40 protein-coding genes (1 of these 40 only partly in view) are annotated in these 50045 nt (G+C 36.4%); 26 read left to right on the plus strand and 14 right to left on the minus strand.

Annotation, left to right across the window (positions count from 1 at the left end):
• From nosZ to IEW94_RS02315, 6 genes are all read left to right on the plus strand, one after another.
• On the plus strand, positions 1 to 1308 hold the 3' portion of the coding sequence (gene nosZ, locus IEW94_RS02290) for a Sec-dependent nitrous-oxide reductase (protein ID WP_188649642.1). It extends 654 nt beyond the left edge of the window; only the last 1308 of its 1962 coding nucleotides appear in the window; its start codon lies off the left edge, out of view; it ends in the stop codon at positions 1306 to 1308.
• 103 nt (positions 1309 to 1411) lie between these two features.
• The gene (locus IEW94_RS02295) at positions 1412 to 2005 is read left to right on the plus strand and encodes a hypothetical protein (RefSeq protein ID WP_188649643.1); all 594 of its coding nucleotides are present in this window, start codon (positions 1412 to 1414) and stop codon (positions 2003 to 2005) included.
• Complete coding sequence (locus IEW94_RS02300; protein ID WP_188649644.1) at positions 2002 to 2439, plus strand: nitrous oxide reductase accessory protein NosL; 438 nt, start codon at positions 2002 to 2004, stop codon at positions 2437 to 2439. The genes IEW94_RS02295 and IEW94_RS02300 overlap by 4 nt, the downstream gene beginning before the upstream one ends.
• Positions 2440 to 2443: 4 nt before the next feature.
• Positions 2444 to 3682 (plus strand): nitrous oxide reductase family maturation protein NosD, encoded by a 1239-nt coding sequence (locus tag IEW94_RS02305; protein WP_188649645.1) that lies wholly within the window; start codon positions 2444 to 2446, stop codon positions 3680 to 3682.
• A complete protein-coding gene (locus tag IEW94_RS02310) occupies positions 3676 to 4383 on the plus strand; it encodes an ABC transporter ATP-binding protein (protein WP_188649646.1) in 708 nt (235 codons plus the stop codon). The genes IEW94_RS02305 and IEW94_RS02310 overlap by 7 nt, the downstream gene beginning before the upstream one ends.
• Entirely contained in the window at positions 4376 to 5158 is a 783-nt protein-coding gene (locus IEW94_RS02315; protein ID WP_188649647.1) for an ABC transporter permease, read from the plus strand. Before IEW94_RS02310 ends, IEW94_RS02315 begins: the two co-directional genes overlap by 8 nt.
• Before the next feature lie 29 nt (positions 5159 to 5187).
• On the opposite strand, the gene IEW94_RS02320 is transcribed toward IEW94_RS02315, so the two are convergent.
• The 6 genes from IEW94_RS02320 to IEW94_RS02345 all read right to left on the minus strand — a co-directional run bounded on the left by IEW94_RS02320 (position 5188) and on the right by IEW94_RS02345 (position 9543).
• Positions 5188 to 5649, minus strand: coding sequence for a hemerythrin domain-containing protein (locus IEW94_RS02320; protein WP_188649648.1), 462 nt, complete (start codon positions 5647 to 5649; stop codon positions 5188 to 5190).
• Positions 5639 to 6835, minus strand: a complete 1197-nt coding sequence (locus IEW94_RS02325) for a hypothetical protein (RefSeq protein WP_188649649.1) — start codon at positions 6833 to 6835, stop codon at positions 5639 to 5641. The genes IEW94_RS02320 and IEW94_RS02325 overlap by 11 nt, the downstream gene beginning before the upstream one ends.
• Before the next feature lie 103 nt (positions 6836 to 6938).
• Positions 6939 to 7670: an iron-sulfur cluster repair di-iron protein gene (ric, locus tag IEW94_RS02330; RefSeq protein ID WP_188649650.1), complete on the minus strand. Its 732-nt coding sequence runs from the start codon at positions 7668 to 7670 to the stop codon at positions 6939 to 6941.
• Positions 7671 to 7718: 48 nt separating this feature from the next.
• Entirely contained in the window at positions 7719 to 8153 is a 435-nt protein-coding gene (locus IEW94_RS02335) for an RrF2 family transcriptional regulator (protein ID WP_188649651.1), read from the minus strand.
• A 68-nt stretch (positions 8154 to 8221) separates the two neighbouring features.
• Positions 8222 to 8569 carry a hypothetical protein gene (locus IEW94_RS02340; RefSeq protein ID WP_188649652.1) on the minus strand — a complete coding sequence of 116 codons (348 nt, stop codon included), beginning with the start codon at positions 8567 to 8569 and terminating at the stop codon, positions 8222 to 8224.
• Entirely contained in the window at positions 8569 to 9543 is a 975-nt protein-coding gene (locus IEW94_RS02345; protein WP_188649653.1) for a polyprenyl synthetase family protein, read from the minus strand. Before IEW94_RS02345 ends, IEW94_RS02340 begins: the two co-directional genes overlap by 1 nt.
• Positions 9544 to 9666: 123 nt before the next feature.
• Between IEW94_RS02345 and IEW94_RS02350 the strand changes: the two genes are divergently transcribed.
• From IEW94_RS02350 to IEW94_RS02365, 4 genes are read left to right on the plus strand one after another with little or no spacing between them, the layout of a single operon-like run.
• The gene (locus tag IEW94_RS02350) at positions 9667 to 10269 is read left to right on the plus strand and encodes a TetR/AcrR family transcriptional regulator (protein WP_188649654.1); all 603 of its coding nucleotides are present in this window, start codon (positions 9667 to 9669) and stop codon (positions 10267 to 10269) included.
• 3 nt (positions 10270 to 10272) lie between these two features.
• On the plus strand, positions 10273 to 11616 hold the full coding sequence (locus IEW94_RS02355; protein ID WP_188649655.1) for a TolC family protein: 1344 nt from the start codon (positions 10273 to 10275) through the stop codon (positions 11614 to 11616).
• A gap of 16 nt (positions 11617 to 11632) precedes the next feature.
• Positions 11633 to 12811: an efflux RND transporter periplasmic adaptor subunit gene (locus tag IEW94_RS02360; RefSeq protein ID WP_188649656.1), complete on the plus strand. Its 1179-nt coding sequence runs from the start codon at positions 11633 to 11635 to the stop codon at positions 12809 to 12811.
• 23 nt (positions 12812 to 12834) lie between these two features.
• Complete coding sequence (locus tag IEW94_RS02365) at positions 12835 to 16329, plus strand: efflux RND transporter permease subunit (protein ID WP_188649657.1); 3495 nt, start codon at positions 12835 to 12837, stop codon at positions 16327 to 16329.
• A 57-nt stretch (positions 16330 to 16386) separates the two neighbouring features.
• On the opposite strand, the gene IEW94_RS02370 is transcribed toward IEW94_RS02365, so the two are convergent.
• Positions 16387 to 19266, minus strand: coding sequence for a TonB-dependent receptor (locus tag IEW94_RS02370; protein ID WP_188649658.1), 2880 nt, complete (start codon positions 19264 to 19266; stop codon positions 16387 to 16389).
• A 273-nt stretch (positions 19267 to 19539) separates the two neighbouring features.
• On the opposite strand from IEW94_RS02370, the gene aspS reads away from it, so the two are divergent.
• The 5 genes from aspS (at position 19540) to IEW94_RS02395 (ending at position 25825) form a co-directional block, all read left to right on the plus strand.
• Positions 19540 to 21294: an aspartate--tRNA ligase gene (aspS, locus tag IEW94_RS02375; RefSeq protein WP_188649659.1), complete on the plus strand. Its 1755-nt coding sequence runs from the start codon at positions 19540 to 19542 to the stop codon at positions 21292 to 21294.
• A gap of 46 nt (positions 21295 to 21340) precedes the next feature.
• Entirely contained in the window at positions 21341 to 23128 is a 1788-nt protein-coding gene (locus IEW94_RS02380) for a chloride channel protein (RefSeq protein WP_188649660.1), read from the plus strand.
• 140 nt (positions 23129 to 23268) lie between these two features.
• Positions 23269 to 25059, plus strand: coding sequence for a chloride channel protein (locus tag IEW94_RS02385; RefSeq protein WP_188649661.1), 1791 nt, complete (start codon positions 23269 to 23271; stop codon positions 25057 to 25059).
• Positions 25056 to 25289, plus strand: a complete 234-nt coding sequence (locus tag IEW94_RS02390; RefSeq protein ID WP_188649662.1) for a hypothetical protein — start codon at positions 25056 to 25058, stop codon at positions 25287 to 25289. Before IEW94_RS02385 ends, IEW94_RS02390 begins: the two co-directional genes overlap by 4 nt.
• A 296-nt stretch (positions 25290 to 25585) precedes the next feature.
• The gene (locus IEW94_RS02395) at positions 25586 to 25825 is read left to right on the plus strand and encodes a GIY-YIG nuclease family protein (protein ID WP_308423679.1); all 240 of its coding nucleotides are present in this window, start codon (positions 25586 to 25588) and stop codon (positions 25823 to 25825) included.
• Positions 25826 to 26086: 261 nt separating this feature from the next.
• On the opposite strand, the gene IEW94_RS02400 is transcribed toward IEW94_RS02395, so the two are convergent.
• Positions 26087 to 26536 (minus strand): nucleoside deaminase, encoded by a 450-nt coding sequence (locus tag IEW94_RS02400; RefSeq protein WP_188649968.1) that lies wholly within the window; start codon positions 26534 to 26536, stop codon positions 26087 to 26089.
• 39 nt (positions 26537 to 26575) lie between these two features.
• Here IEW94_RS02400 and dxs point away from each other — a divergent pair, with 39 nt between their 5' ends.
• From dxs to IEW94_RS02415, 3 genes are all read left to right on the plus strand, one after another.
• Positions 26576 to 28357, plus strand: coding sequence for a 1-deoxy-D-xylulose-5-phosphate synthase (gene dxs, locus IEW94_RS02405; protein WP_188649663.1), 1782 nt, complete (start codon positions 26576 to 26578; stop codon positions 28355 to 28357).
• Between the two features lie 289 nt (positions 28358 to 28646).
• On the plus strand, positions 28647 to 29033 hold the full coding sequence (locus IEW94_RS02410; RefSeq protein ID WP_229669419.1) for a (deoxy)nucleoside triphosphate pyrophosphohydrolase: 387 nt from the start codon (positions 28647 to 28649) through the stop codon (positions 29031 to 29033).
• On the plus strand, positions 29030 to 32170 hold the full coding sequence (locus tag IEW94_RS02415) for a DUF3427 domain-containing protein (RefSeq protein ID WP_188649664.1): 3141 nt from the start codon (positions 29030 to 29032) through the stop codon (positions 32168 to 32170). Before IEW94_RS02410 ends, IEW94_RS02415 begins: the two co-directional genes overlap by 4 nt.
• 774 nt (positions 32171 to 32944) lie before the next feature.
• Here IEW94_RS02415 and IEW94_RS02420 read toward each other — a convergent pair.
• Positions 32945 to 34285, minus strand: a complete 1341-nt coding sequence (locus IEW94_RS02420; protein ID WP_188649665.1) for a deoxyguanosinetriphosphate triphosphohydrolase — start codon at positions 34283 to 34285, stop codon at positions 32945 to 32947.
• A 160-nt stretch (positions 34286 to 34445) separates the two neighbouring features.
• Between IEW94_RS02420 and IEW94_RS02425 the strand changes: the two genes are divergently transcribed.
• From IEW94_RS02425 to IEW94_RS02435, 3 genes are all read left to right on the plus strand, one after another.
• A complete protein-coding gene (locus IEW94_RS02425; protein ID WP_188649666.1) occupies positions 34446 to 34844 on the plus strand; it encodes a carboxypeptidase-like regulatory domain-containing protein in 399 nt (132 codons plus the stop codon).
• A 226-nt stretch (positions 34845 to 35070) separates the two neighbouring features.
• Positions 35071 to 37920 carry a TonB-dependent receptor gene (locus IEW94_RS02430; protein WP_188649667.1) on the plus strand — a complete coding sequence of 950 codons (2850 nt, stop codon included), beginning with the start codon at positions 35071 to 35073 and terminating at the stop codon, positions 37918 to 37920.
• Between the two features lie 39 nt (positions 37921 to 37959).
• Positions 37960 to 39147 carry a beta-helix domain-containing protein gene (locus tag IEW94_RS02435; RefSeq protein WP_188649668.1) on the plus strand — a complete coding sequence of 396 codons (1188 nt, stop codon included), beginning with the start codon at positions 37960 to 37962 and terminating at the stop codon, positions 39145 to 39147.
• Between the two features lie 70 nt (positions 39148 to 39217).
• Here the strand turns inward: IEW94_RS02435 and IEW94_RS02440 are convergent, their stop codons facing one another.
• Positions 39218 to 39568, minus strand: coding sequence for a toxin-antitoxin system YwqK family antitoxin (locus tag IEW94_RS02440; RefSeq protein WP_188649669.1), 351 nt, complete (start codon positions 39566 to 39568; stop codon positions 39218 to 39220).
• Between the two features lie 288 nt (positions 39569 to 39856).
• Here IEW94_RS02440 and IEW94_RS02445 point away from each other — a divergent pair, with 288 nt between their 5' ends.
• Both IEW94_RS02445 and IEW94_RS02450 read left to right on the plus strand, forming a co-directional pair.
• Complete coding sequence (locus tag IEW94_RS02445) at positions 39857 to 42142, plus strand: inorganic phosphate transporter (protein WP_188649670.1); 2286 nt, start codon at positions 39857 to 39859, stop codon at positions 42140 to 42142.
• Between the two features lie 131 nt (positions 42143 to 42273).
• Positions 42274 to 43122 carry an OmpA/MotB family protein gene (locus IEW94_RS02450; RefSeq protein ID WP_188649671.1) on the plus strand — a complete coding sequence of 283 codons (849 nt, stop codon included), beginning with the start codon at positions 42274 to 42276 and terminating at the stop codon, positions 43120 to 43122.
• Between the two features lie 99 nt (positions 43123 to 43221).
• Here the strand turns inward: IEW94_RS02450 and IEW94_RS02455 are convergent, their stop codons facing one another.
• From IEW94_RS02455 to IEW94_RS02465, 3 genes are all read right to left on the minus strand, one after another.
• Positions 43222 to 45696, minus strand: a complete 2475-nt coding sequence (locus IEW94_RS02455) for a ribonucleoside-diphosphate reductase subunit alpha (RefSeq protein ID WP_188649672.1) — start codon at positions 45694 to 45696, stop codon at positions 43222 to 43224.
• A gap of 194 nt (positions 45697 to 45890) precedes the next feature.
• Entirely contained in the window at positions 45891 to 46871 is a 981-nt protein-coding gene (locus tag IEW94_RS02460; RefSeq protein ID WP_188649673.1) for a ribonucleotide-diphosphate reductase subunit beta, read from the minus strand.
• A gap of 316 nt (positions 46872 to 47187) precedes the next feature.
• On the minus strand, positions 47188 to 47754 hold the full coding sequence (locus tag IEW94_RS02465) for a DUF3109 family protein (protein ID WP_188649674.1): 567 nt from the start codon (positions 47752 to 47754) through the stop codon (positions 47188 to 47190).
• 104 nt (positions 47755 to 47858) lie between these two features.
• Here IEW94_RS02465 and IEW94_RS02470 point away from each other — a divergent pair, with 104 nt between their 5' ends.
• Genes IEW94_RS02470 through IEW94_RS02480 form a run of 3 tightly spaced genes read left to right on the plus strand, consistent with a single transcriptional unit; the run spans position 47859 to position 49248 of the window.
• Positions 47859 to 48440 (plus strand): MarC family protein, encoded by a 582-nt coding sequence (locus tag IEW94_RS02470; RefSeq protein ID WP_188649675.1) that lies wholly within the window; start codon positions 47859 to 47861, stop codon positions 48438 to 48440.
• Positions 48441 to 48442: 2 nt separating this feature from the next.
• Positions 48443 to 48646, plus strand: a complete 204-nt coding sequence (locus IEW94_RS02475) for a hypothetical protein (protein ID WP_188649676.1) — start codon at positions 48443 to 48445, stop codon at positions 48644 to 48646.
• Positions 48646 to 49248, plus strand: coding sequence for an FAD-dependent oxidoreductase (locus IEW94_RS02480; protein ID WP_188649677.1), 603 nt, complete (start codon positions 48646 to 48648; stop codon positions 49246 to 49248). The genes IEW94_RS02475 and IEW94_RS02480 overlap by 1 nt, the downstream gene beginning before the upstream one ends.
• Before the next feature lie 3 nt (positions 49249 to 49251).
• Here IEW94_RS02480 and IEW94_RS02485 read toward each other — a convergent pair.
• Positions 49252 to 50045 (minus strand): T9SS type B sorting domain-containing protein (locus tag IEW94_RS02485; protein ID WP_188649678.1); only part of this gene is annotated, 794 nt, incomplete at its 5' end.

A 50045-nucleotide genomic window follows, 5' to 3' on the forward strand; every position in this document is an offset into this window, starting at 1 on the left:
TTGATGCCCGGTTTTGATTATGATAAAGCGCATCCTGGTCGTGGAAAATCTGATGGTTGGTTTTTCTATACCACCTACAATACAGAAGAGGCCAATTCATTATTGGAAGTAAATGCATCTCAAAATGACAAAGACTTTATTGCAGCTGTAAACTGGAAAAAAGCCGAAGAGTATATTAAAGTTGGCAAATTCAAAACCATGCCAACCAAATATGCCCATAACATCTATAATGATGAAACACACTCTGCAACCACAACCTGGGGAACCTCGGTAAAAGTATTGGACCCTGCAGAATGTCCTGGACTCGTGTATTTTTTACCAACACCAAAATCCCCTCATGGTTGTGATGTGGATCCAACAGGTGAGTACATAGTAGGTAGCGGTAAACTGGCTGCTAGTTTAACCGTGCATTCATTTACCAAAATGTTGGACGCCATTAAAAACAAGAAATTTGCTGGTGAAGCGTATGGTATTCCTATCTTAAATTTTGAAGATGTTTTGGCCGGAACGGTAGAACAACCAGGTTTGGGGCCTCTACACACTGAATTTGACGGTAAAGGCAATGCGTATACCACTTTCTTCATTTCATCAGAAGTGGTTAAATGGAAACTGGGCACTTGGGAAATATTGGATAGACAACCTGCTTTCTACTCTCCTGGGCACTTAATGATACCTGGTGGAAATTCACAAAAACCTTTTGGAAAATATTTGGTTTCTATGAACAAGATAACCAAAGACCGTTATTTACCAACAGGACCAGAAGTGTGTCAATCTGCTCAACTGTTTGATATCAGTGGTGATAAAATGAAACTATTACTGGATTTCCCAACTATTGGCGAACCGCATTATGCGGCTGGAATTCCTGCTGATTTGGTAGCACCAAAATCCAGAAAAATATTTAAGCTAGAAGAAAACAAACACCCGTATGCCACAACAAATGATGCGGATACCAAAGTGGTAAGAGATGGCAAAAATGTGCACGTGTACATTACGACCATAAGAAGTCATTTTAATCCAGACAATATTGAAGGCATTAAAGTAGGCGACAAAGTATTCTTCCATGTTACCAATATGGAACAAGATTATGATGTTCCGCACGGTATGAGCATGATTGGAGCTAACACCTCAGAAGTGCTTGTTATGCCCGGTCAAACAGAAACCTTTGTTTGGGAACCTAAACAAGTTGGTGTATGGCCATTTTACTGTACCGATTTCTGTTCGGCATTACATCAGGAAATGCAAGGTTATGTAAGGGTGTCTCCAGAAAACTCCAACATTCCATTGTCTTGGTCATTAGGAGAAGAATAATCATGAACTGAGTTTCGTTTTTAGTATGTTTTTCTAAGTAAGGCGAATCTGATATTTTCACACTCGCCTTACTTTAAAAATCTAAAAAATTAAAACCATAACGATGAAAAAGTCAAATATCATCATGTTGCTTGCAGCACTATTACCCTTGGGATTGTTTATATTTCCTTTGTGGAACATAACCCTTGAAGCACCTCAATATCCCACTCCGTTGGGAATGAACATACATATCAATGATTTTGCCGATGCCAATCCTTTTGATATCAAAAATATAAACCTGATGAACCACTATGTGGGTATGAAGTACATTCCTGAAGCAATTCCTGAGTTTAAGATTTTCCCTATTGGAATCATTATCACAACTATTATTGGGCTTATAATTGCTTTTAAGGGTAATTACAAATGGTTCTTGGGATGGTTTATCTTAATGATTGTACTAAGTAGTGCAGGTATGTATGATTTTTACATGTGGGAACATGATTATGGGCATAATTTAAACCCAAAAGCCATTATGAAATTTACCAATCCTGATGGTTCCATTATGGGCTTTCAACCGCCATTGTTTGGCACTAAGCACATTTTGAATTTTACGGCGCATTCGTATCCAAGATTAGGCTCATTGTTTTTAGCATTGGGCATTGCAACCTCGCTATTGGCCTATTTTGTTGGCAAAAAAACTAAAAACAATACGTTATGAATTTATTGAAAAAACTTCTCATCATAGTATTTACGGTTAGTTTATTTAATTGTAACACCTCTCCTGAAGCAATTGAATATGGTGTTGACGGATGCCACTTTTGCAAAATGACCATCGTTGACAAAATACACGCCGCAGAGATTGTGACAAAAAAAGGCAAGGTTTATAAATTTGACTCTTCAGAGTGTATGATTAATTTTTTAAAGGAGTTTGATGCCTCACAGGTGAAACTGTATTTATCCAATAGTTTTTCTGAACCTGAAAAACTTATTGATGCCACCAAGGCAACATATTTAATCAGTAAAAATATCCCTAGTCCAATGGGTGCATTTTTAACAGCATTTAAAACCGAAGACGAGGCAACAAAAATCCAATTAGAAAAAGAAGGAACTATTTTCGGTTGGGATACATTAAATGCCTATTTAAACAAATAATGTGATGAATAAGGTTGTTACCGTTTTTCTTATCCTTTTTTTTGTGTCCTTTTTTTCATCGGCACAAACAATCACGGTATGCAAAGATTGCAACATCACAACCTTAAAGGAAGCCATTAAAAATGCTACGGATTTTGATACCATTATTGTAAAGCAAGGCACCTATAAAGAACATAATATTACCATTGACAAACCACTAACTATCTTGGGCAAAAATTATCCGGTGATTGATGGCGAAGAGCAAGGTGAAATCATCACCATTGTGTCTGATCATGTTACTGTTGACGGGTTATTTCTAAAAAATGTTGGCAACAGTTATACCGAAGACTTTGCGGCAATAAGAGTGATAAAAAGCAAGTTTTTTGAAATACGAAATCTTGTCATAGAAAAACTCTTTTTTGGCATTTACATTGAAAAATCCAAATTTGGAAAAATCATTAACAATAAAATCATTGGGGAGGCTGTAGAAGAATATAATTCCGGTAACGGAATCCATTTATGGTACAGCCATGACTTGGATATTGAAAACAACCATGTACAAAACATGAGAGACGGCATTTACTTTGAGTTTGCCGATAATTCCACCATTAAAAACAATGTAAGTACCAACAATTTAAGGTACGGCCTACATTTTATGTTTTCTAACAATGATGTTTATGAAGGCAATACGTTTGAAAATAACGGAGCTGGAGTAGCCGTGATGTTTTCAAAACAAATAAAAATGATAAACAATGTCTTTAAAAAAAATTGGGGAACAGCTTCTTACGGCTTGCTGTTAAAAGAAATTAACGATGCCGAAATAAAAGGGAACACCTTTGAAAAAAATACCATAGGCATCAACATTGAAGGTTCCAATAGAATCACTTACGTGAACAATAACTTTTCAAATAACGGTTGGGCCGTAAAAGTAAGAGGTGCTTGTTATTCAAATTCGTTTATAAGCAATAATTTTCTGTACAATTCTTTTGATGTTTCCTATAACAGCAAAATCAATGATAATTTGTTTGACAACAACTATTGGAGCAATTACACCGGATATGACCTGGACAAAAACGGGATTGGGGATGTACCCTACAGACCCGTAAAATTATTTTCTTACATTGTTAACAGAACGCCAGAAACCATTATCCTGTTAAGAAGTTTGTTTATAGATATCATTGACTTTTCCGAAAAAGTTTCTCCGGTTTTCACGCCAGACAAGCTACTGGACAATAACCCTTCAATTAAAAAAATAGCATGGTAACCATTGAAAATTTACATAAAAAATTTGGAAAAAACATCGTGCTTAACGGTGTTGACTTAAGTATTAAAGAGGGTGGTATTTTTGCAGTTCTTGGCCCCAACGGTTCGGGAAAAACAACCCTCATTAAATCTGTTTTGGGCATGGTAATTCCAGATAAAGGAACCATTTCCGTTCTCCAAAAAAACATAAAAAACAGTTCAGCATACCGGCATAAAATTGATTATTTACCTCAAATAGCAAATTTTCCAGGCAACTTAAAAGTCAAGGAACTTATTACCATGATTAAGGATTTAAGGGGCAAGACCACCAATGATGACGCATTGATCAGTCTGTTTAAACTGGACAAGTTTCTTGATAAAAAATTGGGAAATCTCTCAGGAGGCACCAAACAAAAAGTAAATTTGGTTTTAACGTTTATGTTTGACAGCCCGCTTATTATTTTGGACGAGCCCACATCTGGCCTAGACCCTATTTCTTTGATACATTTAAAAGATTTAATTCAAGCCGAAAAAGCCAAAGGAAAAACCATTTTGATCACCTCACATATCATGAGCTTTGTTGAAGAAATTTCTGATGAGATTGTGTTTCTTTTGGAAGGTAAAATTTATTTCAAAGGCACTATTGAACAACTAAAGACCATGACCAATCAATCTGATTTTGAACGTGCCATTGCAACCATTTTAACAGATAACCATGCTTAAAATATTAAAATACAGTTTTTTTGATTTGATGCGAAGCCGTTGGAGCTACGTGTACTTTGCGTTTTATTTGTTGCTTGGCATTGTGCTGTTGTTTTTAAACAACGATTTATCAAAAGCAGTCATTACCTTAATGAACATTATTATTGTTCTGGTTCCGCTGATTGGGACCATTTTTGGGGTGATGTACTACTATAATTCCAAAGAATTCACGGAACTGTTGTTGGCACAACCCTTAAAACGTTCGTCTATCTTTTTAGGACAATATTTAGGTGTATCCATATCGCTATCCATGAGTTTGGTTTTAGGATTGGGTATTCCATTTGCACTCTATGGTTTATTCAATTCAAGTGCTATTTGGGACTTCTCTTTACTCATTATAACGGGCGGATTTTTAACGTTTATCTTTACGGCCTTAGCGTTTAATATTGCTTTATCCAATGAAAATAAAATCAAGGGGTTTGGCTATGCTATTTTGGTATGGCTGCTTTTGGCAATTATTTATGATGGCGTGTTTTTAATGTCACTGATCTTGTTTGAAGATTATCCGTTGGACAAATTATCATTGGTAGGAACCATGTTAAACCCAATAGATTTATCCAGGACACTCATTCTATTAAAATTGGATATATCTGCCTTATTGGGTTATACCGGTGCCGTTTTCAAACAGTTTTTCGGAACCAGCTTTGGATTGATTGTGTCGTTCAGTATGTTAATAATATGGGTATCCTTGCCTGTTATGCGAATTGTGTATAAATCAAAAAGAAAGGATTTTTAAACTGAAAAAAAACTTGGTATTAAGAATTGTTATTTCCAAAACACATCATTCAAGTTATCTTCAAAATCGTCTGGTTGATGGATGCTTTCAATTAAAGATAATTGTTCTGCAGTAGCCACTTTTTGAATTTCCGGAAACAAAATCCGTTCCTCAAACCGAATATGTTGCTCCAGTTCTTCTTCAATTTTATTCAACGTTTTAGTATCATCCCCTGTGCTTGTAAACAAGCGTTTTAATCTCCTGTGATCTGACAATGCCTTTTTAACAAGTTCGTTATCACTTTTTAAAATAGTAAAAATGTGTGTTTCCTCTAATTCAAAATGAGGGATTAAATGGGTTTTAAAAAACCAATCGGCATATACTTTTATACGATTTGCTTCAATATTCTTATTAAATCCTGTTCTTATTTTCCAAGATAGCAACAATCCATGGTGATGTTCCCTACTCAGATTTTGCAACGCTTTATGTCGCTTTTGAATTTTATTTTGCATAATTGAAATGTTTGATTGTATTAAATAATATAAGGCCAATGCCCAATGGTAGCAAAATGCTCAACAAAAACAAGATTAGGTAATAGCTTGGCAACAAACCCATTCTTAGATAAAACATGCCGCCTTGAATAAACAATATTAATTCTGTTAAAACAAATCCAACCATAAAGGTATAAACCCCCACATGAAACCATAAGTTTAATTTTATGAACTGTTTGTTTATAATAAAAGAAAATAAAAAACCCGTAACAACTCCCAACATAGTTAAATGAATGAACCCAATAACAAAGTTGTGGTACTGATATGCTACTTTTGAAACCTCAGGAATAATTGATAAGGACTGAAACAGAATTTTTAACACAAAACAAAAAATTGCAAAGCTGTACAAATAAACCGTGAGTTTTGGGTTATCTAATAAAACATGTGAAAGTTTGGGCTTGATTAGTCTTAAAAAAACCATTAGCGCAGCCAACTGCAATAAAACGCCCAGCCCGTTTATCCACAATAAAAAACTCTGTGGAACAAACCAATTTATAGGTAAAGCAAATGTAAGCACCGTAGATGCAATTAAAAGTTTGAAAAACAATCTGAATTGCTTGGTATTTTGTATTTGCAATTGCTGAAAAAACAAAGCAATAACTGCAATAACAAACCAGCCATTAAACTGGAAATGCAAAAAGAACTGTATGGCAATTTCATAAAAAACAGACCCTTGACCTTGAGTCATAACAGCTGGACCCAAACACCATACTCCAATGGTTGATAGCAACATAAACACCAATGAGGTTTTGAGTAAATATTGTATAGCCGTGGATTTAATTTGATGATGTTTCCAAATGAGATAAACAAAATAGTAACTGCATAAAATATGTAAGGTTGAAAATGAAATGGACACAGCTGCATATCCTTGAAATGGAAAACTAACCATCATTCCTATTACGGCTATTTCAGTTACCCAAAACAAGTTGTTGAAAACAGCTCTCTTATTGTTTGGCACAAAATAATGAACTATCAATGTAAACAGCATTAAATACACCCAACCTAACATAGCCACATGTGAATGCGCATGTGTTAAAAAACGATAATTGATAGGAATGGTATCAATAAAAAAGTAACGCAATGTTAGCCCCATCAAGGCGGCAATAAAAAAATTAAGCAGACATATTACAACGAGTTTTTTTGACACTGTGTTTTTTATAATGTGAAATATATAAACATAAAAGTAAAAAATCCAGAATGCCTTACAGACTACTTCTGGATTTTTTCATGGTAAGAAATTTAAATTGCTATTAATCAAACTGTTTTTCCAGTTTTATGGCTTGAGGAAATAAGATGTTATTTTCCAAATGAATATGCAAGTGCAAATCTTGTTCAAATTCCTCCAACATAGCAAACGCTACCTTATACGTATTGCATGCATCTGCAGGTGGATTATAGTTATTGCTCAACTCGGCTATTTTTCTAAAACGCTCCCCTTCGGTATCATGTTCTTCCATCATCATAGCAATAGGGTTTTCAACAGTACCAAATTGTGGCGAATGAATGGTTTCATTGTCTGATTTTGCTTTGACCATTCTTTTTATAAAGGGAAAGAGAACAAGCTCTTCTTTTTTCATATGTGCTGTTAACGCATTGGCACAGGCTGTAAACTCTTCATTTATTTTAAATAATTCTGGATGTCTTTCTCCATGAACACTACATAATTTGTTTAAAAACTGAATCAACACAGGTATTTTTTCTTCTACATACCGGTGATGCTTTTTCTCAATATAATCTGCCAATAAATCCAATGGCCAAGATTTATAATCTATTGATTGATTTGCTTTCGAGTTTAAAACCGTATTAAGATCTTCCAAAATTGAATCGATTTCTATCCCTTTCTTATCGCAAACTTCCTCAAGTGTTCTATCTCCTTTACAGCAAAAGTCAATGCCATACTTGTTGAATACGGCCGCTGTTCTAAAATCTTCGGCAACAAATTGCCCGATTTGTTTTTCTGATTCTCTAAATAATATATCCATAACTTTGTTTATTTCGGATAATTTTATCCTATTTATAATTAAATTTTTTTATGTTTTAAAAAATGATTCTCCTGCCTGTATGCTCATTGCCAATTCATCCAAACTGGTGTGTTCCAGCATATATTTCAAATTGTCCCTAATGTCTTTAAACTTATCATGAACGGGACATGGATGGGTTTCATCACATTTTTCCAATCCCAATCCGCAGCCATTATAAATTTTGTCACCATCAATTGCCTTTACAATTTGTGACAGTTTAATGTTTTTGATATTGGTTTGCTCAATTTCAAAACCGCCATAAGCACCTTTAACGGAGTTTACAATATTATTCCTTACCAATTCTTGCAATATTTTGGCTGTAAATGCTTGTGGAGAATTGATTTCTTGTGCAATAGCTTTAGGGCTTACCCGCCTATTCTCATAGGAGTTTATTGCTATAAAAATTGCTGCCTTAATGCCGTATTCACAAGCTTTTGAAAACATATTAGTGTTTATTTACATGCAAATATAAAAATAATTTTTAATTAGGATAAGTTTATCCTAATTAAAAATTAATATTTGTGTCTATACCAAACTTTTTGCCATTCGCGCTTGAGAATCAAGAACGATACTTCTTCAGATAGTTGTAAGGTGTCATAACCATCCATCTGTTTTATCTGATGCTCGGGAACATCAATGATATACAATAAATTGAGGTAATCTGTAAATTTATGTTGTATCAGCTCATAAACCGTTTCGTGAAGCAAGAGTTTTAAACTAGAGGGTAAAATATCCTGATGGAAGTCAAGGTCAATATTGGCCAACAAAAAGTCCTTGTTAAGCTGGTCAACTAGTTTTTTATATAAATCCAGTTGGCTAGCCTCTTCAACCAATGCCTCGTAGGTGTTGGGAACCTGCATTATACGTTTCTGTTCATTAATTGCTCTCCAAATTGTTTCAAAAGTAATTTTTTATCTTCTGAAATATCCAACGAATCCAAAACCATAAACGCTTTTTGAGTATAAGATAGTATCTCTTGTTTTGTGGCTTCTTGTGAACCACTGGATTCAAAAATATGTTTAACCGTTTTTATTTTTTCCGTAGCATCCTTTGGGTTTAGGCTATATAAATGCGTTAAGGCCTCACGTTCTTTTTCATTTGATAATTGTAAGGCGTGGATGTATAAAATGGTCTTTTTGTTTTCAATAATATCGCCTCCAATTTGCTTTCCAAAGGTTTTAGGGTCTCCAAAAGCATCTAAATAATCATCTTGTAATTGAAATGCAATGCCTAAATTTTTACCAAATTGATAGATGTTTTGTTGGTCTTTTTCAGAAGCTCCAGCAACTATGGCACCCATTTTCATGGCGGCCCCAATTAAAACAGCTGTTTTATATTCAATCATTTTTAAATAGTCTGCAATGGTAACATCATCACGGGTTTCAAAATCCACATCATATTGTTGGCCTTCACAAACTTCCAGCGCTGTTTTACTAAACAATTCTGCCAAAGCTCTAAAAGTTGAATTATCATAGGTCTCAAATAGCTGATATGCCATAATCAGCATGGCATCGCCTGATAAGATCCCGGTATTGACATCCCATTTCTCATGAACCGTTTCCTGTCCTCTTCGCAATGGGGCATCATCCATAATATCATCGTGTATCAACGAAAAATTATGGAACACCTCAATACTTAAGGCGGCCTGTAATGCCTTTTTGTAGTCACAATTAAAAATTTCGGAAGTCATTAATGTTAAAACAGGGCGCAATCGTTTACCGCCCAATGTTAATATATATTGAATGGGTTCGTAAAGATTAACAGGATCTTTAATTACAGAATAGTCCTTAAGAAAATCAATAAACTTGTTTTGGTATGTTTCTATTGATAGCATACAGCAAAAATAAATTAAAACATCACATGAAAAAGGGTGTATGTAAATTATATGTTAAAAAATCATTAAAACTTTGGAAACTTTTTTTGTTTTTAAAGTTTCCTGTTGTACATTTGCGCCATTATGAAAAACAAAATATTGACAAACGCAGCTGAATTGTTTTTAAATTATGGGTTTAAAAGTATTACCATGGATGATATTTCTAATCATTTGGGAATATCAAAAAAAACCATTTACCAGCATTTTGAAAATAAAACCAAATTGGTTGAGGCTGTGACCATGCATGTTTTTGAAAATATTTCATGTGGTATCAGTGATATTTGTTCGTCTAAAAAGAACCCCATTGAAGAGATATTTGACATCAAGCAATTTGTGATGGAGCATTTAAAAGATGAAAAGTCTTCGCCACAGTACCAACTCCAAAAATATTATCCCAAGATTTTCAGTACCCTCAAAAAAAAGCAGTTTGAAATTATGCAGAAATGTGTTGTTGAAAATTTGAACAGAGGTATAGAACTGGGATTATACAGAAAAACCCTAGATATAAATTTTATTTCAAGAATTTATTTTCATTGCATGACCATTTTAAAAGACAACGAGTTATTCCCCTTAAACCATTTTTCAATGAACACCTTAATGAATAATTATTTAGAGTATCACCTACGTGGTATTTGCACAGAAAAAGGGCTGTTAACCTTAAATAAATTCATCAACAATCAATCATAAAACATGACAAAACAAATCTTTTACTTAGTAGTTATTTTACTAGGCCTAAAATCATTTTCGCAAGAAGAACCCAAGCAATTTAGCCTACAGGAAGCTATAGATTATGCATTGGAAAACAACAGAACAGCAAAAAACGCCCAACGCGATATTGAAGCTGCCAAACAACAAAAATGGGAAACCACATCAACAGGATTGCCACAAATAAATGCGTCTGTAGATTATCAAAACTTTTTAAAGCAACAAGTATCGTTAATCCCTGCTGAATTTTTTGGTGGAAATCCCGGCGAGTTTGCCGAAGTCACTTTTGGCACCAAGCAAAGCGTTTCAGCAACAGCAACGTTAAGCCAAAAAATATTTGATGGCTCTTACCTGGTAGGACTTCAATCTGCTAAAGTCTATTTGGAAATTTCAAAAAACGCCAAAATAAAAACCGATCTAGAAGTAAGAAAAGCAGTTATTAATGCTTATGGCAATGTGTTATTGGCCGAACAAAGTGTTCAAATTCTTGAACGTAACAAAGCTGCTTTAGAAAAAAACCTGGATGAATTGACCAAAATCTATGAAAACGGGTTTGAAGAAGAAGAAAGCGTTGAGCAATTACAAATCACATTATCAAGTGTAGAAAGTTCCTTGAAAAACACCCAAAGGTTAAAAACCTTGGCCTATCAAATGCTTAACATCACATTGGGGCTTGATGTTTACAACAACTCAGTACTAACGGATTCGCTTGAAGATTTGAGCCTACAAAATATGTCATTGGATTTACTTAAAACAGATACCAATGTAGAAAACAATATAGATTACCTAATAGCCGAGAACGACAAAAAAGCAAAAGCGCTTTTGTTAAAATTTGAAAAAAGCAAAGCTCTACCAACATTAAATGCTTTTGTTAATGGTGGTTACCAAGCCTATAGTGATAATTTTAATTTTACCAGCAAAAACCAAAAATGGTTTGGCTCATCACTGTTTGGGGTTAATCTGTCTATTCCTATTTTCAGTTCATTAGGAAGAACAGCTGCCACACAACGGGCCAAAATCAATCTTGAAAAAGCAAAAGACGATTTGATAGAAACCGAACAAAAACTCCAGTTGCAAATTGCATCAGCTAAAAGTGATTATCAATTTGCTATTGAAGATTACGATAATAAAAAACAAAATTTAAACCTTGCCGAACGAATTGAACAAAAAAACCAAACCAAGTTTTTTGAGGGCATTTCATCAAGCTTTGATTTAAGGCAAGCACAGATTCAACTTTATGCTGCCCAACAAGAATATTTACAGGCCATGCTTGATGTGATCAACAAAAAAGCAGTGCTGGAAACCTTATTAAATACAGTCAACAACTAATTAAATCAATCAAATTATGAAACATATTTTATCAATTATAACCCTAGCATTGGTTCTTTCCTCTTGTGGTGGAGAGAAAAGACAATCTGTAGAAGATGTTATCGCAACCAATAACATTGAAAAAATCAGACAAAAGAAATCGCAATTAGACGAGCAACAACAGGTTCTTAGTGCAGAATTGAAGCAGTTGGAAGCAAAAATAAAGGAATTGGATCCGTTGGAAAAAATACCTTTAGTGACCACGGTTCATATTAAAGAATCTATGTTTACCCATTATATCGAATTGCAAGGTAGCGTGAGCACCAAGCAAAACCTGGTTATCTATCCAGAATTTTCCGGTGTTTTAACTAAAGTCTATGTAACCGAAGGACAAAAAGTTAACAAAGGGCAGCTATTGGCTAAAATTGATGATGGCGGTTTAAGCCAACAATTGGTACAATTACAAATTCAAGCTGATTTGGCCAAAACAACCTTTGAACGCCAAGAACGTTTGTGGAACCAAAAAATAGGTAGCGAAATTCAATACCTTCAAGCCAAATCGTCTTATGAAGCACAGTCTAGAGCTGTTGACCAATTACAACAGCAAATAGAAAAAACCAATGTTAGAGCGCCCTTTTCAGGCACTATAGATGATGTTATTACGGATCAAGGTAGTGTAGTAGCTCCAGGGCAATCGCCGTTATTTAGAATTGTGAACCTTAACAATATGTATATTGAAACCGATGTGCCAGAACGTTATATTTCAACTGTAACCAAAGGAAAAGACGTCTTGGTTGAATTCCCCATTCTTGGAACCTCATTGGATTCAAAAGTGCGCCAAGCAGGTAACTTTATCAATCCAGCTAACAGGACTTTTAAAGTTGAGGTTGAAGTTCCCAATTCGGACAATCAAATAAAACCCAACCTAACAGCCAAACTTAAAATCAATGATTACACAAATAACAAGGCTATTTTGATTCCGCAAAGTATCATTTCAGAAAATGCTGAAGGCGATCAATATGTTTATACCGTAACCAATAAATCCGACCAAACAGCCAATGCTAAACAAGTCATTGTGAAAACCGGAAAAACACAAGGCGATTACATTGAAATACTGTCTGGTTTGGAAGACGGAAGCGAAATTATTGAGGAAGGTGCAAGAAGTGTTGAAGATGGACAGGAAATAAAAATCCTTTCTGTTGAGGACAAACAATAGTTCAACCAACTAAACTTTAAAACATGACAAAAAAGAAAAAAGATATACATAAAGAGTTTGCGTTTTCTTCTTGGGCTATCAACAACAAAACAACCATGTATGTGTTAATGGCCTTGATACTCCTCTTGGGAGCTGGTGCCTATTATAGCATGCCCAGGGAAAGTTTCCCAGAAGTCAAGGAAACAAAAATCTACATCAGTTCCATTTACCCCGGTAATACCGCAGAAGACATTGAAAAACTGATTACAGACCCTATTGAAGATAAGCTAAAAACGGTGAGCAACGTTGTTGAAATCACCTCAACATCACAAGAGGATTATTCTATTGTTGTTGTTGAATTTGATGAAAACATCTCTGTTGAAGCAGCCAAACAAAAGGTAAAAGACGAGGTAGATTCTGAAACTTCTGGAGAAGATTGGCCTACTTTTAATGGTGCCAAAGTAGAGCCCAATGTGTTTGATTTAAGCCTTTCGGAAGAAATGCCTATTCTAAACATTAATATTTCCGGGAATTACCCAGTTGATAAACTCAAAGAATTTGGCGAATATCTTGAAGATGAAATAGAAAGTCTGCCACAAATCAAACAAGTAGATATCCGTGGCGCCCAAGAAAAAGAAGTTGAAGTAGCTGTTGATATTTACAAAATGATGGCTGCCCAAGTTAGTTTTAATGATATCATCAATACCATAAATGGTGAAAACATGACCATGTCTGCCGGTAACTTAATTACCAGCGGTCAACGGCGTACTATCAGGATTATTGGTGAGATAGACAAGCCAAGTGATTTAGAGAACTTTGTTGTAAAATCGGAACACAACAACCCCATTTATTTAAAAGATATTGCCACAGTGACCTTTAAGGACGAGGACAAAACAACCTATGCCAGAGAGTTTGGACACCCAGTGGTCATGCTTGATGTTAAAAAGCGTGCTGGAAAAAACATGGTAGAAGCTGCCGAACAAATACAAACAATTGTTGATAAAGCTAAAGCCAATGTATTTCCCCCAGATTTAAAAGTTACCATTGCCAATGACCAATCCTCAAAAACCATTGGTCAAGTAGATGACTTGGTAAACAATATCTTTTTTGGGATCATTCTGGTCGTAACGGTATTAATGTTCTTCTTAGGATTTAAAAATGCCTTGTTCGTTGGTTTTGCCATTCCTATGTCCATGTTTATGTCGCTTATGATATTGAATATGTTAGGATACACCATGAACACCATGATTTTATTTGGATTGATTATGGGTCTGGGTATGCTTGTTGACAACGGAATTGTGGTGGTTGAAAATGTTTATCGTTTAATGAGTGAGGAAGGTTTAAGCAGAATTGAAGCTGCCAAAAAAGGTATTGGTGAAATCGCTTTTCCTATTATTATTTCAACAGCAACTACCGTTGCAGCTTTCATTCCGTTAGGCATGTGGCCCGGTATGATGGGAGAATTCATGATTTATTTTCCAATAACCCTATCCGTTGTGTTGGGCTCCTCATTATTTGTTGCCATTTTCTTCAATTCGGTTATGGTGTCTCAATTCATGACCACTGAAGATAAAAACCTGCCTTTAAAACAGATCATCAAAATATCCGCTACAATAGCTGTTATTGGTATTCTTGTGTTTATTTTTGGAGGCCCTTACCGAGGATTGGGAACCTTAATGGTAATTACCTCAATCTTGTTATGGGTTTACAGACTGTTCCTTAGAAAATGGTCCAATCATTTTCAAAATGATATTTTACCACGCTATGAGCGTTTGTACGAACGAACCTTAAGAGCAGCCTTAAAAAACAAAAGGCCTATTTTTATAAGTTTAGGAACATTACTGCTGCTCATCATAGCGTTTGCAGGGTTTGGTGCTTCCTTGGCCAACCAACGTACCAAAGTGGAGTTTTTCCCTGATAACACACCGAACCAGATTATTGTGTACATAGAATATCCTGAAGGGACCGACATTAAAAAAACCAATACCATCACAAAGGATATTGAGCAACGCGTTTATAAAATCATCAACGACCCCATGTATATGGATGGTGATTATAATTTTATGACAGAAAGTGCGGTTTCACAAGTTGGTGAAGGTGCAGGAAATCCACAGACAGACGCCGGTTCAGCGGCTGAAATGCCACATCGAGGCAAAATCACGGCTACCATGCGCGAGTTCAAATTTAGAAGAGGTGCTGATAGTAAAGTCCTTCTTAAAAAAGTACAGGAAGCTCTTAAAGATGTGTATCCGGGTGTTGCCATTTCTGTTGAAAAAGATGCCGTGGGGCCGCCAGCAGGTTATCCCATAAACATTGAATTGGAAGGTGATGATTATGCTGAGTTGATCAATACCGCTGAAAAAATGAAAAACTTCATCAACACCAAAAATATTCAGGGTATTGATGAACTTAAAATTGACGTGAACAAATCAAAACCTGCGATGCAAGTTCATGTAGATAGAAAAAAAGCAGGTGAACTGGGTATTTCCTCAGGGCAAGTTGGCCAACAACTTAGAAATTCCATTTTTGGTGCCAAAGCAGGTATCTATAAAGAAGGCGGAGATGATTATGACATCTATGTAAGGTTTAATGAAGAAAACCGGTATAACACCAGTGCGCTTTTTAACCAGAAAATAACCTTTAGGGATATGGCCACCGGACAGATAAAGGAAATTCCTGTATCAGCCGTTGCCAAACAAAACAATACTTCGGGTTTTAGTGCTATTAAGCACAGGGATACCAAACGTGTAGTGACCTTGTATTCTGCATTATCACCTGGATTCATTGATGCATCGGCCATTGTATCTCAAATTCAACATGAAATGCAAACTTTTTCTGAAAAACCTGATGGTGTAAAAATTGATTACACCGGTCAAATAGAAGAACAACAAAAACAACAAGATTTTCTAAATGGTGCGTTTTTAACCGGATTGGCTTTGATTTTCTTTATTTTGATATTCCAATTCAACTCGGTTTCCAAACCAGGCATTATTATGATGGCCGTGTTCTTAAGCTTGATTGGCGTATTTGGCGGTATGGTTATTACAGGAAGTTCCTTTGTTATCATGATGACCATGATGGGAATCATATCGCTTGCCGGTATTGTGGTTAATAATGGTGTGGTACTTCTGGATTATACCCAGTTATTAATTGACAGAAAAAAGATTATACACAATCTGGAACCAGAACAATACATCAACAAAGAAGAACTTTTGGAAGTTATTGTTAAAGCTGGTAAGGCACGTTTACGTCCTGTTTTATTAACGGCTATTACAACTATTTTGGGGCTTATCCCATTAGCTACAGGACTCAACATTAATTTCTTTAGCTTCTTTAGCGATTTTGATGCCAATATTTATTTTGGTGGCGATAACGTGATTTTCTGGGGACCATTGGCATGGACTGTTATTTACGGATTGTTTGTGGCTACCTTTTTAACACTTATAGTCGTTCCTATTTTATTTTATCTGGTAACCAGATTTAAAATGTGGCTCTACAAAGATAGAGTGGCCGATTATGAAAAGCTTATCACCGAATAAAGCCCATAAAAAAATCCTCAACGTGTGTTGAGGATTTTTTTTAATAATGAATATTATCTATTTAAGGTCAAAAGTTAACCTAGCAAAAAGAAAACGTCCGCCTATACCAAATTGTTGGGATCGTCTTGACCAGTCAAAACGACCATCGCTACGGTTTCCGTATTGAGGATCGGCTCTATCTGGATAAATATCAAATAAGTTATTGGCACCAATGGTAATGGTTGTGCTTTCAGCTATTTGATAACCAAATGACAAATCGGTTACCAATTTAGATCCAAACACCTGTTGGTTTGCAACAACTGTTGTAGCTTCTGTAACTTCACCAAACCATACATTTCTTAAAAAGATATTAAACTTATTGGTTGTATAATTATTGGTTAAGTTGATTTTTGCACGTGGCACGGCTTTTTCCAAATAAATACGGCTATCCTCAGGGAAATAGGTTCCAACTTGATTGGCATTTATTAATACTTGTGATGCATGGATACCTCCTACTTGTTTGGTTTTTGAAAAAGTTCCTGATAAATCACTTTTCAATTTTGCAGCAGTTCCTATTCTGGCATCATGTGAAATCACAATATCCAATCCTCTAGATTCTGTGTCAATGGCATTGGCAAAAAAGGATGCTGCCGAGGCATTGGCTTGAGACAATAATTTATCTAATTCTGTACCAGTTCCTGGCCCTTTAAATTGGCCTGTATAAACCACTCTATTATCAATGCCTATCCAATAACCATCTACCGTAAAGGTTAGGTGCGCATCTGGTAATTTAGAAGTAAATCCTAAACTAACACTTCTTGAAGTCTCTTGTTTTAATTGCGGAATACCTAATAATTTGGCAGCCTTACTATCATTGGAGAAGGTTCCAACTTCTTGTGGATTTCCTTGGTTGTCAAAAATAGTAGACGTTGAATTAAAATTTAATTGGTGTAATGATGGAGCTCTAAAACCAGTATTGAATGCAGCTCTAATATTCGTGTTGTCACTGACTTTTAATCGTGTAGCTATTTTTCCATTAAGAGTCGATCCAAAATCAGAATAATCTTCATAACGTAAAGCGCCGCTTAATAGGAAACTGTCAGTAATGTCTGCTTCTATATCAAAATAGCCAGCAACACTGCTTCGTCCTCTTGATAGTTCATTGGCTGGACTAAAACCAGGGAACACTTGTGAGCCGCCAGGTCTTGAAGCCCCAAAGAAATCCTTTGCTGGCACTTGCGAAGCCAATGTAATAACCTGACCATCTGCTGTATATTGTGCATATGAAGGTTGCTCTCCTGCCACAATCTCATAATTTTCCAAACGGTATTCAGCGCCAAAAGCCACGTTTAAGCCAGACATGATATCATCATAAAACTTACTAACGTCTAAATTGGTGGTGTTTTGAGCAAATGAAAATCCACCAGCATCAAAAAATGTTGGAGATGCTTTTTGCATAGATGCGTTGTAAGTATTACCAATGGTATATAAAAAGGAGTTTTTTCCGTAAGTGTTACTAAAATCAACATCCCAGTCATTTATTTTGCCTCGTATTCCAACGGCTATTGACTTATCAGTGATAGTTGAATTAATTTCCGGTAAAAATCCGTTTATGTAAGCAGGCGTATAGGTTCTACTTTGATTTGGCAATCTATAAAATCCTGCAGAATTACCCGTTCTAGAACTTAAACCAGCAAAAGAGTACAACTCAGTTCCGTTATCATCCAAAGGCAATGAAAAATTTGCAAAGAACCGACCACCACGCAGTGCCGATTGACCAACACGCATGTTAAAATCACTTCTTGTCAATCCTCTAGCGGCCAACTCTGCAGCTGTGTTATCTGCTGATAAAATGGGTTGTAAGTCCGCTTTTGTTGAAGCTCCATTTAATACAATACCAGCTTGATTGGCATATTGGATAACATCATTTACATCATCATCCAATAATTTTGATAAATCATAGCCGTCATTATTGGCAAAACGCTCTACTGTATTATATAAATTAAAGACGGTTCCTTCCCACTCTTTCATCCTACTGTAATCTTGTCTGACATCAAAATCTCCTGTAAAGTTGATAAAACCACCTTTATCTCCAAGATCTAAACCATAATTGGCACTCACATTAGTGGTCTCTCCATCAACGCCACCCGTTTGGTCATTGGCATTTTTTGTAAAATTAGCTCCAGTGGTGACATTCAAATTAAGTTCATTGGTACTTTGTTTAAGTACAATGTTGATAACGCCGGCAATGGCATCAGAACCATATTGTGCCGCTGCACCATCACGTAATACTTCAATACGTTGTATGGAAGCTGCAGGAATTGCGTTTAAATCGGTTCCAACACTACCGCGCCCAAAGGTTCCATTTACATTGATTAAAGACGAGTTATGCCTTCTTTTTCCATTAATCAAAACCAAAACTTGATCGGGCCCTAATCCTCTCAACGAAGCGGGATCAACATGGTCAGTTCCATCAGATATGGTTTGGGTATTGGACGTAAATGAAGGTGCTACATAATTTAAAATTTGATTCAAATTTACCTGTGGTCCTGCAGTAACCAACTCTGATACATCAATAACATCAACTGGTACCGCTGTGTCTGTTGCTGAACGATTTGGATTTCTGGTACCAATAAGCATCACCTCATCAAGTGCAACACCTTCTGTAAGAGCTACCATGATTTTCTGAGCAGATGTTACTTGTATCTCTTTGGTATCATAACCAAGAGATGATATTACTACTGTAGCGGGGAAACTAGCTACATCTAAGGTAAAATTACCGTCAAAATCAGTAATGGTACCTGTAGTGGTCCCTTTAATGATAACATTAGCACCAGGAATCGGGTTTTTAGTGCTAGTCTCGGTTACAGTTCCTGTAATAGTCCCTTGAGCCATCATGGCTAGAGGGAAAAACAGCAATGCAATCAAATAAAAGTTGAAATGTAAAGCTTTTTTCATAAGATAATTGTTTAAGTTAGTCTTTATTATTAATTTAAATAATTCAAGTAAATTACAAAAATTTTAATAAATCAACAATCTTGTATTTTATAATTTGAAAAAAAAACAAACTTTTAGTGTTATTTATTAGAAACAATATAATTGCATATTTGTCGTGGTGATTGATAATTTAAACCCCAAATCATAGCTTTTTAATAAGATATCTTCCTAAATTTGCACCCTGTTTAATACGTATTGAGTTTTAAGCATTTAAGCGTTTTTAATTTTTAACTTATGTATCGAAGTCATACTTGCGGTGAATTAAATGCATCGTATATTAATAAAGAAGTCGTGTTGGCCGGGTGGGTCCAAAAATCACGTGATAAAGGGTTTATGATTTGGGTAGACCTTCGGGATCGCTATGGTATTACCCAGCTTATCTTTGATGAAGAACGCACATCAAAAGCCATTTTTCAGGAAGCAAAACTTTTGGGGCGCGAATTTGTCATTCAGGTAACAGGGAAAGTCATTGAGCGTACTTCAAAAAATCCCAATATTCCAACGGGTGACATTGAAATTTTAGTGTCTAAATTAACCATTTTGAATAAAGCACAACTTCCGCCGTTTACCATTGAAGACCAAACCGATGGTGGTGAAGAGTTGCGCATGAAATTCCGCTATCTGGATATTCGCCGTAATCCTGTAAAAAACAGTTTGATCTTTAGACATAAAGTGGCGCAAGCTGTTAGAAATTATTTATCAAAAGAAGGCTTTATAGAAGTTGAAACGCCCTATTTAATAAAATCAACGCCTGAAGGTGCCCGTGATTTTGTGGTACCATCACGAATGAATGCGGGCCAGTTTTACGCCTTGCCACAATCGCCACAAACCTTTAAGCAATTGCTCATGGTTGGCGGCATGGACAAATACTTTCAAATAGTAAAATGTTTTAGGGATGAAGATTTACGCGCTGACAGACAACCTGAGTTTACACAGATAGACTGTGAAATGGCCTTTGTAGAGCAAGAAGATATCTTAAATGCCTTTGAAGGTTTGACACGTCATTTACTTAAAGAAATTAATGGTGTTGAAGTAGATAAATTTCCAAGAATGCTGTATGATGATGCCATGCGTTTATACGGAAACGATAAACCGGATATCCGTTTTGGGATGCAGTTTGGAGAATTAAATGCCGTAGCACAACACAAAGATTTTGGAGTTTTCAATACTGCCGAATTGGTGGTTGGTATTGCTGTCCCTGGCGGCAATAGTTTTACCAGAAAAGAGATTGACCAATTAATTGATTGGGTAAAACGTCCACAGATAGGTGCACTGGGAATGGTGTATTGCCGTTGCAATGAGGATGGAACCTTTAAATCATCCGTTGATAAATTTTACGATGAGACCGATTTGGCCAAATGGGCTGAGATTACTGGAGCAAAACCAGGCGATTTAATTTGTGTGCTTTCTGGTGAAACCAATAAAGTGAGAACCCAACTAAGTGCCTTAAGAATGGAACTGGCAACGCGATTAGGATTACGCAAGCCTAATGAGTTTGCGCCATTATGGGTGATTGATTTCCCATTATTGGAATGGGATGAAGAGACCAATCGTTATCACGCCATGCACCATCCGTTTACCTCACCAAAACCCGGCCAATTGGAATTACTGGCAACCAATCCAGGTGCCGTTAAAGCCAATGCCTATGATCTGGTATTGAATGGCAATGAAATAGGTGGTGGTTCTATTAGGATTCACGACAAAAAAACGCAATCACTCATGTTTGATTATTTAGGTTTTACTCCTGAGGAAGCAAAAGCCCAATTTGGGTTTTTAATGGATGCCTTTCAATATGGCGCGCCTCCACATGGTGGCATCGCATTTGGATTGGACCGATTGGTAGCCATTTTAGCCGGTCAGGAAATCATTCGTGATTTTATAGCGTTCCCAAAAAACAACGCGGGTCGCGATGTCATGATAGATGCTCCTGCCCCATTAGATGATAAACAACTTGAAGAACTGAGTTTGAAACTTAACATTAAATCATAAAAACCCAATCCTGCTACAGCAGGATTTTTTTAATAGGTTTAATATCATGCCAAAACAAACAATTTTAAAACAAATACTTGTCTGGAGAGCTAAGCATATTTCCCACAAGCAATTTGTGAATATTCTTAGTGTGTTTATTGGCTTTATTGCTGGTATCAGTGCTGTTGCTTTAAAAAATATAACACATTTTATACAGCATTTGTTAGAAGGCAAAGTTATCAAGTCATACCACAGTGCCTTTTATTTTGTGTTTCCTATCATTGGGCTTACACTGGTATATTTCACCATGAAATACATCATAAGGCATAAGGCAGGCCATGGTATTCCGTCAACCCTTTTGGCCATTTCAAAACACAAAGGCATCATTAAACGCTATCAAATGTATGGTTCTATACTTATGGCGCCTTTAACCGTAGGCTTTGGTGGTTCGGTTGGGTTAGAAGGCCCAGCAGTAGCAACAGGGTCTGCCCTAGGTTCAAACATTGCGCGCATGTTTCACATGAACCAAACAACCAGAAATTTGTTGATTGGGTGTGCAGCAGCAGGTGCCATGTCATCTATCTTACAAGCTCCCATTGCCGGAATTGTTTTTGCCATTGAGGTGTTTAGTTTGGACCTAACAATAGCCTCCATGCTACCACTTTTGTTGTCATCACTTTCGGCCGTTCTTATCTCCTATTATTTCTTTGGTGATGACATATTGCTACCTTTTAAATCGGTTGATAAGTTTGTCATTTCAGACACCCCATTTTATATTCTTCTAGCGGTTGTTGCTTGCTTTGTTTCTATTTATTTCACAAAAGTTTACGAATGGTTCCATACTTTTTTCCGTAAACTGAATTCACCCATCAAAAGCTTAATCATAGGTGGTATCCTTTTGGGAGTATTAATATATTTTATTCCACCGCTTTACGGTGAAGGTTATGAGGTTATCAACAACCTTATTGCCGGTAATACTCAAATCGCATTGGAAAATAATTTTTTCCAAATGGACACCAGCAATATTTGGGTGGCCATCATACTACTTGTGGGCTTAGTGCTTTTTAAAATCATTGCCAGTAGTCTAACATTTGCTGCAGGAGGTGATGGTGGCATCTTTGCGCCTACGCTTTTTATGGGCAGTATTATGGGCAACTCCATTGCCAAAATAATCAACCACTGTGGCTTATTCAGTACTCCCGTTTCAGAAAGTAATTTTACCCTAGTGGGGATGGCAGGACTCATGGCCGGTGTACTTCACGCCCCGTTAACAGCCATTTTCTTGATTGCAGAACTCACCGGTGGTTATGAACTTTTTTTTCCGTTGATGCTTACTTCAACCCTGTCTTTTGGACTCACAAAATACTTTATACCACATTCCGTTTACAATATGGAACTGGGTAGAAAAGGAGAATTAATAACACATGATAAAGACCATGCCGTACTGACCTTAATGGACACCAGTAAGGTTATAGAAACCAATTTTGTAACCATAACGTCCAACATGAACTTGGGAGAAATAGTCAATACGGCCATTATAAAATCCAATAGAAATATTTTTCCTGTCATTAATGCCAATACCAAAAAATTGGTGGGCATTATTCTTCTGGATGATTTAAGATCCATAATGTTTGACACCGATTTATATACCGAAATACGAGCTAGCGACGTCATGCAACCGGCACCTGCAATCATTGATATAGAAAACGATAAAATGACCGACATTATGAAGAAATTCCAAGATAGCAGCGCCTGGAACTTGCCCGTTGTGAAAGAAGGTGTCTACGTTGGATTTATTTCCAAATCCAAACTATTAACCGCTTACAGAAGACAATTGATCAATTTTACCAAATAAAAATTGGATAAAATCCACAAACAAGAAAAGCCTATAGATGTTCATTTTTAATTATTGCAAAAATCAAGAATCACCTTTAAAATCAAGTATTAAATATAAAACCCAATCTTGCATAAATTTTTAGTAATTTTATAATCACCATGCCAAAACAAACTTTTTTAAAACGTTTTTTAATTTGGAGAGCAAAACATATTTCCCATAGACAATTTGTATACTTATTGAGTATTGTCATTGGGTTTATTTCTGGTTTTGGAGCCGTGGTTTTAAAGAACATGACACACTTTATCCAGCACGTTTTAGAGGGTAAAGTCGTCAAATATTACCACCACGCATTTTACTTTTTGTTTCCACTTATTGGGCTTACGTTGGTCTACCTCATTATAAAATACATCATTAAAAACAAAGTAAGCCATGGTATTCCAACCACACTTTATGCCATCTCAAAACGTAAAGGACTCATCAGGCAATATCAAATGTTTGGTTCCATTTTAACCGCACCGTTAACGGTCGGTTTTGGAGGTTCTGTAGGACTGGAGGGACCAACCGTGGCCACTGGTGCTGCCATTGGTTCAAACATTGCGAGAATGTTCCACATGAACCAAACAACCCGGAATTTATTGATTGGTTGTGCCGCTGCCGGTGCCCTGTCATCCATTTTTAAGGCGCCTATCGCTGCCATTATTTTTGCCATTGAGGTCTTTAGTCTGGACTTAACATTGGTATCTATGTTACCGCTTCTATTAGCATCGCTTACCGCCATTTTAACCTCTTATTTTTTCTTTGGGGATGATGTGCTATTGCCCTTTAAAATAGAAGACAAGTTTTATATTGCCGATGCACCTTTTTACATTGCTCTTGGCTTAATAGCAGCATTAACATCCATCTATTTCACACGAGCCTACGAATATGTTGAAAATTTATTTGACAAATTGGATTCACCTATTAAAAAGCTCCTTTTTGGCGGTATCGGCATTGGTGTTTTGGTTTACTTCATCCCACCGCTTTTTGGTGAGGGTTTTGATGTAATCAACAACCTGATTGCAGGCCACCCAGAAAAAGCACTGGAAAACAATTTTTTAAACTTGGATTTAACCAATATATGGGTCGTTATTATGCTATTGGCAGGCTTGGTGTTTTTCAAGATTATTGCTAGTTCCTTGACCTTTGGTGCCGGTGGTGTTGGTGGTATCTTTGCACCTACGCTTTTTATGGGAAGCATCATGGGCAATTGCATTGCCAAAATAGTGAATCATTCCGGAGTGTTCAGTACACCCATTTCTGAAAGTAATTTTACATTGGTAGGCATGGCCGGTCTTATGGCCGGTGTATTGCATGCTCCATTAACGGCCATCTTTTTAATTGCCGAGCTCACGGGCGGTTATGAGTTGTTCATCCCGTTGATGATTACCGCCGTCATTTCATTTAGCGTCACCAAAAAGTTTAGTCCGCATTCTGTTTATAACATGCAGTTGGGCCGAAAAGGCGAATTGATTACCCACGACAAAGACCATGCGGTGCTCACCTTAATGGACATTGACAAAGTTATTGAAACCAATTTTGCAAGTATCACTTCCAATATGAACTTGGGGGAAATAGTCAATACAGCGGTGATTCAATCCAAACGAAATATTTTTCCCGTCATTGATGCCAAAACCCGGGCCTTGGTAGGCATCATCCTTCTGGATGATTTACGGTCCATTATGTTTGACACGGATTTATATGGCGAAGTGCGGGCGCGCGACCTCATGCAACCAGCACCTGAAATCATCGATTTTGATAAGGATAAAATGACCGATATCATGCAAAAATTCCAAGATAGCAGTGCCTGGAACCTCCCAGTGGTCAAAGACAACAAATATATTGGGTTCATTTCAAAATCCAAACTATTAACCGCCTACAGACGACAATTAATTAACTTTACCAAAGAATGAAATATTTGATTGCCATTTTCTTTATAGCCTCTGTGGGAAGCATTTTCACAGGGTACGTCATGGATTTTCAAAACTCCGAAAAACTCATTGGCTTCGGGGTTGCTGGCCTATTTTTTATCGTATTTCCCCTGTTTTCGTATTACCGCTGGAAAGATAAAGACGTCAAGGATTACATGCTCACCAAGGAAAAACTGGATAAAATGCGGGAACGCGAAGGCGATAAAAGATAATTCTTTTTTTGGGCGTTACCCTTCGGGTCGGGCTGTCCGCACTACACGGTAGTTTGCTACCATCCCTAACGCAGGTCTCAAACTGGTTTGAAATTTGCGTCATTGCGAGCATAGCGAAGCAATCCCATTGTTGTTTTCTATTTTTTCCGTCATTGCGAAGAAAATTTCTAATTTTCTGTGGCAATCTCTTTATCCAATGAGATTACGTCGTCGTTCCTTCTCGTAATGACGAATCACATTAAAAGGTTGTTGTACCATACTTTTTGGTAATTAGTCAAGATCATTATATTTATAACATGAAAAAATCCCATGTATATTTTATGACCAACAAAAACAACACGGTTATCTATATTGGAGTTACTGCAAACTTATTAAAACGCGTTTACGAACATAAAACCAAAAAGTATAAATCAGCGTTCACATCAAAATATAACTGTGATAAATTGGTGTATTTCGAAGAATATTCTGATATAACACAAGCAATTACAAGGGAAAAACAATTAAAAGCTGGAAACAGAAAAAAAAGGAAGGTTTAATCAATACAAATAATCCAGAGTGGAGTGATTTATCAGATGGGTGGCTTTTTTATTTTGACTAATCGTCATTGCAAGCGTAGCGAAGCAATCCCATTTCACCATCTCTGTATTTTTGCGTCATTGCGAGCGCAGCGAAGCAATCTCTTTATCATGAAACCTTGGGCATCTGTAATTCCTCCTCATGAGATTACATCGTCATTCGTGCCTTATGCCTCGTAATGACGACTACGCATTAAGGTAGCATGGATATCACAACCAGACCTAATTCAAATTACGCCTTTGTATAAAAAACCGTTTTAAAAGCTCAGACGCCTCGTCTTCCATCACACCCCCTCGAATGGTGGTTTTAGGATGCAGTTTGGTTTTCAGATTAATACAACCACGGTCCAAATCCCTTGCACCATACACAATATGGGAAATCTGGCTCCAGTACAAGGCGCCGGCACACATCTGGCAAGGTTCCAAGGTGACGTAGAGCGTACAATTTTGAAGATACTTGCCGCCTAAAAAATTGGCTGCCGCCGTAATGGCCTGCATCTCGGCATGTGCCGTTACATCATTCAGGGTTTGTGTTAAATTATGGCCTCGGGCAATAATTTTATTGTCAATAACAATCACAGCACCCACAGGTATTTCGCCTTTTTCAAAAGCCATTTCGGCTTCCTGAAAGGCGCGTTTCATAAAATAGGTATCGTCAAAAGGTTGTATCATCATAGCAAAAATACAAATTCATTCTTGTACTTTTGCGTGGTGCAAAATCCAATTTTAAAATACATCCATTCACCTGAAGACCTTCGCCAGTTAAAACCAAGCGAGCTGCCCCAACTTGCCCAGGAATTACGGGACTTTATCATCAATATTGTGGCCACCAAAGAAGGGCATTTAGGCGCCAGTCTGGGTGTGGTGGAACTCACCATTGCCTTGCATTACGTGTTTAATACGCCTTCTGACCAATTGATTTGGGATGTGGGCCACCAAGCTTACGGCCATAAAATATTAACGGGCAGACGCGATGCGTTTCATACCAACAGACAGCTTGGTGGTTTGAGCGGTTTTCCAAAACGGTCTGAAAGTATCTATGATGCCTTTGGCGTTGGGCATGCTTCCACCTCCATTTCGGCGGCATTGGGAATGGCCATTGCCTCCCAGTTAAAAGGTGATGTTCATAAACAGCATATTGCGGTTATCGGTGATGCCTCCATTGCCGGAGGTATGGCTTTTGAAGGGCTCAATCACGCTGGTGTTACCAACGCTAATTTATTGGTCATCTTAAATGATAATGCCATTGGCATTGACCCTAGTGTGGGCGCCTTAAAACAGTACTTGACCAATGTAAAAAAAGGCACCCAAAAACAAGACAACATTTTTGAAGCCCTCAATTTTGAGTACTCAGGACCTATTGATGGTCATGACATCCACGCACTTATATCGGAATTGGAGCGACTAAAAACGGTTAAAGGCCCTAAGTTTTTGCATGTCATCACCACGAAGGGCAAAGGCTTGAAACAAGCTGAAGAAGATCAGGTACGATACCATGCGCCCGGTAAATTTGATGCTCAAACAGGTGATGTTTACACAAAACCAAGTATGGAGCAAGCGCCAAAATACCAAGACGTATTTGGGCATACCATTGTGGAACTGGCCAAACAAAACAAGAACATAGTAGGCATCACACCGGCCATGCCAACAGGCAGTTCCTTAAAATATATGATGGAACAAATGCCAGATAGGGCTTTTGATGTAGGCATTGCCGAACAACACGCCGTTACCTTGGCCGCAGGTATGGCCACCCAAGGACTCATCCCATTTTGTAATATTTACTCCACGTTTTTGCAACGTGCCTATGACCAAGTGATCCACGATGTGGCCTTACAAAAACTGCCCGTTATTTTTTGCTTGGACCGTGCCGGATTGGTGGGTGAGGATGGTGCCACACATCACGGGGTGTTTGATTTGTCGTATTTACGATGCATCCCCAACCTGATTGTGTTTGCGCCCCGAAACGAAATGGAACTGCGCAACATCATGTACACGGCACAACTTGGCTTGGATAGGCCCATAGCCATAAGATATCCCAGAGGCCGCGGGGTGACCATAGACTGGAAACAACCGTTTGAAACCATAACCATCGGCACTGGCATTGAACTAAAAAAAGGACAGACACTAGCGGTTTTAACTGTTGGAACCATGGCCGAACAGGCCGAACAAGCCATTGCCAATTGCGAGCATCCGGATGCGGTGGGACATGTTGCTATGCGCTTTGTAAAACCCTTGGACGAACCCTTACTGCACCGTGTTTTTAAAACGTACAAGACCATTATCACCCTAGAGGACAACTCGGTTAAAGGTGGTTTTGGCTCGGCGGTTTTGGAGTTTGCGGCTACACACAACTATAAAAACACCATCAAAACGGTAGGAATCCCGGATGTGTTTATGGAGCAAGGCAGTGTGGCACAATTACAAGAATCTATTGGGTTGGATGCTGACAGCCTACGGTTGGTATTGAATAGCTTTTTAAAGGATATTTCCTAAATATTTTAACTCGTAAAAGCCTTCTACAGATGGAGGAGTGATTGGCCTGGCTGTCAGTTCGAGTGAAATTCTGCAAGAATTTTGTATCGAGAACAGCATATCATGCCACACATTGATTCTCGATACAAATTTTACGCCATGCGTAAAATCCACTCGAATTGACAATTTTTTGGTACGCTTAGCAGGTTAACAACTATTATATAATACTTACCGATTTTGATTGATTTTGTCAGAAAAAAAGGATAATTTAGAGTATTTAGAAAATGGATAGTTATATCTCAGTGCAATAATGAAAATTCTAAAAGTAACCTGTGCAATAATCGAAAAAGGAGGCCAAACATTAGTTGTACAGAGAAGCAATAAGATGAAACTACCTTTAAAATGGGAATTCCCAGGTGGAAAAATAGAAGAAAATGAGTCTGAAGAAGAATGCATCATTCGAGAAATCAAGGAAGAATTAAACATAGAAATTGAATTGATTTCCAGACTAGCAACATCTAATTTTAACTATTCAAATTTTTCAATTCAATTGGTCCCTTTTATTGCTCGTCATACAAAAGGAGTAATCAGACTTTCAGAACACAAACAGTATTTATGGATGTCCAACAAAAATTTAAAAAATTTAGATTGGGCTGAGGCAGATATACCAATAGTAAATGAATACCTAAACCTATGATTGAAGGAATTTACGAAGAATTAGTCACCCAATTAGTTTTGCAAAAACTTGAAGAAATTGATAAAAATAATTTTTATATCAATAAGTCCATTTTAGACAAAGAGGAAGCTTCTTCTGTTTTATCCAAACATTTAGCCCAAACAATCAAGCAAGCCTTGAACTATATTAAAGGAGATAATCAAATTGAGCTTCAAATAAAAGTGGCTAATAAAATTATTCTGTTTCTAAAAGAAGAGCTGAAAAGAGAGGAGTTTAAAAATGATTTAATTTCAATTGAAGGTGAAATTTTGAAAGCAGTTTTTTCAAGAATAGATTCTCACTTTTCAAATTTCAACCTTCATCTAAAGGAAATTACACCATATACAAGGTTAACCCATAGTGAATTATTCACTGGTGGAAACTTAGGACTATCTTTAGAGAGCGAACTGAAAAAGGAAATACTTTCCTCTGATAAAATTGACCTTCTTGTTTCATTTATAAAATTCAAAGGAATTATAATACTTGAAAAAGAACTTGAGGATTTTACTAAAAGAGGAGGTCAATTACGTGTTATTACAACAACTTACATGGGTGCATCAGACTACAAGGCAATTCAGTTACTTTCCAAACTCCCCAACACAAAAATAAAAATCTCCTACAACACTGGGAATGAAAGACTTCATGCAAAGGCATATCTTTTTAAAAGAAATACAGGTTTTCATACGGCTTATATTGGCTCTTCAAATTTTTCTCGTTCAGCTCTGACAGACGGACTGGAATGGAATCTAAAAATAACCACTAAAGAGATAAGTCATATTATTGATAAGTTTCAAAAAACCTTCGATTCCTATTGGCAAAGCAATGATTTTGAACTATTTGATGACACCCTTCACAAAGAAAAATTAATTGAATCGTTAAAATATGGAAAAAATGGTGCTACATTAAATTTAAACTTATCCTTTTTTGAAATTAAGCCCTTTCCTTTTCAAGCTGAAATTCTGGAAAAGTTAGAGGTCGAGCGTACAGTTCACCAAAGAAACAGAAATTTGGTTGTAGCAGCAACAGGAACAGGAAAAACAGTTGTTTCAGCATTTGATTACAAAAAATTCAAAGATGAAAATTCTTCGGCCAAACTTCTATTTTTAGCCCATAGAAAGGAAATACTAATTCAATCTATTTCGGTTTTTAGAGGTATTTTAAGAGATAACAATTTTGGCGAGTTATGGGTAGATGGGCTCATGCCTGATAGTTACAAACATATTTTTGCTTCTGTTCAAACTATAAAAAATCGCCTAAACGATTTAGAATTAACTCCTGAATATTTTGATTTCATTATAATCGATGAGTGTCATCATCAAACAGCAAACAGCTACAGGGGAATCATAAATTATTTTAAACCAAAGGTCTTGCTCGGTTTAACTGCCACTCCAGAAAGGATGGACGGTGGAGATATTCAAGAAGACTTTCACAATAGGATTGCAGCTGAAATTCGTTTACCTGAGGCACTAAACAGAAAATTATTGTGTCCATTTCAGTATTTTGGAATTACTGATAGTGTTGATCTCTCAAAGGTTAGTTGGGAGCGTGGGCGGTATTTGTCTAGTGAATTATCATCAGTTTACACATCAAACGACAGAAGAATCCGGGAAATAATAGAGGCCTTAGAAAAGTATACCAAGAACATAAATGATGTGAGAGCTGTTGGATTTTGTGTAACCATTAACCATGCTAAGTTTATGGCTGAAAAATTTAATCTTGCCGGACTTAAAGCAGATTACCTGACAAGTAATAATACACAAAACCGAGATAACATTCACAATCAATTGCTTCAGAAAAAAATCAATTATCTTTTTGTTGTTGATATTTTTAATGAAGGTGTTGACATTCCAGAAATAGATACAGTACTTTTTTTGAGACCTACAGAAAGTCTCACTATCTTCTTACAGCAACTTGGAAGAGGTTTGCGACTTGCAGAAAATAAAGAGTGTTTAACTGTTTTAGATTTTGTCGGTAATTCAAGACCAGAATATAATTTTGAAAACAAGTTCCGTGCTTTAATTGGTAAAACAGCAACTCCGGTTAAAAAGGAAATTGAAAACAACTTCCCTCATCTGCCACTTGGTTGTTCTGTAATTTTAGAGAAAAAAGCAAAACAAATAATACTTAAAAATATTGCCACAGCTACTTCGTTAAATCGAAACCAACTTATTCTAAAAATTCAAAACTTTCGACATCAAACAACTTTAGAATTAAATTTGAAAAATTTTGTTGAATTTCACAATATTCCCCTACAAATCATATATAAACGAGGAGGGTGGAAAAGGCTTTGCCAAGCAGCCGGCATAATCAAAGATTTTAATAACACCAATGAAAAGCAAATTATTAATGCCATATCCAATAAATGGCTCTCATGTAGTTCAACAAGCTACTTTATGTTCATTTTAAGTTTAGCAAAAAGGGAATTCAAAGTTTCATTAAGTGAATTAAACAAAATTGATAAGCAAATGTTACTAATGCTCCATTATGACGTTTGGCAAAATGCGGGAGGATTTAGCTCACTGGAATTAAGTGTTTTTGAAATAGGTAAAAATAAAGTCTTGATTGAAGAAATGATTGAAGTATTGGAATTGCTTATTGATAGAATTGATTTCAAAGAGATTGACATACAATTACCCTATCAACAACCACTTAAAATTCATGCTAGATATACAAGGGATCAGATTTTGTCAGCTTTTGGCTTGAGTACTTTTGAAAAAAAATCTCCCAGTAGAGAAGGAATTGCAGAGAATTCTATTCTTAATACAGAAATTTTATTCATAAATCTAATTAAATCAGAAGAGAATTTTTCACCAACTACAATGTATGATGATTATGCTATTAATGAAACCTTGTTTCATTGGCAAAGCCAAAATTCCGCAGGTCCTGAGACCCCAAAAGGCATATCATACATTAATCATGAACAGGATAATAAGAAGATTTTACTTTTTGTTAGGGAGAAGAATAAAGATGAATATGGCAATACAATGGGTTATGTATTTGTTGGTGAAGGACAATTAAAAGAGCATTATGGAACTAAACCTATGAACATTAAATGGGAATTGAAAGAACCGTTGCCACATTATTTATGGAAAGATGCTGCAAAACTACAAGTTGGTTAATTTGAATAAATTCATGCCTACCAGGCGTTAGGGATGGTAGTGACATCCTTTTTGCCTTAATACATAGCCGTCATTACGGGACAGAGCGTAAAGAAAATGTATAGTATACATTTTTAGCGAATGGGCCAGATGGCGCGCTAGGAAAGCGACTAAAATAATCTTTTCAAAAGAAAGAAAAAGATTGCTTCGCTATGATCGCAATGACGACTAAGTCATTACGAGGAGGAACGACGACGTAATCTCATTGGATAAAGAGATTGCCACAGAAAATCAGAAATTTTCTTCGCAATGACGGAAAAAATAGAAAACATCAATGGGATTGCTTCGCTATGCTCGCAATGACGGGAATCAAAATATTGGTTATTACTTTTTATCGTCATTACGGGACAGAGCGTAAAGAAAATGTATAGTATACATTTTTAGCGAATGGGCCAGATGGCGCGCTAGGAAAGCGACTGAAGTAATCTTTTAATGTAAAAGAAATAGATTGCTTCACTTCGTTCGCAATGACGACTAAGTCATTACGAGGAGGAACGACGAAGTAATCTCATTGGATAAAGAGATTGCCACAGAAAATTATAAATTTTCTTCGCAATGACGCAAAAAATAGAAAGCAACAATGGGATTGCTTCCCACTTCGTGCCTCGTGGTCGCAATGACGAAAAACTCAAACCATTCCCATTCCGCGTTAGGGATTGAGGCTTTGTTGGAGCTCCTTGCAAAGAGCGACTGCCGAAAGCCCGACCACGCCAAGCGTGGTAACGCCCAAAACACCTAAAAGTGCATGCCTTTTATTTTGTTGTAGTTAAGTATGGCATTGCTATCGGACAGTAACGACACGTAGTTGCAAACCGACAAGAGGCGTTTGTATAGGCTGTCCTCATCCAGTTTGATGGTTTTGGGCAGGCGGTTTAAAATAAGCTTGTCGTAATTTGAGGCCTGATTGGTATGGCTGTTATTGACGGCTTTGGTGTACACACTCAACAGATGTTTGATGATTTCGTACCCGGCAATTTCCTTGTCAACCACCTCTTCTGATTTATAAATGTTGTCCACACTTATTTTGATGATATCGTTTATTTGGGCCTCGTATTTACTTTTGTCCAACAGGGCTGTTTGAAAGGTCCCGTTTAAAATAGCGGTTTCGTTGTCCATGAAAATGGTGACCGCTTCATCAATCAAGGTGCCAATGGCCAGCGCGCGTAAATAACTTACCCGGTCTTCCTTGTTGGAAAGGGCATAGTAGTTTTCTGTTTTGATGCGGCCCCGAACCAAATTGATCAAGTATTCCAAGGCAAATTCTTCTTGGATAAGGCCTAGGTTGATGCCGTCTTCAAAATCAATAATGGTATAACAAATATCATCTGCGGCTTCTACTAAAAACGCTAGCGGATGCCTTGAAAAACTAATATCGGTATCACTTCGTTGTATGAGTCCCAGTTCATGGGCAACATCTGTAAAGGCGTCTGTTTCACTTTGGAAAAACCCATATTTTTTGTCGGCTATATGGTTGCTTGGCTTTTTGGGCAAGGATTCTTTGGGGTATTTCATAAACGCGCCCAGTGTGGCGTAGCTTAATCGCAGACCGCCCTCGCGCCCGTCACGGCTTTCGGTTAAGATTTTAAAGCCGTTGGCATTGCCTTCAAAATCGCATAAATCCTGATATTCCTTAGCGGTGAGTTGGTTTTTGTATTGGGCGCCTTCGCCGGTTTTAAAAAACTCGCCGATGGCCTTTTCGCCGGAATGTCCAAACGGTGGATTCCCAATATCATGTGCCAAAGCCGCTGCCGCCACGATGGCGCCAAAATCATTGGCTTGATAGCCGTGAACGGTTTGTAGGTGCGGATGTTTTTCCAGTAGTTTTTGGCCCACGCGCCGGCCTATGGAACGCCCCACCACGCTCACCTCTAAACTGTGTGTTAAGCGCGTGTGCACAAAATCGATTTTCGATAAGGGGATGACTTGGGTTTTATCTTGAAGGCTTCTAAATTCTGAAGAAAAAATCACGCGGTCATAATCTACTTCAAACCCCAGACGGGTTTCATCTTGTTCTTTCCGGATGCGTTTATTGGTGTCGCCAAAGCGTTTTAAGGATAGTAATTGTTCCCAGTTCATGATATACATTTAAGCACAGGCAAGATAATGAAATTCGCTAATAATAAAACTGTGAATTTGGTAACATTACGGTAACATTTTAATGACGGTTGTTTAATGATTAGGTAACATTTCAATCACAGTAAAGCTATTTATTTGTGTGGTTAATTAGAAGCATACTATGAAATCATTATTTACATTAGTCTTACTCGCCTTTTCAACCTTAGGTTTTGCCCAAAACACAGGGATTGTTGTTGGTAAAGTTACGGACAATGCCGTGAATAATGAGCCTTTGATTTACGCCAATATCTCCATTAAAGGAACTGCCATTGAGGCCTCCACGGACATGACAGGATTGTTTCATATTGAAAACTTAGCCGATGGTGATTACACCTTGATTTGCAGTTTTGCGGGTTACGAAACCAAAGAGCTAAACATTCATGTAAGCGCCATGGAGCCAACTCAAATTGCTTTGTCTTTAAACCCAAGTACGGTGTCTTTAAATGACCTTGCCGCTTTGGGCATTGACGTTGCTGCTGCTAAAGACAATGGCAAAACCAGCGTTGCGCTTAACAATTAATTCCTTTTCGGTTTTTTAAAACCGCATCTACATCACCCTTTAATTCCCATTAACAAGTTCCATTTTTTTGGCTTTTCTTGTATGTTAACTTAATGTTTACAGATTCCAAATTGGGTCCTACAATCATAACATTGAGGTAACGCTTTCGTTACTGTTCTTTAATTCTTAGGTAACATCCTATTTACATGTTGTGCGTTTCTTTGCATCAATAAATTTTAAAAAACTGATGAAAAAAATCATACTATTATTTATACTTTTTGTTTCAACCTTCTCCTATGCACAGACCACAGGTTCAATAGTAGGGAAACTGATTGATAAAGAATATAATAATGAACCACTGGCATTTGCTAACATATTAATTAAAGGAACAACCAAAGGAACCACATCGGATATTGATGGGTTATATGGTTTTGAAAATTTAACCCCAGGAACATACACCTTGGTGTTTAGTTTTGTGGGCTATGAAACACAGGAAATAAACGCACAAGTTGTTGCTGGCAAAGTGACTGAGATAAACGTTCCTATGGGTGCTAGTGCCGCCTCTCTTGATGAAGTTGTGATTACCACTACCACCAAACGTGAAAGTGAAACAGCCTTGTTGTTAGAACAAAAGAAAGCTGTTGAAATCAAACAAAGTATTGGTGCCGAAGAATTGTCAAGAAAAGGTGTCAGTGATGCTGCAGGAGCGGTTTCTAAAATCTCCGGTATCTCAAAACAAGAAGGTTCCAGCAACGTGTATGTAAGAGGTTTGGGTGATAGATACTTAAATACTACTTTAAACGGCCTGTCCTTACCATCAAACAATGTTAATAAAAAGAACATTGACTTAAATTTATTTTCAACCGACATCATTGAGAACGTATCCGTTTCAAAAGCGTATTCGTCTAAATTTTACGGTGATTTTTCAGCTGGTAATGTGGATATTAAATCTAAAGACTACACTGGAAACGGCTTTCTTGAATTAACAGCTGGTTCTGGTTTTAATACCAATGCCATTGGCAAAAACTTTGTAAGAAGTGAAGGCACTGGCTTTTTTGGTTACTATGGTCGTTACGCACACAATCCATTTGCCATTATATTATCACATGGCATTGATCCTGTTGATGCAGGTACACCCATAAACATCAATTATGGTGGTTCTGCCGGGAAATCGTTCAACTTTAAAAACGATTCTAAATTAAGTTTGTTTTTAACAGGTTCTTTTGAGAATGGTTATGAATACAGAAAAGGAAGTGCAGTAGATTATACCCTTACAGAGAAAAAAGCGTTTGATGCAGCTGAAGAATATGAATATTCAACCAATTCAACAGTCATGGGAAGCGCCATTTACAGAATAGATGATAAAAATAAGTTGAAATTCACCTCTTTGTTCATCAACAATTCATCAGATGTTGTGGGCTATTTTGGTATTGACGGAACCGGTAGAAGTAGAGATGCACAGCAAGACACACAGAAAGGTTTCTATCAAATGAATGTTCAGTTTGATCAAACCCAAATGACGATTAATCAATTGGAAGGGTCACACACTTCTGGAAAGTTTGATGTGGATTGGGGCGTTGGTTATAACCTGGTACATTCCAAACAACCAGATAGAAAGCGTATTACACTGGAAAATTATCAATATGCATTGGATAATGACCCTAATACAAACCCTACCTTTTATAACAATGTGGATTATGATAACCAACGGTATTTTCAAAACATCACAGATGAGGAAATCAATAGCCGATTGAATTTAGCTTATAACCTTTCCGACCAAGTAAAAATCAATTTTGGTTATGATGGTAAACACAAAACAAGGGATTTTAACAACATACGATATGGCTATCAAATCGTTGACACCAAATATCCTGTAACCGATGTTACCAATTTTAATGATATTTTCTCGCTTGATAACTTACGCATAAATCCTAATGACAACACTGGTATTTATCAAATAAAAGTGTTCAATCCAATTCCTGGGTTAAACAATGTGAACCGCCCTGGGCTACCAGAAAATACCTATAAAGGCGTTTTAAATGTATATGCAGGATATGCCAATGCAGAAATTAAAGCAGGAGACAAATGGTTGTTTGTACCTGGTATTCGCTTTGAAAATATTGAGCAAAACATTTCTTATGATGTGATCAATTTAGGAAATAAAGGTGTAGATGCTGTCAATACTACGAGTACTATATTTTTACCTAGTTTAAATATTAAATACGCTATCAATGACGATCAAAATTTGCGTTTTACGGCCAGTCAAACGGTGTCTCTACCTGAATTTAAAGAGGCTGCTCCATTTGTTTATGAAAACGTTTCGTCAAGTATTGGTGGTAATCCAGACATCCTTGGTGCTACAGGTGCTAATCTTGTAAACATAAACAACACAGCATATTCTAAAATATATAACATCGATTTAAAATATGAATGGTTCTTTAGTAAAAGCGAATTGTTATCAATATCAGCATTTACAAAACAAATAAAAGATCCTATCAATCTGGTAGTTGGTGCAGATGCCACCGGAACGCAACGTTATTTTAGAACAGGTGATAAAGCCAATATTTATGGAGTAGAGCTTGAAATAAGAAAAAACCTAATCACTACTGATGATGATGATGCTAAATTATCCATTGGCTTTAATGGTACTTATATGAAAACTACTCAAAACTTATATGACCAAATAGTAGGTACCCGTTTTAATTTATCATTCAATAAAAGTAAAGACAAATTACAAGGCGCATCCCCATTTCTGTTAAATGCAGACATTCAATATGCCCCTGTATTTAACAACTACAAACCAACAGGAACCTTGGTGTTCTCATATTTCGCTGACAGAATTGATGCTTTGGGATCTGGTGATTTAGGAAACATTGTGGAAAAAGGAGTTCCAACCTTAGATTTTGTTTGGAAAAACAATCTTCTAAAAAATAAATTAGAGATAAACCTTAGCGCTAAAAACCTATTAAACCCTACTATTAAATACGTTAGGCAAGCTACTATAGGCGATGTAGTTGTGACATCTGCCAATGGTAAAGGGATTTCAAACTATAAACGCGGTATGGATGTAGGCCTACAATTAAAATATAAATTTTAACCACTAATATTAAACAGAAATTAATTAAACAAAAAAATGATGAAAAATAATTTATTTTTAGGATTAGCAATGATTACACTGCTTTTCTCTTCTTGTACGACAGATAATACAGCTGATATCGTTATAAACGATAATAGCGTGACCAATAACACTGGTGGTGGCGGTGAAACAACTAAACCACTTGTTTACTTATCTGGTACCATGTCAAGTAACTTAACTTTAAGTTCAGATAACCAATACATCCTTAATGGCCCATTAATTATGGAAGCTGGTACAACGTTAACAATCCCTGCAGGAATGACCGTAAAAGCAGAAGCAACTGGTGCTAGCGTATATATTGCCATATCACAAGGTGCCAAAATAATTGCAGAAGGAACTGCAGATAAGCCTATTGTTTTAACGTCTAATGCCGCAAATCCTGTAGCTGGTAACTGGGGAGGCTTGATTCTTTTAGGAAAAGCACCTGTTAATTCAGTTACGGGAACACAAACGTCTACTTCTGAAATTGGAAGTTTACCTTATGGTGGAACTGATGCTGCTGATAGTTCTGGATCTTTAAAATATGTTCGCTTAGAATATTCTGGAGGTGCTGCAAGCGGCTCAAGCGAAAATAATGGGTTCTCTTTTTACGGTGTTGGTAGTGGTACTGTAGTTGACTATATAGAATCCTACGAAGGTAAAGATGATGGTGCTGAGTTTTTTGGTGGTACTGTAAATGTTAGTCATTATGTAGCGGTTAACAACCATGATGATTCTATTGACTGGACTGAAGGATTTTCTGGATCAATAACAGATGCCTACGTAAAACACGGTCCAGACCATGACAAAGGTATTGAAGCTGATGGCTATAATACTGATTATTCTCATGCAGCTGCTTTTTGGTCAAATCCAACTTTAACCAATATTACAATCATTGGTAATGGTTCTTCTACAGGCGGTGAAGCCGTTCGTTTAAGAGTTGGAACAAAAGCTTCATTAAATAATCTTTACATCAAAGGTTTTGACAAAGGATTTGGAATCCATGGTGATGCTGGTGACAATCCAACTGGTGCTTGGGTGTTAGATGGATCTTTACACGCAACTGATGTAACATTTGATGATGTTACCAACAAGTTAGACAATCAAACAACCGAAACCTTTACTGTTACAGATTTAGTAACTAATGATGGTGGTGCAACTCAAACAGATGTAGCTACTTGGGGCGCTGGTTGGACAAGAATTGAATAAATAATTGAATTAAATACAAACAAAAAAAGCATCCAAATTAGGATGCTTTTTTTGTTATGTTTGGTCTTATTTAAAACTCGTCGTTTCCTTTAACTTCTGATTCTTTTAAATTAGCAATAACATTAGTATCATAATCAACTTCTTTTACTGTTTCTTTAGTCCAGTAAAACCATTTGCCGACTTTTTTCCCATTGTCATAATTAGCTAAAACTGTTTTATTGCCTTCCTTATCATAACTAATCCATTGGCCTTGTAATTTTCCGTCTAAAGTATAAGTCCCGGTTTGACTAACAAGTCCATTATCATAATAATAAACAACATCTATTAAATTAGTATCTTTGTTTAGTTTTAAGGTTCTTTCTTTTTGAGCAAATGCTACTACAGTGAATAACATAATTGCAGTTATAAATATCTTTTTCATCTTGCTGTGGGGTTTGGGTTAATAATTATATAACAAATATATACAATATTTTACGTTAAAAAAACATTCACATAACGTTAAGTTAACATTGAAAATTTAATATATTGATTATCAATTAATTATAAATTAAATTAATAAAAAACTTAACATTGGGATATTAAAAAATTGAGCAATATTGCAGTTCTTGGGTAAAAAATTATTTAAAAAATTGAAAAGAACATAACATTTCCATAACATTGAGTTCAATTTAAAATAAGAAATTTGTTAAAATTTATTTTTACATATTAAATGGAGAATATTTATTTCTACATGCTGGTCGCCCTTGCCTTACTGGCGGTAGCAGACCTAATTGTTGGCGTTAGTAATGACGCTGTAAATTTCTTAAACTCTGCCATTGGTTCTAAGGCAGTTTCTTACAAAACAATAATAATAGTAGCTAGTATTGGAGTTACCGTTGGCGCTTTAACCTCTAGCGGCATGATGGAAGTGGCCCGTAAGGGTATTTTCAACCCTGGTGAATTCATGTTCAATGAAATCATGATCATTTTTATGGCGGTCATGATTACTGATATTATTTTACTGGATTTCTTTAACACGCTTGGATTGCCAACATCTACAACGGTTTCTATTGTATTTGAATTACTTGGTGCCTCTGTATGTATGGCATTAATAAAAATTTCCAATAACGATTCTCAAAACTTTTTCGATCTAGGAAAGTATATTAATAATGAAAAAGCCGTTGAGATAATTTTTGGTATTTTACTCTCGGTAGTCATAGCCTTTACAGTTGGTGCTTTTGTTCAGTGGATTTCAAGAATACTATTAAGCTTTAAGTTTGAACAAAAACCCTCTTGGCATGGCGCACTTTTTAGTGGTGTAGCCATCACATCCATTGCATACTTTATCATTATAAAAGGATTGAGCAGTGCTACTTTTATGCACAATGATACTATTGACCTGTTACTGCAAAATACGTATTTGCTATTGGGAATCAATTTTATTCTATGGACTGTTCTATCTTATATTGCCATGCAATTCTTTAAAATAAACATCTATAAAATCATTATCATGGTAGGTACTTTTGCATTGGCATTGGCCTTTGCCGGTAACGATTTGGTGAATTTCATAGGTGTTCCCATTGCGGCTTACCATGCGTATATAGATTGGGCATCAAGTGGTGTGTTAGCCAATCAATTTAGTATGGTCAGTCTGTCTCAAAAAGTTGAAACGCAACCTCTAATTTTATTGTTTGCTGGACTCATCATGGTCATTACCCTATGGTTTTCCAGTAAAGCAAAAGATGTGGTAAAAACATCCGTTGATTTATCAAGACAAGAAGATGTTAAAGAACGTTTCCAGCCAAACTTTTTATCACGTGGTTTGGTAAGAATTTCTATTGGAATATCTGAAGCGACTTCGTACATACTTCCAAACTCTTGGCAAAAAAATATTGATAAACAGTTTGAGAAACAAGTTATTACCTTATCAAAGGACAAAAACTTTGAGCTTCCAGCTTTTGATATGGTACGTGCAGCCGTGAACCTTATGGTGGCCGCAATATTAATATCACTGGCAACATCCATGAAACTGCCATTGTCAACAACTTATGTGACTTTTATGGTAGCCATGGGATCGTCTTTGGCAGATAGGGCTTGGGGAGCTGAAAGTGCTGTTTATAGAGTTGCTGGTGTTTTGAACGTTATTGGTGGTTGGTTTTTTACAGCTTTAATAGCTTTTACAGTTTCTGCAACAGTCGCTTTCATTATAAATATCCATGTTCCATCCATGGTAGCTGTTTTATTGGTAATTGCTATTGTATTAATAACAAGGAGTTACATGGCCCACAGTAAAAAGCTGAAAGAGGACAAAGCCGAAGACCGATTAACAAAAGCAGAAAGCAGTTCCATTCAAGGTGTTATCCATGAAAGTGCCTCAAATATTGCCAATGTTATCAAAAGAGGTAACAAAATTTATTCAAATGCCATTAATGGATTAGCTAAACAAGATTTATCCTTGTTGAAAAAAAATAAAAAACAAGTTGAGAAACTAACAGAAGAAATTGATGATTTAAGGGACAATATCTTTTACTTTATCAAAAATTTAGATGATTCCAGTGTTGGTGCCAGTAATTTTTACATTCATATTTTGGGTTATTTACAAGATATGACCCAATCCTTGGAATATATTTCAAAAGTAAGTCACAAACACATCAACAACAATCATAAAAAGCTTAAATTCAGTCAAATAAAGGAATTAAAAGAAGTTGATGATCGTTTTGAATTGCTGTTTACAAATACCCAAAAAGCATTTGAATCGCGGTCTTTTGAGGAAATAGGCATTATTTTAACAAGAAAAAATGAGATTTTAAAACTGGTAACTGATAAGATTCAAAAACAGGTTGAACGTACCCGAAGTGAGGAAGTCAGCCCAAAAAACACAACACTATACTTTAGTGTGTTATTGGAAACCAAAGATTTATTGAATGCTACCATGAATCTTTTGGAAGAGTACCACAGCTCCCATGATAGCAAAGTCAAACCTGCTACCATTAAAAATCCTGAGGAAGAAGAATAAAACATAAATCACATAAAATCAATAAAAAACCACCTATTCAGGTGGTTTTTTTATATGTTTTTAAAAAATTAAGTGGTTTTAACATCCATAACCAAATTACATACGTAACTATATAAACCCTTAATTTTATTATGAAAAAACTGTCAATTGTATTACTTGCAATTATTGTAAGTTCTTGTGTTGCAAAGAAAAAATATGTTGCACTACAACAAGAAAACGGAGAAATTAAAAGTGAATTACAAAAAACCAGAGTTGCCAAAGAAGACTTAGAGGCTAAATTTGACAAGATTCAAGCTAGAGTGGATGAATATAACTCTAAAATAATGTCTTTGAAAGAAGAAAGCGATTCTAAACTTGAAGTAGTAGGAGATCATACCGCATTAATGTCCAATGATTCCAAGAGAAGCATGCGAGAAACATTAGCAAACGTAGATCCTGCTAAACTCAGCCAAGCCAAAACACTTAAAGATTCCATGAATTTGGCGGTATCCTATAATTTAGAAAAGGCCATTAATTCCAGCACCATAAATGACGATGAAGATGTTGCTGTTGATATTAATGAAACCGTTGTTATGATATCCATTGCAGATAATATGCTGTTCAATACAGCTAGCTATCGTTTGAGTTCTAAAGCGGACAAGATTTTAAAAAAATTAGCTGATGTGATAAATTCTGAACCCAGTCTAGAAGTCATGGTTGAAGGCCACACCGATTCCAGACCGATACATACTGAAAACATTGCTGACAATTGGGACTTAAGTGTTTTAAGAGCAACATCGGTAGTGAGAGCACTTCAAGAACAATATGGCGTAGCTCCAGAAAAAATGTATGCATCTGGTAGAAGTCGTTATCAACCACTTGTAGAAAATAATTCCAAAGAAAACATGGCAAAAAACAGAAGAACACGTATTATATTACTTCCAAATATTGACAAATTCTTTGCGTTGATGGCCTCAAATGATTCCATGGCCTCCAATTAAAATAGAGCTATATTTTAAATAGTATATTAAAAAAAGCACCTCAAATTGAGGTGCTTTTTTTAATAAAATAACACTTAATAATTTCCATAGAACTATGTTCTATGATCCACACATTAAACAATCATCTCCTCCACCTGAAGCTTCCTTGGCTTGCGCAATCAAGGCTTTCATTTCTTCGGGTGTCATAGGTTCAACCTCGGTATTTTGTTTAGCAAATTTTGCAGCAGTTTTTTCAGCCGATTTTTGCTGTTGTGCCAACTGGGCATTATCTATTTCAACCGTTTCAGCAGTTGGTTCTGCTTTTTTAGCTTTATCCAACGTGAATTTAATGGCATCAACAGCACTCTTGGTACGCAAGTAATACATACCTGTTTTTAAGCCGCTCTTCCAAGCATAAAAATGCATAGAGGTCAATTTTGCCATGGTAGCACCTTCCAAAAACAAGTTAAGCGATTGTGATTGGTCAATAAAGTATCCTCTGTGACGTGACATATCAATAATGTCCTTCATGCTGAGTTCCCAAACAGTTTTGTACAATTCTTTGATGTCTTGAGGAATGGCATCAATACCTTGTATGGAACCATTGGCCCGCATGATATCCTGTTTTAAACTGTCATTCCACAAACCAAGTTCTACCAAGTCTTCCAATAAATGTTTGTTGACCACAATGAATTCGCCAGACAATACACGACGCGTGTAAATATTGGATGTATATGGTTCAAAACATTCATTATTCCCTAGAATTTGTGAGGTTGAGGCGGTTGGCATTGGCGCTACCAATAAGGAGTTACGTACACCATGTTTCATAACTTGTTTACGCAATTTAGCCCAATCCCAAAGACCACTTAAATCCTCATCTTTTAAGCCCCATAAATTATATTGGAATTCCCCTTTACTTATTGGAGATCCTTTAAACGTTTGATAAGGACCATCTGCTTTGGCTTCTTCCATACTGGCAGTAACGGCAGCAAAATATAGGGTTTCAAAAATATCCTGGTTTAATTTTTTAGCTTCGTCACTGGTAAACGGTAAACGCAATTGGATAAACGTATCAGCCAATCCTTGCACACCCAAACCGATTGGTCTATGACGCATATTTGAGTTTTCGGCTTCTTTTACCGGATAGTAATTTCTGTCGATGACCTTGTTAAGGTTTTTAGTGACGCGTTTGGTAACACGGAATAATTCCTTGTGATCAAAAGCTCCATTTTTAACAAACATTGGCAAGGCTATAGAGGCCAAGTTACATACGGCTATTTCATCTGGAGAGGTATACTCTAAAATCTCGGTACATAAATTAGACGATCTGATGGTTCCCAAGTTTTGTTGATTGGATTTACGATTGGCCGCATCCTTATACAACATGTAAGGTGTACCGGTCTCAATTTGTGATTCTATAATACGCTCCCAAAGCTCACGTGCTTTAATGGTTTTTCTACCTTTTCCGGCTGCTTCGTATTTTAAATACAATGCTTCAAATTCTTCACTATGTACATCACATAATCCTGGGCATTCATTGGGGCACATCAAGGTCCATTGGCCATCTTCTTGAACACGTTTCATAAATAAATCTGAAATCCACATGGCGTAAAACAAATCACGGGCACGCATTTCTTCTTTACCGTGGTTTTTCTTCAATTCCAAGAAATCAAAAATATCAGCATGCCAAGGTTCTAAATAAATGGCGAAACTACCTTTGCGTTTTCCGCCTCCTTGATCAACGTAACGTGCCGTATCATTAAATACTTGTAACATGGGCACAATGCCATTACTGGTTCCGTTAGTACCTGCTATATAACTACCCGTGGCTCTCACATTATGGATTGACAAACCGATACCGCCTGCTGATTGTGATATTTTAGCGGTTTGCTTTAACGTGTCATAAATACCATCAATGCTGTCGTCTTTCATGGTTAACAAGAAACAGGATGACATTTGGGGTTTTGGTGTACCGGAATTAAATAGAGTTGGTGTAGCGTGTGTAAAATATTTTTTAGACATGAGCTCATACGTCTCAATAACCGATTCCAAATCATCGAGATGGATACCCACCGCAACACGCATAAGCATGTGTTGTGGCCGTTCTGCTATTTGTCCATTTAACTTTAATAGATAGGAGCGCTCCAGCGTTTTAAAACCAAAATAGTCGTATCCAAAATCACGATTGTATATGATAGTAGAGTCTAGGGTGTCTTTATGTTCCATGATGACCTTGTACACATCATCAGCCAAAAGTGGTGCTTTTTTACCTGTTCTTGGATTGATATAGGTATACAAATCATGCATGACCTCACTAAATGTTTTCTTCGTGTTTTTGTGCAAGTTTGATACTGAAATTCGGGCAGCCAACCGAGCATAATCTGGGTGTGTAGTGGTCATGGTTGCTGCAATTTCTGCTGCCAAATTATCAAGTTCACTGGTTGTTACACCATCATACAATCCTTCAATAACACGCATGGTTACTTTTAATGGATCAACCAATTCGTTTAATCCATAACACAATTTACGCACCCTTGCGGTGATTTTGTCGAACATCACTTGTTCTTTCCTGCCATCTCTTTTAATTACATACATAGTACTACACGTTTTTTTTAGTTTTCTGATACGCCTTCAGAAAAATGGTTAATTAGTCATTCCAGTTTTAAATTCTAATATTGAATTAGACAAAACTTAGTTGGTTTTTGTTTGTTTTTAAATTAGCTGAAATGTTGGCTCCTAATAAGGTCAGGAGCAACAAAGCATTTATTTATAAAGGGGTTTAACTTTAATTAGAAATCCTCGTCAAAGCTAAATTTGTCTTTGTCTTCTTCTTTATTAAGCACCCCTGCTTTTTGGTATTCAGACACGCGTTTCTCAAAGAAATTGGTTTTTCCTTGTAGTGAAATCATGTCCATAAAATCAAATGGATTTGTTGAATTGTAAACTTTATCACAACCAAACTCACCTAACAATCTATCGGTTACAAATTCTAAGTATTGGGTCATCAATTTGGCATTCATGCCAATTAAGCTAACTGGCAATGATTCGGTGATGAACATACGTTCTATATCCAATGCATTAGTCAATATTTCGGTAATGCGTTCTTTCGGTACTTTGTTTACAATATGGTTTTGGTGCAAGTGCACAGCAAAATCACAATGCATGCCCTCATCCCTTGAAATCAGTTCATTTGAAAAGGTAAGTCCTGGCAACAAGCCACGTTTTTTAAGCCAAAATATAGAACAGAAACTTCCTGAGAAAAAGATGCCTTCAACCGCAGCAAAGGCAATTAAACGTTCTGCAAAACTTGGAGACTCAATCCATCTAAGTGCCCATTCGGCTTTTTCCTTAATGGCCGGGAATACTTCAATGGCTTTAAATAATTGGTCTTTTTCTTTTTCGTCTTTCACGTAGGTGTCAATCAATAACGAATATACTTCGGAATGGATATTTTCCATCATGATTTGGAACCCGTAAAAGAATTTAGCTTCGGTATATTGTACTTCTGACACGAAATTTTCGGCCAAATTTTCATTGACAATACCATCACTGGCAGCAAAAAAAGCCAAAATATGTTTTATAAAATATCGCTCATCATCATTTAATTTATTGTTCCAATCCGATAAATCTTGATGTAAATCAATTTCTTCAGCAGTCCATATACTTGCTTCTTGTTTTTTATACCATTCCCAAATATCATGGTGTTGAATAGGAAAAATAACAAAACGGTTTTTATTTTCTTGTAAAATGGGCTCCATTGTCTGCGACATTTTTTTTGTGATTTTTTTAAAAAGTTAAACGAAAAATTGTTTCGATTTGGGATTAACAAAGATTCAAAAAAGACCTCGAAAATGAAAGGTATAGTTATAAACATTGTCAACAAGTTTTTAACAAAACTTAACATTTATGATTTTACTTGGTAATTTTTAGATAATCACAACGCATTGATTATCAATTAATTAAAATTATAGTTGTGCTCACAAGTGTAGTAAAATAAGGGTTTTGCTATTTTTTAAAATTACATAAAATAGCTTTTTTGCTGTTGCTTTTTTATGAAATAAAATATAAGATTTTGGAGAGAGAAAACTACTGGTATGTTTCAGCCACTTTTTCAAGTTCCGCATACCAATCGTTGCCAAATTTCCTGATGAGTGCGTCTTTGACAAATTTATAAATGGGCACTTGTAATTCTTTTCCAAGTGCGCAGGCATCATCACAAATATCCCACTTTTCATAGTTAACAGCCGAAAACTCGCTATAATCTTTTACCCTTACAGGATACAAATGGCAAGACACTGGTTTTTTAAAGGAAGTCACTTTTTGGTTATAAGCTTCTTCAAGCGCACAAAGCGCAGTGCCCTTGTCATTGAAAATAACGTAGGCACAATCAGCGCCGTCTATCAATGGGGTTTCAAACTCCCCTATTTCGGTTTTAATAAAAACGCCTTGGTTTTCAATGGCTTCAATCCCTTCTTTTCGTAATAACGGTTTTACTTTTGGATAAATGTCTTCCAGAATTTTGGTTTCTTCCTCTGACAATGGTGCACCAGCTTCGCCGTCAATACAGCAAGCGCCTTTGCATGCTGACAGATTGCAAACAAAATCCTTTTGAATGATCTCTTCTGAAACGATGGTTTTACCTAATTGAAACATAAACGGTCTATAAAGTGTGCAAAAATAACTAAACTTTGCCGTTATTTAACCTTATAAATCAGGATTAATCCCATACTTTTGCAAAAAATTTAAACCTATTGAACATGCACTTTAATTTTAAAGAAATTTTCACCGTTTTTATGGTGTTGTTTGCCGTAATTGATGTAGTGGGAAACATTCCTATTGTTATTGATTTAAGAAAAAAGGTAGGCCATATACAAAGTGAGAAAGCATCCATTATTGCAGGTGTTATTATGGTGCTGTTTTTGTTTTTGGGAAAAAGTATATTAAACCTTATTGGTATTGATGTTAGTTCATTTGCCGTGGCCGGTTCGTTTATTCTGTTCTTTATAGCTTTGGAAATGATTTTGGGCATTACCCTTTACAAACAAGAAGAAAATAACCCGATGACAGCTTCTATATTTCCATTGGCATTTCCATTAATTGCTGGGCCAGGAAGTTTAACGACCTTATTATCATTAAGGGCAGAATACCATTTAGAAAACATCATTATTGCTATTATATTAAATGTTATTGTTATTTTTATAGTGCTCAAAACATCAGCAAAAATTGAACGCTTTTTAGGGCAAAACGGCATTAATGTCATCAGAAAGGTGTTTGGTGTGATTTTACTTGCCATAGCCGTAAAATTGTTTGCTCACAACATTAAAATATTATTTGTTTAACTATGAAGATTCTCACAATTATACTCAGCGTTATTGCTTTGGCACTTGTTGTTTTCAACGCATCAAAGATTAATTTAAATGAGCCTTTTGAGGGCGATAGCACTTCGGCTTTTATTACCATGTTGGCGGCACTATGCGCTTTAATACTCTTACAAATTTTAAGAATTTCAAAACGTATTGAAGAAAAAACAAAAAACAAAAACTAATGTTTGATGTCTTGATTATTGGTGGTGGCGCTGCCGGATTGTCCTGTGCTTTAGTATTGGGGTCTGCAAAAAAAACTACCTACGCCAATAATAAACGTATTGGGATTATTACCCACCAAAAAGCATCTGATTTGCAAAGTGCTTTATTCAACAATGTTTTAGGATTATCCTTCGGCACAACTGGCGCTTCTATTTTAAATGAAGGCAAGACCCAATTATCAACATTATACCCACATGTTGAACAAATTGAAAAGGAAAAGGTTAAGGAAGTTGTTAGAATTAACCATGGGTTTGGGGTCATTACCAATAAAAACACGTATAAATCTAAATTGGTAGTGATTGCGGTTGGCTATTCCAATTTAATAAACATTAAAGGACTTGAAGATTATATTGAACCGCATCCAAGAGCCCAAGCCGAAAAAAACCGAATCTGGCTGAAAAATATTGACCATGTAGTAGAACCAGGTCTTTACGTGGCCGGAACCTTAGCTGGATGGCGCAGTCAATTTGCTATTGCCTCTGGGAGTGGTGCCCAAGTAGCTACAGATATTTTAACGCTTTGGAATGATGGCAAACATACCAAGGTGCATGATAAGCTATAATTTCTACCTCTTAAGTGTAAAATGCCCATTTTTTACTACCCCATTGTCAAAAACAACTTTAAACCAATAATCACTAGTTGGAAGAACTTTACCATTAAAAGTTCCATCCCAACTATTTTCAAATGATACCAAATGTTTTAAAAGCTTACCGTATCTATCATAAATATATATGGAATAATTTTGGTTTGTTCTTCCTTTAAGTTTCCAAGTATCATTAATTCCATCATTATTTGGAGTAAAATATTTCGGGTAGTCTAAAATAGAAACTAGTACTTCTAAAACACCACAACCATTAACTTCATTAACATAAATAGTATAATCTCCTCCTGATAAATTAGTAAACATATTACTTGATTGAAAGATTACATTATCTAAAGAATATTCATATTGTAAATTAGAATTAAATATAATTTCTATACTATTATTACCACTAATCTCTATGGTTTTAATCTCATAATCTTTAATTGGAGTTACATTAGTAATAGTAATACTTAATTCAGATGTATCTGAACCACAAACGCCGTTGGTAACCGTATAGGTATAAACTCCCGCAGCATCAATTGAAGGATTGAACATTCCCGTGCCGCTCGATAAACTTGGAGACCAAACTCCACCTGTATCTGGTGTACCATTTAAGCTACCAAATAAATCCACAGGGCTACTGTTCATGCAAATCTCCAAATCCCCGTTTTTTCCAGCATTTGGTAATACATCAATTGTAACATTAACTTCCGAAGTGTCTGAACCACAAACGCCGTTGGTAACCGTATAGGTGTAAACTCCCGCAGCATCAATTG

The sequence above is a fragment of the Yeosuana aromativorans genome (assembly GCF_014646655.1).
Classification (GTDB): Bacteria; Bacteroidota; Bacteroidia; order Flavobacteriales; family Flavobacteriaceae; genus Yeosuana; species Yeosuana aromativorans.

Excerpts from the sequence above, each read along its gene's own strand:
- IEW94_RS02295 (WP_188649643.1), top strand. The coding sequence starts at position 1,412 with ATGAAAAAGTCAAATATCATCATGTTGCTTGCAGCACTATTACCCTTG.
- IEW94_RS02300 (WP_188649644.1), top strand. The coding sequence starts at position 2,002 with ATGAATTTATTGAAAAAACTTCTCATCATAGTATTTACGGTTAGTTTA.
- IEW94_RS02305 (WP_188649645.1), top strand. The coding sequence starts at position 2,444 with ATGAATAAGGTTGTTACCGTTTTTCTTATCCTTTTTTTTGTGTCCTTT.
- IEW94_RS02310 (WP_188649646.1), top strand. The coding sequence starts at position 3,676 with ATGGTAACCATTGAAAATTTACATAAAAAATTTGGAAAAAACATCGTG.
- IEW94_RS02315 (WP_188649647.1), top strand. The coding sequence starts at position 4,376 with ATGCTTAAAATATTAAAATACAGTTTTTTTGATTTGATGCGAAGCCGT.
- IEW94_RS02320 (WP_188649648.1), bottom strand. The coding sequence starts at position 5,649 with ATGCAAAATAAAATTCAAAAGCGACATAAAGCGTTGCAAAATCTGAGT.
- ric (WP_188649650.1), bottom strand. The coding sequence starts at position 7,670 with ATGGATATATTATTTAGAGAATCAGAAAAACAAATCGGGCAATTTGTT.
- IEW94_RS02335 (WP_188649651.1), bottom strand. The coding sequence starts at position 8,153 with ATGTTTTCAAAAGCTTGTGAATACGGCATTAAGGCAGCAATTTTTATA.
- IEW94_RS02340 (WP_188649652.1), bottom strand. The coding sequence starts at position 8,569 with ATGCAGGTTCCCAACACCTACGAGGCATTGGTTGAAGAGGCTAGCCAA.
- IEW94_RS02345 (WP_188649653.1), bottom strand. The coding sequence starts at position 9,543 with ATGCTATCAATAGAAACATACCAAAACAAGTTTATTGATTTTCTTAAG.
- IEW94_RS02350 (WP_188649654.1), top strand. The coding sequence starts at position 9,667 with ATGAAAAACAAAATATTGACAAACGCAGCTGAATTGTTTTTAAATTAT.
- IEW94_RS02355 (WP_188649655.1), top strand. The coding sequence starts at position 10,273 with ATGACAAAACAAATCTTTTACTTAGTAGTTATTTTACTAGGCCTAAAA.
- IEW94_RS02360 (WP_188649656.1), top strand. The coding sequence starts at position 11,633 with ATGAAACATATTTTATCAATTATAACCCTAGCATTGGTTCTTTCCTCT.
- IEW94_RS02365 (WP_188649657.1), top strand. The coding sequence starts at position 12,835 with ATGACAAAAAAGAAAAAAGATATACATAAAGAGTTTGCGTTTTCTTCT.
- IEW94_RS02370 (WP_188649658.1), bottom strand. The coding sequence starts at position 19,266 with ATGAAAAAAGCTTTACATTTCAACTTTTATTTGATTGCATTGCTGTTT.
- aspS (WP_188649659.1), top strand. The coding sequence starts at position 19,540 with ATGTATCGAAGTCATACTTGCGGTGAATTAAATGCATCGTATATTAAT.
- IEW94_RS02380 (WP_188649660.1), top strand. The coding sequence starts at position 21,341 with ATGCCAAAACAAACAATTTTAAAACAAATACTTGTCTGGAGAGCTAAG.
- IEW94_RS02385 (WP_188649661.1), top strand. The coding sequence starts at position 23,269 with ATGCCAAAACAAACTTTTTTAAAACGTTTTTTAATTTGGAGAGCAAAA.
- IEW94_RS02390 (WP_188649662.1), top strand. The coding sequence starts at position 25,056 with ATGAAATATTTGATTGCCATTTTCTTTATAGCCTCTGTGGGAAGCATT.
- IEW94_RS02395 (WP_308423679.1), top strand. The coding sequence starts at position 25,586 with ATGAAAAAATCCCATGTATATTTTATGACCAACAAAAACAACACGGTT.
- IEW94_RS02400 (WP_188649968.1), bottom strand. The coding sequence starts at position 26,536 with ATGATACAACCTTTTGACGATACCTATTTTATGAAACGCGCCTTTCAG.
- IEW94_RS02410 (WP_229669419.1), top strand. The coding sequence starts at position 28,647 with ATGAAAATTCTAAAAGTAACCTGTGCAATAATCGAAAAAGGAGGCCAA.
- IEW94_RS02415 (WP_188649664.1), top strand. The coding sequence starts at position 29,030 with ATGATTGAAGGAATTTACGAAGAATTAGTCACCCAATTAGTTTTGCAA.
- IEW94_RS02420 (WP_188649665.1), bottom strand. The coding sequence starts at position 34,285 with ATGAACTGGGAACAATTACTATCCTTAAAACGCTTTGGCGACACCAAT.
- IEW94_RS02425 (WP_188649666.1), top strand. The coding sequence starts at position 34,446 with ATGAAATCATTATTTACATTAGTCTTACTCGCCTTTTCAACCTTAGGT.
- IEW94_RS02430 (WP_188649667.1), top strand. The coding sequence starts at position 35,071 with ATGAAAAAAATCATACTATTATTTATACTTTTTGTTTCAACCTTCTCC.
- IEW94_RS02435 (WP_188649668.1), top strand. The coding sequence starts at position 37,960 with ATGAAAAATAATTTATTTTTAGGATTAGCAATGATTACACTGCTTTTC.
- IEW94_RS02440 (WP_188649669.1), bottom strand. The coding sequence starts at position 39,568 with ATGAAAAAGATATTTATAACTGCAATTATGTTATTCACTGTAGTAGCA.
- IEW94_RS02445 (WP_188649670.1), top strand. The coding sequence starts at position 39,857 with ATGGAGAATATTTATTTCTACATGCTGGTCGCCCTTGCCTTACTGGCG.
- IEW94_RS02450 (WP_188649671.1), top strand. The coding sequence starts at position 42,274 with ATGAAAAAACTGTCAATTGTATTACTTGCAATTATTGTAAGTTCTTGT.
- IEW94_RS02455 (WP_188649672.1), bottom strand. The coding sequence starts at position 45,696 with ATGTATGTAATTAAAAGAGATGGCAGGAAAGAACAAGTGATGTTCGAC.
- IEW94_RS02460 (WP_188649673.1), bottom strand. The coding sequence starts at position 46,871 with ATGTCGCAGACAATGGAGCCCATTTTACAAGAAAATAAAAACCGTTTT.
- IEW94_RS02465 (WP_188649674.1), bottom strand. The coding sequence starts at position 47,754 with ATGTTTCAATTAGGTAAAACCATCGTTTCAGAAGAGATCATTCAAAAG.
- IEW94_RS02470 (WP_188649675.1), top strand. The coding sequence starts at position 47,859 with ATGCACTTTAATTTTAAAGAAATTTTCACCGTTTTTATGGTGTTGTTT.
- IEW94_RS02475 (WP_188649676.1), top strand. The coding sequence starts at position 48,443 with ATGAAGATTCTCACAATTATACTCAGCGTTATTGCTTTGGCACTTGTT.
- IEW94_RS02480 (WP_188649677.1), top strand. The coding sequence starts at position 48,646 with ATGTTTGATGTCTTGATTATTGGTGGTGGCGCTGCCGGATTGTCCTGT.